46 protein-coding genes and 1 pseudogene (2 of these 47 running past the window's edge) are annotated in these 57,671 nt (G+C 70.9%); 19 read left to right on the top strand and 28 right to left on the bottom strand.

What is annotated here, in order from left to right; all coding sequences use genetic code 11:
• From fabF to aroA, 5 genes are all read right to left on the bottom strand, one after another.
• Positions 1-1,223, bottom strand: the 5' portion of a protein-coding gene (gene fabF / locus NMN56_RS03515) for a beta-ketoacyl-ACP synthase II (RefSeq protein WP_274042247.1). 22 nt of this gene lie to the left of the window's left edge; only the first 1,223 of its 1,245 coding nucleotides appear in the window; it begins with the start codon at positions 1,221-1,223; the stop codon falls past the left edge of the window.
• Positions 1,224-1,289: 66 nt separating this feature from the next.
• Positions 1,290-3,254 (bottom strand): oxidoreductase, encoded by a 1,965-nt coding sequence (locus NMN56_RS03510; protein ID WP_274042245.1) that lies wholly within the window; start codon positions 3,252-3,254, stop codon positions 1,290-1,292.
• Positions 3,255-3,375: 121 nt separating this feature from the next.
• Positions 3,376-4,209: a 1-cyclohexenylcarbonyl-CoA reductase gene (gene chcA, locus NMN56_RS03505; RefSeq protein WP_274042244.1), complete on the bottom strand. Its 834-nt coding sequence runs from the start codon at positions 4,207-4,209 to the stop codon at positions 3,376-3,378.
• Positions 4,206-5,450 carry an acyl-CoA dehydrogenase family protein gene (locus NMN56_RS03500; protein ID WP_274042243.1) on the bottom strand — a complete coding sequence of 415 codons (1,245 nt, stop codon included), beginning with the start codon at positions 5,448-5,450 and terminating at the stop codon, positions 4,206-4,208. Before NMN56_RS03500 ends, chcA begins: the two co-directional genes overlap by 4 nt.
• On the bottom strand, positions 5,447-8,458 hold the full coding sequence (gene aroA, locus NMN56_RS03495; protein WP_274042242.1) for a 3-phosphoshikimate 1-carboxyvinyltransferase: 3,012 nt from the start codon (positions 8,456-8,458) through the stop codon (positions 5,447-5,449). The genes NMN56_RS03500 and aroA overlap by 4 nt, the downstream gene beginning before the upstream one ends.
• A gap of 897 nt (positions 8,459-9,355) precedes the next feature.
• On the opposite strand from aroA, the gene NMN56_RS03490 reads away from it, so the two are divergent.
• Positions 9,356-10,378, top strand: a complete 1,023-nt coding sequence (locus NMN56_RS03490) for a 2-hydroxyacid dehydrogenase (protein WP_274042241.1) — start codon at positions 9,356-9,358, stop codon at positions 10,376-10,378.
• Here NMN56_RS03490 and NMN56_RS03485 read toward each other — a convergent pair.
• Together NMN56_RS03485 and NMN56_RS03480 are read right to left on the bottom strand one after the other, a co-directional pair.
• Positions 10,360-10,800, bottom strand: a complete 441-nt coding sequence (locus NMN56_RS03485; RefSeq protein ID WP_274042240.1) for a YchJ family protein — start codon at positions 10,798-10,800, stop codon at positions 10,360-10,362. The genes NMN56_RS03490 and NMN56_RS03485 overlap by 19 nt on opposite strands.
• A gap of 1,108 nt (positions 10,801-11,908) precedes the next feature.
• Positions 11,909-12,640, bottom strand: a complete 732-nt coding sequence (locus NMN56_RS03480; RefSeq protein WP_274042239.1) for a DUF5819 family protein — start codon at positions 12,638-12,640, stop codon at positions 11,909-11,911.
• Positions 12,641-12,808: 168 nt separating this feature from the next.
• Between NMN56_RS03480 and NMN56_RS03475 the strand changes: the two genes are divergently transcribed.
• Together NMN56_RS03475 and NMN56_RS03470 are read left to right on the top strand one after the other, a co-directional pair.
• Entirely contained in the window at positions 12,809-14,971 is a 2,163-nt protein-coding gene (locus tag NMN56_RS03475; protein WP_274042238.1) for a hypothetical protein, read from the top strand.
• Positions 14,968-16,956, top strand: a complete 1,989-nt coding sequence (locus NMN56_RS03470; RefSeq protein WP_274042237.1) for a TOMM precursor leader peptide-binding protein — start codon at positions 14,968-14,970, stop codon at positions 16,954-16,956. The genes NMN56_RS03475 and NMN56_RS03470 overlap by 4 nt, the downstream gene beginning before the upstream one ends.
• A 275-nt stretch (positions 16,957-17,231) precedes the next feature.
• On the opposite strand, the gene NMN56_RS03465 is transcribed toward NMN56_RS03470, so the two are convergent.
• From NMN56_RS03465 to NMN56_RS03455, 3 genes are all read right to left on the bottom strand, one after another.
• Entirely contained in the window at positions 17,232-17,417 is a 186-nt protein-coding gene (locus NMN56_RS03465; RefSeq protein ID WP_274042236.1) for a hypothetical protein, read from the bottom strand.
• A 328-nt stretch (positions 17,418-17,745) separates the two neighbouring features.
• Positions 17,746-18,582: a class I SAM-dependent methyltransferase gene (locus NMN56_RS03460; protein ID WP_274042235.1), complete on the bottom strand. Its 837-nt coding sequence runs from the start codon at positions 18,580-18,582 to the stop codon at positions 17,746-17,748.
• Positions 18,579-20,192, bottom strand: coding sequence for an FAD-binding oxidoreductase (locus tag NMN56_RS03455; RefSeq protein ID WP_274042233.1), 1,614 nt, complete (start codon positions 20,190-20,192; stop codon positions 18,579-18,581). The genes NMN56_RS03460 and NMN56_RS03455 overlap by 4 nt, the downstream gene beginning before the upstream one ends.
• 78 nt (positions 20,193-20,270) lie before the next feature.
• Between NMN56_RS03455 and NMN56_RS03450 the strand changes: the two genes are divergently transcribed.
• Entirely contained in the window at positions 20,271-21,071 is an 801-nt protein-coding gene (locus NMN56_RS03450) for a hypothetical protein (RefSeq protein ID WP_280842727.1), read from the top strand.
• A gap of 134 nt (positions 21,072-21,205) precedes the next feature.
• A complete protein-coding gene (locus tag NMN56_RS03445; protein WP_274042231.1) occupies positions 21,206-21,769 on the top strand; it encodes a DUF421 domain-containing protein in 564 nt (187 codons plus the stop codon).
• A 48-nt stretch (positions 21,770-21,817) separates the two neighbouring features.
• Here NMN56_RS03445 and NMN56_RS03440 read toward each other — a convergent pair whose 3' ends face one another.
• From NMN56_RS03440 to NMN56_RS03415, 6 genes are all read right to left on the bottom strand, one after another.
• Positions 21,818-23,212 carry an LCP family protein gene (locus tag NMN56_RS03440; RefSeq protein WP_488199809.1) on the bottom strand — a complete coding sequence of 465 codons (1,395 nt, stop codon included), beginning with the start codon at positions 23,210-23,212 and terminating at the stop codon, positions 21,818-21,820.
• A 244-nt stretch (positions 23,213-23,456) separates the two neighbouring features.
• Positions 23,457-24,407, bottom strand: a complete 951-nt coding sequence (locus tag NMN56_RS03435; protein WP_274042230.1) for a M56 family metallopeptidase — start codon at positions 24,405-24,407, stop codon at positions 23,457-23,459.
• Between the two features lie 3 nt (positions 24,408-24,410).
• Positions 24,411-24,845 (bottom strand): BlaI/MecI/CopY family transcriptional regulator, encoded by a 435-nt coding sequence (locus NMN56_RS03430; protein ID WP_274042229.1) that lies wholly within the window; start codon positions 24,843-24,845, stop codon positions 24,411-24,413.
• 92 nt (positions 24,846-24,937) lie between these two features.
• Entirely contained in the window at positions 24,938-25,393 is a 456-nt protein-coding gene (locus NMN56_RS03425; RefSeq protein ID WP_274042228.1) for a tellurite resistance TerB family protein, read from the bottom strand.
• 114 nt (positions 25,394-25,507) lie between these two features.
• A complete protein-coding gene (locus tag NMN56_RS03420; RefSeq protein ID WP_274042227.1) occupies positions 25,508-26,332 on the bottom strand; it encodes a phosphoenolpyruvate hydrolase family protein in 825 nt (274 codons plus the stop codon).
• A 212-nt stretch (positions 26,333-26,544) separates the two neighbouring features.
• Positions 26,545-27,777, bottom strand: coding sequence for a Tm-1-like ATP-binding domain-containing protein (locus NMN56_RS03415; RefSeq protein ID WP_274042226.1), 1,233 nt, complete (start codon positions 27,775-27,777; stop codon positions 26,545-26,547).
• Positions 27,778-27,902: 125 nt separating this feature from the next.
• Here NMN56_RS03415 and NMN56_RS03410 point away from each other — a divergent pair, with 125 nt between their 5' ends.
• Both NMN56_RS03410 and NMN56_RS03405 read left to right on the top strand, forming a co-directional pair.
• A complete protein-coding gene (locus tag NMN56_RS03410; protein ID WP_274042225.1) occupies positions 27,903-29,393 on the top strand; it encodes an aminotransferase-like domain-containing protein in 1,491 nt (496 codons plus the stop codon).
• Between the two features lie 135 nt (positions 29,394-29,528).
• Complete coding sequence (locus NMN56_RS03405) at positions 29,529-31,346, top strand: L-lactate permease (RefSeq protein WP_274042224.1); 1,818 nt, start codon at positions 29,529-29,531, stop codon at positions 31,344-31,346.
• Between the two features lie 200 nt (positions 31,347-31,546).
• On the opposite strand, the gene NMN56_RS03400 is transcribed toward NMN56_RS03405, so the two are convergent.
• The 3 genes from NMN56_RS03400 to NMN56_RS03390 all read right to left on the bottom strand — a co-directional run bounded on the left by NMN56_RS03400 (position 31,547) and on the right by NMN56_RS03390 (position 34,816).
• Entirely contained in the window at positions 31,547-33,127 is a 1,581-nt protein-coding gene (locus NMN56_RS03400; protein WP_274042223.1) for a DEAD/DEAH box helicase, read from the bottom strand.
• 148 nt (positions 33,128-33,275) lie between these two features.
• Positions 33,276-33,479, bottom strand: coding sequence for a cold-shock protein (locus NMN56_RS03395; protein WP_274042222.1), 204 nt, complete (start codon positions 33,477-33,479; stop codon positions 33,276-33,278).
• A 344-nt stretch (positions 33,480-33,823) separates the two neighbouring features.
• The gene (locus NMN56_RS03390; RefSeq protein WP_274042221.1) at positions 33,824-34,816 is read right to left on the bottom strand and encodes a multicopper oxidase domain-containing protein; all 993 of its coding nucleotides are present in this window, start codon (positions 34,814-34,816) and stop codon (positions 33,824-33,826) included.
• A gap of 204 nt (positions 34,817-35,020) precedes the next feature.
• On the opposite strand from NMN56_RS03390, the gene NMN56_RS03385 reads away from it, so the two are divergent.
• Both NMN56_RS03385 and NMN56_RS03380 read left to right on the top strand, forming a co-directional pair.
• Positions 35,021-37,558 (top strand): ThuA domain-containing protein, encoded by a 2,538-nt coding sequence (locus NMN56_RS03385; protein WP_274042220.1) that lies wholly within the window; start codon positions 35,021-35,023, stop codon positions 37,556-37,558.
• Positions 37,555-39,549 (top strand): OmpL47-type beta-barrel domain-containing protein, encoded by a 1,995-nt coding sequence (locus NMN56_RS03380; protein ID WP_430542454.1) that lies wholly within the window; start codon positions 37,555-37,557, stop codon positions 39,547-39,549. The genes NMN56_RS03385 and NMN56_RS03380 overlap by 4 nt, the downstream gene beginning before the upstream one ends.
• A gap of 220 nt (positions 39,550-39,769) precedes the next feature.
• Here NMN56_RS03380 and NMN56_RS03375 read toward each other — a convergent pair whose 3' ends face one another.
• The 3 genes from NMN56_RS03375 to NMN56_RS03365 form a co-directional block, all read right to left on the bottom strand.
• Positions 39,770-40,300 (bottom strand): TerD family protein, encoded by a 531-nt coding sequence (locus NMN56_RS03375; RefSeq protein WP_274042219.1) that lies wholly within the window; start codon positions 40,298-40,300, stop codon positions 39,770-39,772.
• A gap of 78 nt (positions 40,301-40,378) precedes the next feature.
• Positions 40,379-40,840: a hypothetical protein gene (locus tag NMN56_RS03370; protein WP_274042218.1), complete on the bottom strand. Its 462-nt coding sequence runs from the start codon at positions 40,838-40,840 to the stop codon at positions 40,379-40,381.
• Positions 40,841-41,157: 317 nt separating this feature from the next.
• Positions 41,158-41,991, bottom strand: coding sequence for a TetR/AcrR family transcriptional regulator (locus tag NMN56_RS03365; RefSeq protein ID WP_274042217.1), 834 nt, complete (start codon positions 41,989-41,991; stop codon positions 41,158-41,160).
• Between the two features lie 93 nt (positions 41,992-42,084).
• Here NMN56_RS03365 and NMN56_RS03360 point away from each other — a divergent pair, with 93 nt between their 5' ends.
• From NMN56_RS03360 to NMN56_RS03350, 3 genes are all read left to right on the top strand, one after another.
• Entirely contained in the window at positions 42,085-43,722 is a 1,638-nt protein-coding gene (locus tag NMN56_RS03360) for an NAD(P)/FAD-dependent oxidoreductase (protein WP_274042216.1), read from the top strand.
• 374 nt (positions 43,723-44,096) lie between these two features.
• Positions 44,097-44,819 carry a GNAT family N-acetyltransferase gene (locus NMN56_RS03355; RefSeq protein ID WP_274042215.1) on the top strand — a complete coding sequence of 241 codons (723 nt, stop codon included), beginning with the start codon at positions 44,097-44,099 and terminating at the stop codon, positions 44,817-44,819.
• A gap of 594 nt (positions 44,820-45,413) precedes the next feature.
• Positions 45,414-45,713: a DUF6342 family protein gene (locus NMN56_RS03350; RefSeq protein ID WP_274042213.1), complete on the top strand. Its 300-nt coding sequence runs from the start codon at positions 45,414-45,416 to the stop codon at positions 45,711-45,713.
• 284 nt (positions 45,714-45,997) lie between these two features.
• Here the strand turns inward: NMN56_RS03350 and NMN56_RS03345 are convergent.
• Together NMN56_RS03345 and NMN56_RS03340 are read right to left on the bottom strand one after the other, a co-directional pair.
• Positions 45,998-46,118, bottom strand: a pseudogene (locus tag NMN56_RS03345) (IS5/IS1182 family transposase); the annotation flags it as partial.
• A 119-nt stretch (positions 46,119-46,237) separates the two neighbouring features.
• Positions 46,238-46,942 (bottom strand): Clp protease N-terminal domain-containing protein, encoded by a 705-nt coding sequence (locus tag NMN56_RS03340; protein WP_274042212.1) that lies wholly within the window; start codon positions 46,940-46,942, stop codon positions 46,238-46,240.
• Between the two features lie 254 nt (positions 46,943-47,196).
• On the opposite strand from NMN56_RS03340, the gene NMN56_RS03335 reads away from it, so the two are divergent.
• Positions 47,197-47,778 carry a phage holin family protein gene (locus NMN56_RS03335; RefSeq protein ID WP_274042211.1) on the top strand — a complete coding sequence of 194 codons (582 nt, stop codon included), beginning with the start codon at positions 47,197-47,199 and terminating at the stop codon, positions 47,776-47,778.
• 196 nt (positions 47,779-47,974) lie between these two features.
• On the opposite strand, the gene NMN56_RS03330 is transcribed toward NMN56_RS03335, so the two are convergent.
• The 4 genes from NMN56_RS03330 to NMN56_RS03315 form a co-directional block, all read right to left on the bottom strand.
• On the bottom strand, positions 47,975-48,436 hold the full coding sequence (locus tag NMN56_RS03330) for a hypothetical protein (protein ID WP_274042210.1): 462 nt from the start codon (positions 48,434-48,436) through the stop codon (positions 47,975-47,977).
• Between the two features lie 50 nt (positions 48,437-48,486).
• Entirely contained in the window at positions 48,487-49,554 is a 1,068-nt protein-coding gene (locus NMN56_RS03325; protein ID WP_280842726.1) for a hypothetical protein, read from the bottom strand.
• Between the two features lie 465 nt (positions 49,555-50,019).
• Positions 50,020-51,471, bottom strand: a complete 1,452-nt coding sequence (locus NMN56_RS03320; protein WP_274042208.1) for an MFS transporter — start codon at positions 51,469-51,471, stop codon at positions 50,020-50,022.
• Positions 51,472-51,906: 435 nt separating this feature from the next.
• Entirely contained in the window at positions 51,907-52,824 is a 918-nt protein-coding gene (locus NMN56_RS03315; protein ID WP_274042207.1) for a LysR substrate-binding domain-containing protein, read from the bottom strand.
• 198 nt (positions 52,825-53,022) lie between these two features.
• Here NMN56_RS03315 and NMN56_RS03310 point away from each other — a divergent pair, with 198 nt between their 5' ends.
• The 6 genes from NMN56_RS03310 to NMN56_RS03285 form a co-directional block, all read left to right on the top strand.
• Entirely contained in the window at positions 53,023-54,483 is a 1,461-nt protein-coding gene (locus NMN56_RS03310) for a 2-hydroxymuconic semialdehyde dehydrogenase (RefSeq protein WP_274042206.1), read from the top strand.
• Between the two features lie 106 nt (positions 54,484-54,589).
• A complete protein-coding gene (locus NMN56_RS03305; protein WP_274042296.1) occupies positions 54,590-55,411 on the top strand; it encodes a 2-keto-4-pentenoate hydratase in 822 nt (273 codons plus the stop codon).
• On the top strand, positions 55,408-56,268 hold the full coding sequence (locus NMN56_RS03300) for a 2-keto-4-pentenoate hydratase (RefSeq protein WP_274042205.1): 861 nt from the start codon (positions 55,408-55,410) through the stop codon (positions 56,266-56,268). Before NMN56_RS03305 ends, NMN56_RS03300 begins: the two co-directional genes overlap by 4 nt.
• A 167-nt stretch (positions 56,269-56,435) precedes the next feature.
• Entirely contained in the window at positions 56,436-56,879 is a 444-nt protein-coding gene (locus NMN56_RS03295; RefSeq protein WP_274042295.1) for a RidA family protein, read from the top strand.
• Entirely contained in the window at positions 56,876-57,451 is a 576-nt protein-coding gene (locus tag NMN56_RS03290; protein ID WP_274042204.1) for a 3-hydroxyanthranilate 3,4-dioxygenase, read from the top strand. Before NMN56_RS03295 ends, NMN56_RS03290 begins: the two co-directional genes overlap by 4 nt.
• A 94-nt stretch (positions 57,452-57,545) precedes the next feature.
• On the top strand, positions 57,546-57,671 hold the 5' portion of the coding sequence (locus NMN56_RS03285; protein WP_274042203.1) for an amidohydrolase family protein. The gene runs 879 nt beyond the window's last position; the window shows 126 of its 1,005 coding nt (coding positions 1-126); the start codon lies at positions 57,546-57,548; its stop codon lies beyond the right edge, outside the window.

Here is a 57,671-nt window from a genome sequence, read left to right as displayed (position 1 = left end):
ACCACGTTCTGGCCGCCGAACCCGAAGGCGTTCACCATCGCCGTGTGCACATCCGTCTTGCGCGCCGTGTGCGGCACGTAGTCGAGGTCGCACTCGGGGTCGGGGGTGTCCAGGTTGACGGTCGGGGGCACGGCGCCGTCGCGCATGGCGAGCGCCGTGACCATGGCCGACAGCGCACCCGCGGCACCGATCATGTGACCGACCATGGACTTCGGGGAGCTGACGAGGAGCCGGTCGGCGTCCTCGCCGAAGACGCTGCGCACGGCGCGCGTCTCCAGCTTGTCGTTGATACGGGTCGCGGTGCCGTGCGCGCAGATGTAATCGATGTCGCCCGGTGCCAGGTGCGCTGTGGCCAGCGCCCTGCGCATCGCGGTCTCCGCGTGGGTGCCCTCCGGATAGGGGGCGCTCACATGGAAGGCGTCGGAGGTGAGCGCGCCGCCACTGATCTCCATGTACGGGCGCGCTCCGCGCGCAGCCGCGTGCGCGGCCGACTCGACGACCATCACGACGGCGCCCTCGCCGAAGACGAACCCGTCACGGTCGGTGTCGAACGGGCGGCTGGCGCGCTCCGGTTCGTCGTTGCGGGTGGACAGCGCGCCCATGTTGCTGAGCCCCGTGAACATCACCGGTGTGATCGCCGAGTCCGTACCGCCGGCGATCACCACGTCGGCCTCGCCCGCCAGGATCGTACGGCGGGCCTCCAGCAGCGCGTGGATGCCGCTGGCGCAGGCGAGGGCCGAGGCGTTGACGGGGCCGTGTGCGCCCAGGTCGATGGCGACCTCGCACGCGGGCATGTTCGGGATGACGGACGAGACGAAGTACGGGCTGACCTTGCGCGGGTCGCTGTGCATCTGATCGGTCGCGGCCTCGATGCCGGGGAACCCCGCTACGGCGTTGTTGATCTGCACGCCGAGCCTGGCCTCGGGGTCGGAGCCGGTCTCGATGCCCGCGTCGCGCACCGCCTCGCGGGCCGCGACCACCGCGTACTGCGAGAAGCGTTCCGATCTGCGCAGCCGCTTGCGGTCGAAGTGGTCCTCCGGGACGAAGTGCTTGACCTCGGCGGCGATGCGCGTGGGCATCCCCGTGGGGTCGAAGCGGGTGATCTCTGCTACGCCGCTGTGGCCGCCGAGGAGGGCTGCCCAGGTGTCCTCCCTGTCGTTGCCGACGGGGGTGAGGGCGCCGATTCCTGTGACGACGACGGCGTTGCTGTGCTGTTGGGACACGGTTTCGCTTTCGGTTGCGGTGTGCTGTTGCTGCCCGGGGACACGCCTGAGCCGTGCGGGACCGGCTCAGGCGCTCAGCTGGTGGGCGGCGCGCAGGGCCTGGGCCGTGGCGCGTACGGCGTTGAGCCCCTCGGCGTTCTGCGCGCCGCCCACCACCTCGTAGGGGATGCCCGCGCGGTCGAGTGCGGGCATCAGCGTGCGCTCCCGTTCCTGGCCGGTGGCGAAGACGACCGCGTCGGCGGGGATCAGGCGCTCAGCGCCCTCCGCCTCGGCGACGACCACGCCTTCGGCGGTGATCTCGCGGTAGTGCACGCCGGTGATCATCTCGACACCGTGGGACCGGAGTTGGGAGAGGATCACCCACCGGGTGCTGGGGCCCATGCCGACGCCGATGCGGGCGCCCCGGCGTACGAGGGTGATGTGGTGCGGCCTGGAGGCGCCGGTGAGCAGGTGGGCGAGGTCGACGGCGATGCCTCCGCCGCCGAGGAGCACGACCCGCTCGCCCAGTTCCTCAGGGGCCGAGAACGCCTCCTGGTAGGTGAGGGTGCGCAGCCGGGTCCAGCCGGGGATGTCGGGCAGCCGGGGCTGGACGCCGGTGGCGAGGACGGCTCCGTCGAAGCCGCGCAGCAGCGGTACGTCGCCGAGGCCGAGCCGCCGTCCGAGGTGGACGCGTACGCCGAGCCGCGCCAGTTCTGCCGCGTAGTAGCGCACGGTCGCGCCGAAGTCCTCCTTTCCCGGCACTTGCCGCGCCAGCCGGAACTGGCCGCCCAGCTCGCCCGCCGCCTCGAACAGTTCGACCTCATGTCCGAGGGAGGCCAGCGCACGCGCGGCCTCCAGGCCGGCGGGGCCGCCCCCGATCACGGCGTAGGAGCGGCCGTGGCGCGCGCGCCGTTCGGGGAAGTCCAGCTCGTGTCCCGCGCGCGGGTTGACCAGGCAGGAGACGCGCTCCTCGCCGAAGGAGCGGTCGATGCAGGCTTCGTTGCAGGCCAGGCAGACGTTGACGAGTTCGGGCCGCCCCGCGCTCGACTTGGCGACCAGGTCGGGGTCGGCGAGGAAGGGACGGGCCATGGACACGTAGTCGATGCCGCCGCCGCGCAGCAGATTCTCGGCCTGCTCCAGCCTGTTGACGCGGTTGGAGGTGATCACGGGTACGTCCGGGTGGCCCGCGGCGCAGAGCGCCTTCTTGACGGCCTCGGCGTAGGGCGCCCAGCTGCCCGGTGGCACGGTGGCCTGCACGGTGGGCACGCGGGACTCGTGCCAGCCGACGCCGACGTCGAGCGCGGCCACGCCCTCTTCAGCGAGGGCCACGGCGAACGCGTCGGTCTCCTCCTGCGTGCTGCTGCCGGGCACGAGGTCGGCGCCGGAGACGCGGAACAGCACGGGGAAGTCGTCGCCGGCGGCCTCCCGTACGGCACGCAGCACCTCCAGGGGGAAGCGGCGGCGGCGCTCCGGATCGCCGCCCCAGGCGTCGGTGCGCTCGTTGGTCACCGGGGAGAGGAACTGGTTGAGCAGGTACCCCTCGGAGCCCATGATCTCCACGGCGTCGTAGCCCAGTGCGCGCGCCGTGGCGGCGCCCCGTGCGAAGTCGGCCGCCGTGCGGTGGATGTCGGCCTCGGTCATCTCGCGGGGCGTGGCCCGCGAGAAGCGGCTGTACACGGGCGAGGGGCCGACGGGAGTGTGCCCCGTCCCCGCGAGCAGCGCGTAGCGCCCGGCGTGGAAGAGCTGGAGCGCGATGCGCCCGCCCTCCTCGTGTACGGCCCCTGCGGCCCGGCGCAGCGCGGGGTGGTGCGCCGGGTCGTTGACCATGCTGTAGCCGGGACCGCCTGCCCCTTCGGGGCTGACCGCACTGCCTCCGGTGACGATGAGCCCCGCGCCGCCGCGCGCGCGTGCGGCGTAGAAGGCGGCGAGTGCTGCCCCGCCGTCGTCCAGGGTCTCCAGATTGAGGTGCATCGCGCCCATGACGACGCGGTTCGCGACCCGGAGCGAGCCGATCGCGCCGGGGCGCAGTAGGGAATCGAATCCATCGAACACGCAGTAGCTCCTCACTCGGTCCACTGCACGGTCAGCACGGGCTGTGCCGGCGGCAGGGCGGTCCGTGCCCGCCCTGCCGCCGGCCGGCTCGTCCGTACCGGCCGTGCCGTCGGACGAGCCGTCATACGGACCGTGTCGGGCGGGGTGGGAGCTGCAGCTCGGGGCCCGCGTCGGCGAAGAACGGCGGGGCTACGGCGCTGAGTCCGCCGTCCACGACGAGGGTCTGCCCTGTGAGGTACTCCGACTCCGGCGCGAGGAGGAAGGCGAGCACGTCGGCGACCTCCTGGACGGTCCCTGGACGCCCCTTGGGGATACGGTCGAGCACGGTCTGCATGTCCGGCATGCCCGGCACGTCGTAGAAGAAGTCCAGCGAGTCGGACTCGATCAGACCGCCGTTGACGGCGTTGACGTTGACCCCGTAGGGCGCGAACTCCAGCGCCATGTAGCGCACCCACGCCTCGATGGCGGCCTTCATCGCGCCGAGCGTCGCGTACGTCGGGTAGGCGCGGATGGAGCCGTAGGAGGAGAGGGTGACGATACGGCCGCCGTTGTCCATGAGCTTGAGTGCTTCTTGCGCGCCGAGCACGAAGGGGCGCAGGTTCATGGCGTAGGAGCGGTCTAGGTGGTGCGGCTTGAGGTCGACGATGTTCTTGAACGCGCTGGCAGCGGCGTTGGAGACGAACCAGTCGAGGCGTCCGCAGCGCCGCGCGACCTCGTCGAAGAGCGCGGTGATGCCCTCGGGGGTCTCCACGTCGGCCTGTACGGCGAAGCCGCTGCCGCCGACGGCCTCGATGTCGGCGACCGTCTTCTCGGCGAGGTCGGCGTTCTTCTTGTAGTTGACGACGACGGTGGCGCCGTCACGCCGGGCGAGGGTGAGTGCGAGCTGCCTGCCGATGCCGCGCGAGGAACCGGTGATGAGCGCCGTCTTGGCGTTCTGCCGCTTGTCGTCCGTCACTTGGTCTCTTCTCCTTCGGTACGCGCGGTGACTGCCGTACGCGCGGTGACTGCGGTACGCGCGGGAGCTTCGGCACTCGCGGTGCCTTCCGCGCGCAGGCGCAGCAGTTCGCGGAACACGACCGTCTTCTGGATCTCGTTGGTGCCCTCTTCGAAGCGCTGGGCACGCGCGTCGCGGTAGACGCGTTCGATGGGACTGGTCTTCCAGTAACCGAGGCCGCCGTGCACCTGCAGTGCGTTGTCGGTGACGCGGGTCAGCATGGACACGGCGGTCATCTTCGCCATGGACGAGAGCATCGAGGCGTTCTCGTCGCCCTCCTCGAAGGCGCGTGCCGCGTGCATCACGAGCTGCTTGGCCGCCTCGATGTCGGCGGCGTTTTCGGCGAGCATGAACTGCACGGCCTGCCGCTTGCTGAGCTTCTTGCCGAAGGTGAAGCGCCCCTCGGCGTAGTCGAGCGCCAACTCCTGCGCGCGCTGGGCCAGTCCGACGCAGCTCATGCCGACGGAGATACGGGACGGCGTGAGGAAGCCGCCGAGGGCCACCTCAAGTCCCTGGCCCTCCTTGCCGAGCCGGTTGGCGACGGGCACGGGGGTGCGCTCGAAACGGAGGGTGGCGTGGTCGGTCCCTGTCACACCCATGGTCTGGGAAGTGTCATCTACATGTACGCCCTCGGCGTGCCGGGGCACCAGGAGCGAGACGGTGCCCTCGTGACCGCTCGTGCCCTCGACCCGGGCAGCGAGAAGGTAGTAGTCGCAACGCACCCCGAAGGTGATCAGATGCTTGTCGCCCGTCAGGTAGTACGTGTCGCCCTCGCGGGCGACGGAGGTGGTGATGTCGGCGCCGGTACCGTTGCCTGGTTCGGTCAGCGTGAACGCGATCTTGATGTCGCCCTCGATGGCAGGGAGCACGAACTTCTTGCGCTGCTCCTCGGTGGCGAAGGGGTCCATGGCCCGCCAGATGCCGTTGACCACATGCACGATCATGCGGGTGGAGCCGTGGGAGCGGGAGAAGATCTCCATCAGGCCCATCCACTGCGTGAAGGAGAGCCCGTGGCCGCCGTATTCGCGCGGCGCCGCCATCCGCAGGAAGCCGTGCTCGCGCAGCTCGGACCACAGCTCCTCGGGCACCTGCCCGGTGGACTCGATGCGCTCGGCCCACTCCTCCCCCGGCCCCGTCACCCACGCGGTGACCTTCTCCCGCAGCCGCTCGTACTGCACGGGGCCCACTCCCTGCTCGCTCACTTGCTCGTCCCTTCCGCGCGCTGCGGGCGCAGACCGCGCGCCTTCTCCCGCAGCACGAACTTCTGGATCTTTCCGACCTCGTTGCGGGGCAGACCTCCCGCGAGGATCTCCAGGCGTTCCGGCCAGTACTGCTTGGCCACCTGGTGGGAGTCGAGGTACTTCTGCGTTTCCTCGAAACCCAGTTCTTGCCCGTCCTCAAGAACGACGAACGCGCAGGCCCGTTCACCGAGCCGCTCGTCGGGCATGGCGACGACCGCCACATCGGCGACAGCGGGGTGCTCGTGCAGCAGCTGCTCGACCTCGGCGACGGGGATCTTCTCGCCGCCCCTGTTGATGACGTCCTTGACCCGCCCGGTGATGCGCAGGAAACCGGAGGCGTCGATGGTGGCGAGGTCACCCGTGCGGTACCAGCCGTCGGGGGTCATCGCCTCGGCGGTCAGGTCGGGGCGCTCCAGATAGCCGTCGAAGAGGGTGGGCGTGCGGATCTCGTAGTTGCCCTCGGTGCCCGGCGGCAGTTCGGTGCCGCTGTCGTCGGTCACCCGCAGGCGTACGCCCGCCAGCGCGCGCCCGTCGGTGCCCCAGCGCTGCGCGGGTTCGTCGCCGGGCGCCGCGAGCGCGGCCAGGCAGGTCTCGGTGCTGCCGAAGGCGCCGAGGACGGTCGTGCCCAGGACGCGCCCCGCGCGCTCGGCGAGGCCGCGCGGCACGGTGGCTCCGGTGGCGACGAAGATCCGCAGGTCCTGCGGCGCGCGTTCGCCGTCCTCGACGGCGCGAACGAGGTCCATCAGGAAGGGCGTTGCGGCCTGGACGAAGGTGGCGCGGTGTTCGCGCAGGGACTGGAGCGCCAACTCGGTGTGCCACTCGGCCTGCACGATCTGCGGGACCCCGAGGACGAGCGCGAGCCACATCCCATAGAGGAAGCCGGTCTGGTGCGCGAGCGGGGAGGGGATCCAGATGGTGTCGGCGCCGGTGAGGCCGAGGTGGCGGATCTCCATGGAGACGGCACGGGTGAGGGCCTCGGACCGCTGGAGTACGCCCTTGGGCTCACCCGTCGTGCCGGAGGTGAACAGGAGTTGGGTGAGGTCCTGCGGACCGGGCACCCGTGCGGCGAGCCCTTCCCTGTCGACGGGGGTCCCTGCCAGGGCCGACTCCCAGTCGTGCCAGTGGAGTCGGTCGGCGGCGCCGGCAGTGGGCGGCATCTCGGCTGGCCCCGACTCGCGGGGCAGGACGACGACGTGCTCCAGCTTTCCGGTGTCGGTCGTGCCCTCGGCGACGAGCGCGGCGATCTCGGCCGCATGCCGCCTGCCCCGGAACTCGTCGGGCAGCAGCAGCACCCGGGCCCCGGAGCGGCGCAGCGTGAAGGCCGCCTCGCGCTCGCGGAAGATCGGCATGATCGGGCAGCACAGCGCCCGTACGCGCAGGCAGGCGAGCGCGATGGCGGTGAACTCGGCCCGGTTGGGCAGTTGGAAGGCGACGGCCTCGCCGGGCTGGACGCCGAGCCGCAGCAGCAGCGAGGCGATGTGCTCGCTGCGCTCGTGCAGCGCGGACCAGGTGAGAGTGGTACTGCCGGAGGCGCGTACGTCGACGAGCGCTGTGCCCTCCGGGTCGGACTCGGCGCGGCGGGCGACGAGTTCGGGCAGCGTGTGCTTGGCGGCCTCGTCGGGGCGTGACACATCGGGCTGCGCCCCGGGCTTGTGCGCCGAGCGTCTGCCGCCTTCGACTGACATGGGAATACCGAGGGTGTTCATGGACTCCAGGAACGTCGGATACGAGATCCGGTAGGCGTTCGGGTAGGTGAGGGTGGAGCAGCCGGAGGCGCGGGAGGCCGCCACTGCCAGGGACATCAGCACACGGTGGTCGTTGAAGGAGGACAGGCGTGCGCCGACCAGTCGCTTGTCGCCGCCGTTCACCCGCAATGTCTCGCCGTCCAGCTCCAGTTCGGCTCCCATCGAGTTGAGCTGGAGCATCGCGGCGGCACGGTCGGACTCCTTGAGCCGGGTGTGCGCGACGTGCCGGAAGACGGTCTCGCCCTGCGCGAAGGTGCCGAGCGTGGAGAGGATCGGCAGCATGTCGGGCACCTCGCGGCAGTCCACCTCGACGCCCTTGAGGTCCACGCCGTCGTGCCGGATGCGCACGCCGCGCCCGGCCTCGTCCAGTTCCATGGGAATGCCCATGGACTGCGCGATGTCCAGGAAGTGTGCCTCGGGGTGGTCGGCGGGACTGCCGTGCAGCTTGTTCATGCCGCGCAGCAGCACGTCCGAGGGGTGCAGCGCGGCTGCCGCGATGCCGAAGGCCGCCGAGCCGATGTCGGGCGGCATGGTCAGATCGGCGGGGGCCGCCCGCTGTCCGCCCTCGATCTCGAAGCGCCGCCAGTCCCCCGAGACGGTCACAGCCAGCCCGAACTGGCGCATCATGGCGACGGTCAGCTCCAGGTAGGGCTGTTCGTTCAGCTCACCCTCGACCTCGATGACCGTGGGCCCCGTCGCGAACGGTGCGAGCAGGATGAGCCCCGAGATCCACTGCGAGAGCGTGCCGGCGATACGGACATGGCCGCCCGTGGGGCGCTTGTTGCGCACATGGATGGGCGGGCAGTCGTCAGCCGAGTCCAGCTCGACACCCATGCCGCGCAGCGCGTCGAGAAGGGGGCCGACGGGCCGCCGCTTGAAGTACTTCTGGCCCGTCACGGACACGGGCCGCTCGGCCAGCGACGCGAGGCCGATCATGAAGTAGAGCGTCGTGCCGGAGCTGCCGGCCGAGACGGCCGAACGGCGGGGCCTGTAGGGGCCTCCGTGGACGACGAACGCGTCCCCGTCCACCTCGATCCGGGTGCCGAGCCCGCGCAGGAGCCCGACCGTGTACTGGACATGGCGGGCGTCGGACAGCCCGCGCACGACGCTGGTGCCCTCGGCGAGCGAGGCGAGGATGAGCGCGCGGTGCGCGTGATATTTGGAGTTGGGGACGAGGACCTCGCCGCTCAGTGGCTGGCGTGTTCCTTTGACAAGAAGGTGCATCAGTTGTGCTTCCCATACCCGGAGTTACGGCACGTCCGGCGTGCCTTGGGCGGATGAAGGACGTGGTGTGACGTGATGTGACGTGGGTGTTCGAGAGCGCGGCGCTCCGGGATGTGCGGGGCTGGCCCGTGCCGGTGCCGATCCTGACGACCGGCCCGGCACTACGCGCGGAGCCGTGCCGACCACCCCCCGACCCGTCCCGCGCGACTCCTCCTCACGGAGTAGCGCGAGGGGAGCGCGCGCGCGTCGCCGCCCCGGCGCGTGGTGCACAGCGGCGGGCGGAGAGAACGGGGCAGGGCAGGGCAGGGCGCCGGGAGGGGGGAACCGCGGGGGAGCCGGGCGCGCGCTCGCCGGTCTATCCGGTGGAGGGCCTGGCGGGCCTGACGTGAGGCGCGGTGGCGCCCCGCGTGGGGGTGCGGAGAAGGGCCCTCATCCGAGGGGACCCGCAAAGGCTGCTGTCGCGGCGCGTGGTCGTGGCAGGAGTCCCGTAACGGGCGTCCCGGATGACGAGCCCGATGCTGGCGCCGACGGGAAGTTCCCGGTCGCGCACGGTTCGGTCGTGCTCAGTCATGACGTCAGGTATATCAGGTGTAGGCGGCACCTAAGTGAACAGGGGGTCATATGCTGGCCTGACGAACCGTCATGCCACTGCGGCTCGCGCGGCGCCCGCCCCGGGGCAACCGGCCCTGGCGTGCCCGTTGCGCGACACCCGGTACCGGCGCCGGCGTGCCCGGTGCGCAGCGCCCGGTACCGCCGCCCGCATCCGGGGCCCCGCATCCGGCGTCCCGCCGGTCAGACGCGTGGGGAGGGCGGCGTTGCCGCTGGGGGCGTTCGTATGCTCGACGGCGTGGCATACGACGCGCGTGTGTCCGCGATCTCCGAGGCTGTAGGAGCACCGTGACGAATCCCTCCGCCGGGGGCCGCCCGGCCGCCGCGCACATCTATGTACCCCGCACGCTCACCGATGCCGCCATGCGCGAGGTCAGGGCGCTGGGGCGGCCCGTCGTCGAGGGAGGCGAGGAACCGCCCGGTCGTGCGGAACTGCTCCGGGACGCGGCGGGTGCCGAGGCGGTGGTGTGCACGCTGACCGAGCGGATCGACGAGGAGTTCCTCGACGCTGCGGGCCCGCGGCTACGGATCGTGGCCAACACGGCCGTCGGGTACGACAACGTCGACATGGCCGCTGCCACGGCGCGTGGCGTACGCGTCAGCAACACCCCGGGCGTGCTGGACGGGGCAACGGCGGACCTCACCATGGCGCTGATGCTCTCCGCAGCGCGGCGCGTACCGGAGGGCGACCGTTTCCTGCGCGAGCGCACCCCGTGGGTGTGGGGGCCGCGCATGCTGCTCGGGCTCGATCTGAGTGCGGGCGGCACCACGCTGGGCGTCGTCGGCTACGGCCGGATCGGGCGGGCCGTGGCGCGGCGCGCACGTGCCTTCGACATGAACGTCCTCGCGGCACCCACCCGTTCACACCCCGAGGGCAGCGTGGACGAGGACGGCACGGCCTTCGTCGCGCTGGACGCGCTGCTGGAGCGCGCCGATGTGGTGAGCCTGCACTGCCCGCTCACCGACGAGACGCGCGGCCTCATCGACGAGGCGGCGCTCGCCCGCATGCGGCCTCACGCGGTGCTGGTCAACACGGCACGCGGCGGCATCGTCGACGAGAAGGCGCTCGTCGCCGCGCTGCGCTCCGGCACGATCGGCGCCGCCGCGCTCGACGTCTTCGAGGGCGAGCCCGCACTCGACCCGGCGCTCCTGGAAGCCCCCAACCTCCTCCTCACCCCGCACATCGGCAGCGCGGGCCACAGGACCCGGGACCGTATGGGGCTCCTGGCGGTGCAGAACGCGGCTGCCGTTCTCGCGGGCGAGGAGCCGCCCACGCCGGTCAACCAGCTCTCTCAGACCGCCTCGACGTAGACCCAGGCACCGTCGTGGCGGGTGAAGCGGCTGTGTTCGTACTGGGAGTCCGGGGTGCCTCCGGGCGCGGTGAAGTGGGCACGGAAGGTGACCGTGCCCTCGGTGTGGAACGCGCTGCCGCCCGTCGTGGCGAGGATGTCGAGGCCCGTCCAGCGCGGCCCTTCCGCGAGGTCCAGTTCGCGGGGCCTGGTGTCCGGGTGCCACGTACCCAGGAGGTAGGCCGTGTCGCGCACGGCGAAGGCGGCATAGCGCGAGCGCATCAGCCGCTCGGCCGTGGGGGCAGCGGCCTCTCCTGCGTGGAACCGTCCGCAGCACTCTCCGTAGCCGGCGGTGAGTCCGCAGGGGCAGGGTGCCTGCGGGTCGGTGGCACGGCGGGGTGCCGGGTTCCCGCCGGCGCGGCGGGTGGTCTTACGTCGGGACATGGGTCCATGGTGCAGGACCGCCGCCGCCCCCTGACGGCCCACCTGCCCTCCGTACGGAAGCGGCGCGGGGCGCGGGCCGCCGCACCCGCTGCCGCACCCGCCGTCACACCGGCTGCCGCATCGGCCGCCGCGCGGTAGTCGGAGTCGCGCAGCAGCAGACAGTCAGCGGCGATCATGACGAGGCTGGAGTGCAGCAGGCCGGCCAGTGGCACGATGCCCAGGTGCATGGCCGTGGCGCCCAGCGCCGTCGCCTGCCGTACGCCGCGGTGGCCGCTCGCGGCGAGCACGGGGAAGGCCACCTGCAGACCGACCGTCGCATAGGTGACGAGGACGGTGATCCACACCACCGAGGCCAGTCCCGTCATGAGCGCGACGGGCGGTGCCTCCAGTGAGCGCACCACGTAGTAGAACGCCGTTCCGTCGCGCCAGCGGGGCCCGAGCAGCTTCCACAGACCGGCGAAGAAGTAGACGGCGCAGACCTGGAACACCATGAGGAACACGGCGCAGTTGTGCACCGCGTTCCTGAAGACGTTCCAGCTCCCGCGGCAGGCGCGTGCTCTGAGGCGGGCCCGGCGCGCGGAGGCCCAGGGGCTCAGATACGCGTCGCAGGTGGCGAAGAGCAGGAACAGCAGCAGCAAGCGGGCCAGCACGTGCCCGTGGTCCAGTACCTGTCCGCCCCGCAGCTGGACCGACCACAGGAACACCCCGTGCAGCAGGGTGAGCGCCCGGCCGCCGCACACGCAGAACGCGGCGGCGACCAGGATGCCCAGATGGTGCACGGTCTCGAAGTACGCGGGCGACCCGCCCCACGCGTACACCGAGGTGCTCCACAGCGGCACCGTCCCGCGGAAGGTGTCGAGGGGTACATACCCCTCGGGCCCCCACAGCAGATGGCGGCGCCCGTACTCGGTGACGTAGAACTCCAGGGCAGCGAGGCCCAGTACGAGGCGCAGCGCCGCCAGTCCGACGAGGCGATGACGCCGCGCGGCGAACCGGAACGACAGCGCCCGCACTCCCCCCGCCGCCCGTGCGCACTCCACCGCGCGTACGCCTTCCACCGCGCGTGCGCCTTTCGGCGCGCGTACGCCCTTCGCCCCGTTCGCTGCGGTCACCGCGCTGCCACCGGGACGTACGCGTGCCAGCCGGTGTCGTGCATGTCGTGTACGGCTGCCGGTGGTTCGGCCGCGGGTGGCTGCCCCGTATGCCGCTCCTCGAAGGGAGGCACCTCCCGGATGCGCAGGCGGACCCGTACGGCCTCGATGCGCCGCGTGTCCCCGGCCCGGTCCCGGGCCAGTTCGCGCGCGTGCGCGGAGAAGTAGCGGTCCCACATCGGTGCCGAGGGTGTCCTGGCACCCGGGGAGACGAAGTCGTCCCTGCACTTGGTGCGGAGCATCCGGAGCGATGTGTCCTCGTCGGGATCCGTGCCCGGACGGGCGCCGAGCGCGTATTCGACGAAGCAGTTGAGCATATGGCCCTCCTTGCTCTGGTGGAGCAGGCGTGCGCCGCCCGAGGGGTGGGTCTCCTCGGTCAGGTCCCACTCCCGCGTGTCGGGTTCGCCCTGCCGGTGTGCGAAGCGGGCGCGCAGCTCGACCTCCCAGGTGCCCTCGGGCACCTGGGGGCCGAAGAGATTCCAGCTCTGGCTGTACCAGGAGCCGAAGACCGCGTCCGCCCTCTTCACCAGCGCCGAACGCAACGGTGAGGGCGGCGCGTTGAAGAGCAGACACACCGAACACATGACCGTGACGACAGCGACGAGCGGCACCCATACGAGGAGTAACCGCTTGGTGTCGGGCGCTTCCTGGCCCCTTTTCTCGGCATCCCTGCCGGTCGTTCGCCACATGGCCGCATTCATGGTCGGGCCCGGGGGGTGTGACACCGGGACCCCCGCAAGATCACTCATTGCGGCGAATCGCCCCTGGCACGCGCATGGGCGGCCCCCCTCGTGGCCAGTCACGGCGGGACGGCCCGACAGCCCGGGGCCGTACCAGGGCACGAGGGGACACGTCATATGCGGCCACAGATGCGGCCACGCCTGCGGGAGCACGTCCACTTCACGGAACGCGCCGACGGCACGTACGTGCACGCACCGCACGGCGGCACGCTCCTGCGCGGCTCCCGCCTCCACCCGTGGCTGACGCGGCTCGCACCCTTCCTCACCGGCGAGCACACCCTCGCCGAGCTGGTACGTGAACTGCCGTGCGGGCAGCGGGAAACGGTCGAGCGGCTGGTCCGTACGCTCGCACGCGGCGGATACGTGTGCCACGCGGTTCCCGAACGCGCACACGGCCTCACGGCCGACGAACGCCGCGTCCACGCCGAGCAGCTCGCGCATCTCGCGTACGTCACCGACTCGCCCCAACACCGCTTCCAGCGCCTGCGGGAGGCACGCGTCTTCGTATGCGGTTCCGTTTCCGATCCGGATTCCGTTGCCGATGCGGATTCCGTTTCCCCGTCTGTTTCCGGTTCCGCTTCTGCTCCCGGTTCGGCCTCTGCTTCCGGTCCTGGTTCAGGTTCCACCGCGGCCCTGGCCGTGCTGCGTGAGGTCGTACGGCTCGGGGTGCGGGCGGGCTTGCGGACCGTGGAGGTCGCCGTGTCGGGCGGGGGCGACATCGCGGCGGTGCGCGAGGTCGCCGAGGCGGCGCTGCGGGACTCCTCGCAACAGGTGCGGGTCACGGCGACGGGGGCGCAGGAGGCGGGCGAGGGTGACCTCGTGGTGTGGGTGAACGGCGGCGGGGGCGGTGACGCGGCCCAACCTGCCGTACGGGGCGGGCTGTTGTACCCCGTACGCCTCGGGGGCGGGGAGGCGTGGCTGGGGCCCGTGGGCGGTGACAGGCACGCTGACGGGTACGGACCCGTGACTGGGACTGGGCACGCGCGCCTCTCGGCGGGGTACGGGGACGAACCGGCAGTCACAGGCGCCGTTCCCGAGGTGACGGGGGCCGCAGCGACGGTTGTCGCCGGGCACGCCGTGCTCGCCTGCGAGCGGTACCTGACAGGAGTGGAGGACGACGGCATCGCCGTACGGGTGGACCTGCACGCACTGACGACCACGGAGCACGCGGTTCTCGCCCCCTCCCCCGCACCCTGCGCCTCCCGCGCTTCGGTCGCCGCGTGGTGGGACGCACGTGGTTCCGCTTCCGGGGACGGGCCGGGTTCCGGATGCGGTCCGGGCCCCGGCGGCGGGCCTGCCGGCGAGGGCCAACTGTGGGAGCGCGCCGACGCGTTGGCCGACCCCCGTACGGGGTCGCCGCGGGAGGTGTCGTCCGGGAGCTGGTCCCAGTTCCCGCTGTGGACATGCGGTGCCGTTCTGCGGAGTGGGCACGTAGTGGGAGCGCACGGGGCGACCCGTGAGGCCGCCCGCCGCGCCGCGCTCCTGCGCGCACTCGCCGCCGACACACCCGACCCCGACCCCGCCGACCCTGCATGGGGCTGGGACCTCGCCGCTTCGGCGCCCGTGCGCGTGCCCCGCACAGAGAAACCGGCGGGAAGCCGGCCAGAGAGCCCGGCGGGAAGCCCACCCGTCTTCATGCATGAGACAGCGAAGGCGGCGGGGGCCGACGCGGTGGGGGCCGTGGCGGACGGGCTCAGGGCCGTGGCCGAGCAGGTGCTCGCGCGGCGGCTGCGGGTGTGGGAGGCCCCGCTTCCCCAAGTGCATGGCGGCGGGCGGGCGTTGCTGGAGGCGACGGGGCGCGAGGTGCGGGTGTTCGACGCGTCGGCGGTACTGGGCGGCGTAGCCGCGCACGCGGTGACGCTGGACGGGGTCACCGTGGCACTGCGGTGCGGTGACGTGGACGAGGCGCTGGAGGCGGCGCTGGCGGCCTGGCAGGCCGAACGTGACGGTGACGCGCCGTACGCACCCCACCTGGCTGGCGAGGTACCTGAACGGCTGCGTGAGGGACCGGACTTCACCCACGAGGTTTCGGAGAAACCGGGCTCAGGTCCCGCGCGAGAGCATGCGCCGATCGATGCCCGGGTCGAAGCAGGGGTCGAAGCGCGGGGCGAGGCGGAGGCCGAGGCGCAGGCCGGACCCCGGATCGGTCCGCCGCCCGATCCGGCGGCGGTGGCACTGGTCTCGGCACTGGCGGCGGACGGGGCCCGCCCGGTTGTCGTGCCGCTGCGGGGTGAGGGGCCTTGTGTGGTGCGTGTCGTGCTGGTCAGGGAGCACAGTTGACCGAGGCGATCGGAGTGGACCATGACAGCGAAGTGGCGGACGCCCGCGGCGCGTTCGGAGCGGCGGCGACGATCCGCGTACGCGGCGAGGCCGTACGTCTGTGCGGCGACGCGGAACTGGGGCACTGGCTGCTGGGGCGGCTCGCCGATACGCCCGTACCCGCTCCGCGCGCACGCCGTTGGCTCGCGTGCGTGCGGGAGGACGTGTCACAGCCGGGCGGGACGCCCGAGTCCTACGCGGAGGCCGAGTCGGGTGCCACCGCCGCGGACGCCGCCTGGCTCCCACTGGTATGGGAGCCGGGCGCGCTGCTGATCGGGCCCCTTGGCGTGCCGGGCACGCCGGGGTGTCCGCGCTGCGCGTGGCTGCGGCGCCACCGCCATCTCGTACGGGCTCCCGCGCACGACGGGCCGTATCGACCTGCCCCGCCGTCGGGGACGGTGCTGGAGATGGTCGCTGCGCTGCTGGCCGACGAGTTGAGCACGCGCTCCGTGCCCCGTACGCGGGGCACGCTGGTCCGGGTCGGTACGGGGCGGGGCGAGATCACCCGGCATCCGGTGCTGCCCGACCCGGAGTGTCCGCACTGCGGGCCGCTGCTGCCTGGCGCCGAGCCGAATCCGGTGCCGCGCCCCGCCCCGGTCGGCGAACCAGGCCGGCTGCGCATGCTGTCGGGCGCCGAGACCGCCGCCGTCGCCGACTCGTTCGTCGACCCCTGCGCCGGCCTTGTGCACGAGGTGCGCGAGCGTGCGGAGGGCGGGCGTCCGGTGGCGGTCGCCGTGCGCGATCCGGCGTACGAGAACGCCGTTTCGTACCACGGGTACGGGCACGGCGAGGACTTCCGTTCCGCCAGGTCGGCGGCCGTACTGGAGGCGCTGGAGCGACTGGGCGGCGTGCCGGTGCCGGACGCGCGGGCGCTGCGCGGCCCGTCGGCCACCTACCGCGAGGTGGCCGGCAACGCGGTGCATCCACCGTCCTTCGGGCTGCACTCCGACGCGTCGTACGGGCTCCCCGACTTCCCGTACGTCCGCTGGTCGGCCTCGCTGGAGACGGACTGGGCGTGGGGGCGGTCCCTGACCAGGAACAGGGCTGTTCTGGTGCCCGCCGCACTGGTGCACTACGCCGATCCGCACCCACGGCGCCCGCGGTTCGTGCAGGAGTCGTCCAGCGGCTGTGCCGTGGGCGCGAGTCTGACCGAGGCGGTGCTGCACGGGCTGCTGGAGGTCGCGGAACGTGACGCGTTCCTGGCGGCGTGGTACGCGCGACTGCCGCTGACCCGTATCGACCTGGAGGCCGCCGCGGACCGCCGGGTGCCGATGCTCGCTGCATGGGCCAGGGAGCGCGCGGGGTGCGAACTGATGGCGTTCGACGCGACGTTGGAACAGGGCGTTCCCGCGGTGTGGGTGATGTCGGTCGCGGGCCACGAGGCGGTGGGCCCACCCGCCGTGGTGTGCGGCGCTGCCGCGCGGCTGCGGACCGAGGACGCGCTCGTGGCCGCCCTCGACGAGTTGGTGTGTACGTTGCTGGCCCCGCCGGCCCACGACCTGGAGCGGGCAGCCGCGATGCTGCGTGACCCGTTCCGGGTGCGCACGATGAGCGATCACGAACTGCTGTACGCGCATCCTTCGGCGCGTGAGCGGCTGGCGTTCCTGCGTACGGAGGGTGAGCGGGTGGCACCGGGGGCCCTGGACACGGCGCGGCCGTGGCCCGAAAGCTCCGATCTGGCAGCGCATGTGGCCGAGTTGGTGGCCAGGTACGCGGCGGACGGCATGGAGGTCGTCGTCGTGGACCAGACAAGGCCCGAGCACCGCGCCGGCGGGTTGCGCTGCGTGAAGGTGCTGGTGCCCGGAACGCTTCCGATGACCTTCGGGCACGCGGAGCGGCGCCTGGAGTGCCTGCCCCGGGTGCGGACACTGCCCCGCACGCTGGGGTTCCGCGCGGACGCGCTGGCGGAGAACGAGATCAACCCGCATCCGCATCCCTTCCCCTGACCTGTCCCCGACACGGCTCCGGCTCCGGCTCCGGCTACGAACCGCGCTGTCCCCGGCTCGTGTCCGAAGCGCCCGGAAAGAGGTCCGGCCCCGGGACGAGGACTGTCCCGGGGCCCGGTCGGTACGGGATGGGGGTGGGAGTGGGGTGGTGCGGGGACTGGGCAGTGCGGGCGGGGGGCCGGACGGCGGTCGTACGTGGGCTGACGCGTCAGAAGCCGGTCCGCTTCAGGAACCGGCCGCTCTCAGGGGCCGGGCACCTCAGGAGCCGGCCCGTCTCAGGAACCGTTCTCCACAGCCGCGTAGCACGAGCAGCGTGGCACCGAGGCGGTCGAGGCGGTGGTGTGGCAGGCGCAGCGTGGCACGGCTTCGTAGCAGGTGCCGCAGCGTGGGACGCCGGCCTCCTCGGCCGCGGGAGCATCGAGGTCACTGAGTGCGGCGGCGAGCTTCGCGGAAACGCTCATGTCGTGTCCTTTCGAGCGGACTTGCGTCGGCCCGGGCCTGTCCCGGTACCGCTGAATGGCTTGCCTGTGTCACACGTCCGGAATCCAGACGTGTACCGCTATCACCTCTAAGAGCGAAAACCGGTGCCTGGACGGCCAGTTGCCTCAACGGCCATGCGCGGCTGCCTCAACGCCCATGCGCGAGAGCGGCCATGCGCGAGAGCGGCCGTGCGCGAGAGCGGTCACGCACCTCAGCGGCCCGTCGCCTCAACGGTCATGCGGAGCGGTCACGCCTGACCGGTCACGCACCCGCCCGGTCACATGCCTGACCGGTCACGCACCTGCGCGGTCACCCGCCCGAGCGGTCACGCGTCCGAGCGGCCAGCTGGAGCGTCACGAGATAGAGCGTCCCGTCCGTCTCGACACCGCGTCGCAGCCAGCCCGTGCCTTCGGCCAGCGCCGTGAACTCGTCGGCCGAGCAGTAGAGGTAGTCGAACCACGGCGTCGACAGCTGCTGGTAACGGCTCCTGATCCGCAGTGTTCCCGGCAGCCGCCCCGCCGCCCGGTTTCGCCCCGTGCGCGCGCCGAGAAAACCGCCGAACGCCTGGTAGGGATCCAGGCCCTGGTAGAGGAGTGTCGCGCCGGGTGCGGCGAGAGCGGCGAGGTTGCGCAGTGCCCCGGGCGCGAGTTCCGCGTTGCCGATGACGCCCTGCCCCTCCCCCGCCAGCACGAAGGTGTCGAACGGGCCGATGCCGTCCGGTAGTTCGTGGACGCTGCCCAGGTGTGCGTCGACCCCGCGCGTGCGCGCCAGTTCCACGGCGCCCGGCGAGAATTCGATACCGGTGACGGAGCGCACCTTCTCCTGGTCGGCCGGCCACACGGCTCTGCTGCCCGCGCGGCAGGCCGCGTCCAGGACGCGGCCGGTGGCACGTACGCACACCTGGCGCTCCAGTTCGGGCACCTCGGCCGGGTCGGGGAAGTAGAACGAGGCGACGTCTCCGACGCGCACGTCACCGTCGTCCATCTCCATGACCTCGAAGGTGCGGCCGGGAACGGCGCCGCTCTGCCAGCAGTCCGCCACGGCCTTGCCGAAGGCGTCCGCCGTGGTGGGTCTGCCCGCCCTGCGGTCCTCGGCGGCTGCCGGGAGCCGCCAGTCACGGGGGTGTGGCACACGAACGGTCGTCATGAGAGCTGCCCTTCGGCTCGCGAGGAGGAGGAAGAGGGAGAGGGAGAAACGGGGGAGGGGGAAGAGGAGGGAACGGTGGCCGCGCGCCCGGCGGCGGTCACCGGTTGCTGGACGGGGACGGGTGAAGCGGCGGACGAGGAAGGGGACGGGGAGGAAGGCAGGGGCGATGCGGTCGGCGCCGGGGATGCGACGGGCGACCTGGCGGACGGGATGCGCGGGCCGGGAGCGAAGGGGACGCGGAAGACCCCTTCGGGGTCGTAGCGCTCCCGGATGGCCGCCAGCCGCGGGTAGTTGGAGCCGTAGTAGGCCCGCTCCCAGTCGGGCCGGTCGGCCTCGGCGTAGTTCTGGTAGGCGCTGCCCGAGGCCCACGGCCGTACGAGGGTGTGCAGCCCGTCGAGCGCCGCGACGGCAGCGCGCCTGTGCCGCTCGCCCGGCGCGGGGCTGAACTGCGAGAGCATGCCGAACAGATGGCTTCTGTGCACCATGGCCGTCGCATGTTCGGGCACCCGGTTGTACGCACCGCCGAGCGCCTCGAAGTCGCAGTTGCGGCTCTCGCCCGGGCGCAGGTCGCGCTCCAGCGCCGCGATCAGTTCCCGCACCGTACTGCCTGGCAGGTTGCGCCGGAAGAAGTCGTGACGGCGCAGGATCAGCGGCAGCCTTCCCTCCGGGTCGCCGCCCCAGAAGCGCAGCGAGGCCCGCTGTCCGTGGCTGGCCGTTGTGCTGGTTTCCGGGTCGCGGCCGACGGCGGCGACGAGCGCGGCGAGATGGTGTTCGAGGTCCTCGCGTGCTCCGAGCCAGGAGCCGCCGACCGCCGCGGGCTGGAGCCCGTCCCAGGTCTCGCCCGCGGTGATCCCCGCCATGCTCGACAGGCCCGTCGGTGCGCGTGGCCCCCACTCCTGCCACGCGCTCAGCACGCGTGCTCGGCAGTCCGAGTGCCAGCCCAGGAGGAAGTCGGTGACGGGGACTTCGGGGCGCGTACGGAAGCCGAGCGAGGTCACCACACCGGGAACGAGGGGGCCGGCGCCGCGCAGCGCCCAGAACAGGTCGGGGTGCCGCTCGGCGTCGCACTCCACCACGCTGCCGTCGGCGAGTACGACGCGTGCCGAGGTGAGGCTGTCGAGGGTGTATCCGTAGCGGCGCCCTGTGGTGCCCATGCCGCCGCCGAGGGTGAGGCCCGCGACGCCGACGGTGGGGCACAGCCCCGTCGGCACGGCCCTGCGGCCCGTGTGCAGCGCGTCGGCGAAGGCACCTGTGCTGGTCCCCGCGCCGCAGCTCGCGTGTTCGCCGTCCACCGTGACGGCGTCCAGGGGCGAGACATCGACCACGAGTCCCGGGCCCGTGGAGAAGCCCGCGAAGCAGTGTCCGCCCGCGCGGGTGTGGATGCGCAGTCCGTGGGGCGCCGCGAAGCGGAGGGCCTCGCGCACGTCGTTCTCGGTCGCGCAGCGTACGACGGCCGCGGGCAGCTCCGCGTCGTGGCGGGCGTCGGCCGTACGGCGCGCGGTGTCGTATCCAGTCTCCTCGGGGAGCAGCAACTCCCCCGCCAGACCGCTCCGCAGGGCCGCCCAGGAGGCTGCCCCGGGAGCGATTGGCGACTTTCCGTATCCGTTCACGCACTCAAAGTATCCATTTTTGTACACCCCAACACGCCACTGCTACGGTCGCTTGTCGTGATGAGAGATACACACACAGTGACCGTCGCACGTCAATTGACGCTCCCCGCCTATGAGGTGGCGCTGCCCCACGAGGCCCCGGGTCTGGCCGCACAGGTCGCGTACGAACCGCTGTGGCCGCGCTTTCTCTTCGCGGCACCGAGCATGCGGCTCTACTCCCCGCTCGCCGCACTGTGGCCGTACGCCCAACTTCTGCTCGCAGCGCCGGAGTCGGGGCGCCTGCTGGGCTGGCTGGACACGGCGCCCGCCTACTGGGACGGCGACGACGAGGCGCTGCCCGGCGGCTGGGACGCGCTGATGGAGCGTGCGGTGGAGGGCCTGCGTGCCGGACGGGCCCCGGACACCCTCGCGATGATGTCGCTCAGCCTGCTGCCCTCGGCGCGCGGCAAGGGGCTGGGCAGCGCCTGCGTCGAACTGGTCCGTACGCTGGCCGCGCTGCTCTCCCTCCGCGCTGCCCTCGCGCCTGTCCGTCCGACACGCAAGTGCGCGCGTCCCCGTGAGCCCATGGCCGACTACATCCGCTGCAAGCGGCCTGACGGGCTCCCGGAGGACCCCTGGCTCCGCACTCATGTACGCGCGGGCGGACGGGTGGTGGGGGTCGCCGCCGAGTCCACCGTGATGGAGGCACCGCTGACCGACTGGCGGCGCTGGGGCGCCGCGCTCTCCCCCGACGGCGTCTGGACGATCGAGGGCGCGCTCGCGCCGCTCGAACCGCTGCCCGACGGCTGTTCGGCCCGGTACACCGAACCGAACGTATGGGTCGTCCACACCCCGTCGGCGCCGCCCGACCTCTCCCCCGCCCGCACCTGGCGTCCGTGACGGACGGGCACCTTCCGGCCCGCGCTCCTCTCCGCCCGCCTCCGGCTCCGCCCCACCGCCCCCCGGCTGCGCCGACGCGGCGCCAACGGGCGTGTCCGGCTCGCGCCGGGCCGCGCCGGACATACGGTCGGCGCATGTGGGAGGCGATGTTCGAGAGCGGAATCCCGTACGCGGAGAAGGCCGTACGGACGGTGCTGGTGTACCTGTCGATCGTGGTGCTGCTGCGGCTGGCCGGGAAGCGGGAGCTGGCGCAGGTGAACACGTTCGACCTGGTCGTGATGCTGCTGCTGTCGAACGTCGTACAGAACGCGGTCATCGGCCCCGACACCAGCGTGTCGGGCGCGGTCTTCGGCGCCGCCGTGCTGGCCGGGTCCAACGCGCTGCTGGTGCGGGCGGTGGCCCGCTATCCGCGGCTCAACAAGCTGTTCGAGAGCGCCCCGTTGACGCTGGCGCGCGGCGGGCGCTACGACATGAGCGCGGTGCGGCGCGTGGGGCTGCGGCTGCCCGACCTCGCGGTGGCGATCCGTAAACAGGGCGGCGACCATGTCTCGGAGACCTCGTCGGTGACGCTGGAGCCCGGCGGCACCCTGCTGGTCCGGCTCACGGAGGACGACCAGAGTGCGGACAAGGCCGACATCAAGGAGCTGAGGGCCGCGCTGAAACGGCTGGAGCGGCGGCTGGACGACACCGCACGCTGAGCGTGCCACGCCGGACCCGCCGGACCCGCCGTCGAGACCGCCGAGCCGTCAGCCGACGCCCTTGAAGTCCGGGCCGAGTACGAGGGTGACCTGTCCCGCTGCCGCCTTCGCCGCCGCTTCCGGCTTGACGTCGCCCCGTATATGGGCGGCGAGTATCCGGGCCTGGGCGCGCTGCCCCTTGGGGTAGGTGATCTCGGTGCTGTCAGCGGACGCGGCGGCGTTGCCCGTGGTGGCGGGGATACCGAGCTTGCGCAACCGTCCGGCCGCCTTGGCCGCCGCACCCGGTTCCTTGGTGCCGTTGAGCACCTGGACGCGCACCTGGCTCGCGTAGATCTTGTCGGACGCCGCGGCCTTGAGTTGCTTGCTGGTCACCTCGCGGTCCCTGGCCAGGTCGGAGAAGAGCTTCCCCGCCTGCGGATGCTGCCAGACGACATTCGCCTTGTCGGTGGGGATGTCGGCCTCGCGCGGGTAGTTGGGGACGGTCAGGAAGTGCAGCCGGTCCGACGGTATCCCCTGCACGCTGGAGGCGAGTTCGGCGAGCGGCTTGATGCCGGCGATCTCCTCGTCCGTGGTCAGGGACTTGGTGGCCGAGTCGAGGAAGCCGTAGAGGTCCTTGGGGCTGGTGAGCTTCTGGCGTGCCTTGTCGGCGAGCGCCTGCATGAACTCCTGCTGCCTGCCGATGCGTCCGGTGTCCGAACCGTCGCCGACGCCGTAGCGGGCGCGTACGTAGCCGAGCGCCTTCTCGTCCCGGATGGTCTGGCAGCCCGCGTCCAGCTTCAGATGCGCCTTCTTGTCGTCGATGGGCTCCTTGGGGCAGACCTCGATGCCGCCGAGCGCGTTGACCATGCCCTTGAAGCCCTGGAAGTCGACCGACATGAAATGGTCGATGCGCAGTCCGGTGTTCTGCTCCACGGTCTTGATGGTGCAGGCCGCTGCGCCAGTGACGTCCCCGGTGGTACCGCCTATGGCGAAGGACTCGTTGATCTTGAAGGAGTGCGGCTCGGACGTGGTGCCGTCCCCCTTGTCGCAGGCCGGTATGGGGACGTAGGAGTCGCGGGGCAGGGAGAGGACGCCCGCCCATTTGCGGTCGGCCGACAGGTGCATCACCATCAGCGTGTCCGACTGCATGGTCTCCAGACCCTTGCCGTACTTCGCGTTGGCGCCCTCCCGGGAGTCGGAGCCGACGACCAGGATGTTCTTGGAGCCGGGGCTGAGGTTGTCGGGGCGGTCGCCGCCGAGTTTGCCCTTGATGCCCGCGGAGTGGATGTTGCCGTCGAGGCTCATGTACAGCCAGGCGCCCGCGCCGCCTCCGAGCAGCACGAGCGCCGCGAGTATGCCTCCGCTCCAGAGCGCGATCCTCCCCCGCCGTGTGAACCGGGTCTTCTTGGCGCGACCTGCGCGCTTGTGTCCGGCACGACGCCGGGAAGTCGTCTTCTGCCCCACCAGCTGGATACTACAGACGTGTAGAACTCAGCGGCAACGCACGTCCGGCCGTCACCTGCACAGAAGTTGACCGCACGGCAGTCGCGCACCCCGTAAGCAGCGCGCCCAGAAGTCGCATGCGAGGCACTCGCACACCCAGAAGTCACATGCACGGAAGCCCGCGCGCCCGGAAGCAGCGCGCCCGGAGGCCGCGCACACGAGGGCCGCATACACAGGACCCGCATGCCCCGGAGCGCCGTCGGGGCTACAGCGGGGTCGCGGCCTTGAGGACGAGGAAGAGAGCCAGCGACGCGTTGAGGGACGAGACGGCGGAGACCGTGGTGCCCGCGGCTGCGATGAAGGCCGCGAGTCCCGCCGGGCTGGCCGCCGGTGGCCAGCTGCGCGAGGGCGGTACGGGCTCCAGCAGCGCGGCGACCCTGCGCGGCACGGGCCCCGCTGCGGCGAACGCGGCGATGCCGGGCGCCGAGACGCCCTTCGGCGCCAGCAGCGCGGCCCGCGCGACGGCGCGCGCGGTCACCTTGCGGTCCCCGACCGCGTCGGCCGCGTCCTCGTCCGCCCAGCGTTCGGCGTGGTAGGCGACGGCCTCGCGCAGTGGACGCAGCAGCGGGTTGGCGCAGCCGGCGAGCCGGGTGACCAGCAGATAGCGGTGGTGCCGTGAGGTCAGGTGTGCGCGCTCATGCGCGAGCAGCGCCTCGCGCTCGTCCCGGTCGAGCGCGCTCAGCATGCCCGTCGAGGCGACGATCCTGCCGGGCGAACGGGAGGTGCCTGGCAGCGCGTACGCGTACGGCTCGGGGTCGGGCAGCACGGCGAGGTCGGAGCCTGGGTCGTGCGGCAGCCCGGCGAGCGCGGCGTGCGCGCGCGTCCGTACGCGCCGGTGGCGGTGCACCGTGACGCCGCCCGCCGCGACGACCGCTGCGAGCACGGCGATGGCGGTGGTGCCCGTGACCTCCGGGTACGGCACGACAGCGCGTACCTCGGGGTCGGACCAGCCGTCGGGCAGCGGGTTGCCGGGAAGCTGCGCCGTGCCGACGACCATCAGCAGCAGCAGACAGACGGTGCTGCACAGCGCGAGCACGCAGCCGAGCACGGTCAGCAGCCGGGTCGCGCTGCGCGGATGGAGATGCTGCCCTGCGACGCGCACGATGGGCAGCGCGGTCAGCGGCAGAACGAGCGGCAGGAAGACAAAGACGCCCATCTCTCAGCCCTCCCGGTCCTCCGGAGGGGGCGACGGATCCTCGGCGGCGCGCAGCAGCTCCCGCATGAGGCGCTCGTCGTCGGGGTTCAGCGAGGACACGAAGCTGGCGAGCACCGCGTCCCTGTCCGCCTCGCTGTCCAGGACCCTGCGCATCCGCAGCGCCGCGAGCCCCGCCTCGTCGGCCACCGGGTTCCACACGTAGGAGCGGCCCTCGCGGCTGCGGGTGACGGCCTGCTTGGTGTGGAGCCTGGTCAGGATGGTGACGACCGTGGTGTACGCCAGGTCACCGCCGAGCCGCTGCTGGACCCAGGCGGCCGTCACAGGACCCGGCGCCGTCCCCAGTACGGACAGCACCTGTGCCTCCAGCTCGCCCTGGCCACGCCTGCGGGCGCCCGCGCGGCGCTCGCCCTCGTGGCGGCCCTCGCCGCTGTCTGCCATGCCGGCCGTCACCATCCCTTCCGTAGCTCCACCCCGGGCCACTGCCCGGATCGCCGGGGTGGAGCCGCATCCTACTCAGAAGGGCGCTGTGCTCAGAGGTCGAACTCCTCCGGCGCGATCTGGAGCGCGAAGCACGCCTCGCGGACGATCGCGCGCTCGTCCTTGTCGAAGTCGCCGTCGGCGCCGCCGATGACGATGCCGATCTGGATGACGGCGCGGGCCTCGGTCTGCTTCTTGGCGACCTTGCCGATGGTCTGCATGATGCTGACCTTGCCGAAGTCGAAGTCGGTGGTGAGCTTCTGGCAGTAGTCGTTGAACCGCTGCTGAAGGTCGTCGGCGGGGAAGTTCTGCAACACCTCGTTGGTACCGATCAGCGCGGCGACGCGCTGGCGCTCGGCTGCGTCGACGGAGCCGTCGGCCGCGGCAACCAGGGCACACATGGCCATGCTCGCGTCACGGAACGCACCGCTCTTGAGGTCGTTCTTCTTCGCGTTGAGCTGCGACTGCATCGTCGTAGCCGATTCCTTGAGCCGATCCCACAGGGCCATGAACGTTCCTTCTGCCGGGGCCAGTTGAAGGGTGCCGCGCGTTTCCGCGGCACCCTTCACAGCGTCTACTACACCTGCGTAGAACTTATCAGCTCCGGCCCCGCGACCACGAACTCAGCTCACTGTCAGTGACTTGAAGGCCCTGGTCTGCTCGGTGATGGCGCGCTCGGTGGGCAGCCGCTCGACGGAGGAGGCACCGAAGAAGCCGACGACGCCCTCCGTGTGCTCCAGTACGTAGCGCGCGTCCTCCGGTTCTGCGATCGGGCCGCCGTGGCACAGAACCAGGATGTCCGGGTTCACGCGCCTGGCCGCGTCGTGCATGCCCTGCACAGCGCCCACGGCCTGGTCGAGCGTGAGCGCGGTGCCGGCGCCGATCGAACCCTTCGTGGTGAGACCCACATGCGGCACGAGGACATCGGCCCCCGCACGCGCCATGTCGGCTGCCTGCTCCGGGTCGAAGACATAAGGAGCGGTGAGCATGTCCCGCTCACGGGCGAGGCGCACGGCGTCGACCTCCAGGCCGTATCCCATGCCCGTCTCTTCGAGGTTGGTACGGAAGACGCCGTCGTACAGGCCGACGGTGGGGAAGTTCTGCACGCCCGCGAAGCCCATCGTCTTGAGCTGGTCGAGGAAGCGCCCCATGTCGCGGAAGGGATCCGTGCCGCAGATACCGGCGAGCACCGGGGTGTCCTTGACGACGGGCAGCACCTCGCGGGCCATGTCCACGACGATCGCGTTCGCGTCCCCGTACGGCAGCAGCCCGGCGAGGGAGCCGCGGCCCGCCATGCGGTAGCGGCCCGAGTTGTAGATGATCAGCAGGTCGACGCCGCCCGCCTCCGCGCACTTGGCCGACAGTCCCGTACCTGCGCCGGCACCGATGACGGGCTTCCCGGCCGCCGCCTGCGCACGGAGACGGGTGAGGGCTTCTTCGCGGTCCATGGGGTGTTCCTTTTCTCTGGGGAGTGGGTGCTCTATGGGGGGCTGCTCTGGGATGAGTGCCCTATGGGTGGCTGCTCTGAGGTGCCTGCTCTATGGATGGCTGCTCTACGGGACAGTGCTCCATGGGCGGGCGCTCCATGGAGCACCGGCCCATGGGTGACTGCTCTACGGGACAGACGCTTTACGGGGCGGGCGGGGAGGAAGCCGAACGCTCAGTGTCCGGTGATCAGTTGGTGGAGCCGGTCGGCCGCCGCGACGGCGAACGACGCGTCGTTGAGGTGGGCCTCGATCGCGTGCAGCGGTACGGAGGTGCCGTCGAGCGCCTCGCGCAGCGCGGCGAGACCGGCCGCGTCCGCCGACGCGTCCTCGAAGGGACCGCCGGGCGCGTCGGCCGCCGACACCCCGTGCAGCGGCCAGAAGACCTCGGCTGGACCGCTCGCACCCCCGAGCTTGGTGCCGATGGAGGTGCCCAGCGCAGCCATCTCCTCGGCCGTGGTGCGCATCAGCGTCACCGTGGGGTTGTGCACCAGAAGGTTCCGGTCCGCGAAACGGTCGGGAACGGACTCGCGCGGGCCGAAGTTGACCATGTCCAGCGCTCCCGGCGCGACCACCTGCGGAACGCCCGCCGCACCCGCGGCCGTCAGCCGTGCGGGACCCGCGCTCAGTACGCCGCCCACGAGGTCGTCGGCCAGCTCGGTGGTCGTCAGGTCCAGCACACCGTCGAGCGCGCCCTCGGCCGCGAGCTTCTCGACGGCCTTGCCGCCCGCGCCCGTCGCGTGGAAGACCAGCACCTCGTAGCCCAGCTCCTCCAGCCGGGCCCGTGCCGCGTCCACGGCAGGCGTGGTCACCCCGAACATCGTGGCGGCGACCACCTTGCGGCCCCTGTCCTCCGGCGCCGCCAGGGTCTTCTCGTGCTGCTCGGCCATCGCCGCGACGGCCGCCGTCGCGTTGCCGAGCACCAGCTCGGAGACGGAGTTGATGCCCGCCACGTCCACGACGCTGTACATCAAGGTCAGGTCGCCGCTGCCGACGTACGGGCTCACATCGCCGCCCGCCATCGTGCTGACCAGCAACTTCGGTACGCCGACCGGCAACGAGCGCATCGCGCGGGCCGCGATGGCCGAGCCCCCGCTGCCCGCCGCGGCGAGCATCGCGTGCATGCCCCCTGACTCGTACAGATCCCGTACGACCCGCTCCAGGCCCTGGCCCATCGCCGTCACAGCGGCGCCCCTGTCCTCGCCGGAACGCAGCGCGGCCAGCTCGCGCCCCGCCGCGCGTGCGACGGTCTCCGCCGTCACATCGGGTACCGGAGCCGAATCGGGCGGCGGCAGCACCCCCGTGTCGATCAGGACCACGTCGCAGCCGCGCTCGCGCAACCTGTCGCGCATCCAGCGGTATTCGTCGCCCTTGGTGTCCAGCGTCCCTGCCAGGACCACGGTCGCCATGCCCTCACACCCCTTCGTATGAAACGTGCTGCCCATGCTCGGACGGCACCGAGCTGCTGGCAAAGACCAATCGGGGGCAAATGGCCTGCGCCACCACCGACAGTGATGATGGGGGGATGCACGGCATGCACCACGTATCCCCCAGCCATCTCTCCCGCCTCCTGGCGGGCTGGTCGGCCGCCACGGCCGGTGCCGCGCAGCGCCCCCTGCCGGAACTGCTCGCCGAAGCGCTGCGAGACCTCGCCGAACGCGGCGATCTGGCGTCGGGAACGGTGCTGCCCTCGCAGCGGGCGCTCGCCTCGGTGCTCGGCATCAGCCGCTCCACGGTCACGGCTGCCTACGGAACGCTGGAGGCGGAGGGCCGCCTGGAGAGCAGGCAGGGCAGCGGCTCACGGCTGCGCGGCACCCCACTGACGCGGGAGCGCGCCGGCGAGGGGCGGCTGGCCAGCTTCGACGAGCGGGGACACAGGGGCACGGCGCCCGGGAGCGGCACCGTGGACCTGTCCAGCGGCGCGCTCGGCAGCATCGCGGCGGTGGGCGAGGCCGTCGACGCGCTCGGCTCCGGCGATCTGTCGGCTCTGCTGGACTCGGACGGCTATCTGCCGTACGGGCTCCCCGCGCTGCGCGCCGCGCTCGCACGCGTCTACGAGGAAGCGGGTACGCCGACGGAGCCAGGCCAGATCCTCGTCACGAGCGGCTCGCAGCAGGCGGTGTGGCTGCTCGCGCAGGCGCTGGTCGACCACGGGGACACCGTGGCCGTGGAGAACCCGACGTACCGTGGCGCGCTGGAGGCGCTGCGCGGACGCGGCGCCCGCCTCGTGCCGCTGCCCGACGACGGTACGGGCACACCGCCTGACGCGGCCCGCGCGGTGGACGCGGCGGGCAGGCCCCGGCTGGCAGGTCTGCTGCGGCGGGTGCGGCCCCGCCTCGTCTACCTCCAGCCGACCGCGCACAACCCGACGGGGCGCACCTTCGGCCCCGCCGCGCGCGCCGACTGGGCCGCGCTGCTGTCCTCGCTCGCGGACGAACAGGGCCTGTTCACGGTCGAGGACACCTCGTGCGCCGAACTGGTCCTGGACCCAGGGCACTCGGGCGCCCCCGCGCCACTGGCCGCGCGGCTGCCCGGCGCCGCGACGGCGACGGTCGGCACGCTCTCGAAGCTGTTCTGGGGCGGGCTGCGGGTCGGCTGGGTACGCGCGGCCCCACCGCTGGTGAGACGGCTCGCGGAGATCAAGAAGTCCGTCGATCTCTCCTGTCCCGTACTCGACCAGGTGGTCGCCGTGCGGCTGCTCGCCGGGCTGCCGGAGGCGCGCGCCGAACGGCGGGAGATGCTGCGTGGCCAACTGGCCGATACGGAAGCCTTGTTGAAGCAGCACGCTCCCGGCTGGGAGTGGGAGCGGCCCGACGGCGGGCCCGCACTGTGGCTGCGGCTGCCGGGGGTCGACGCGGAGGCGACGGTCCATGTGGCGCGGTGCCAGGGCGTACGGGCGCTGGCGGGACCGGCGTTCTCTCCCGTCGACGCCTTCCGCGACCGCCTGCGACTGCCGTACGCGCACAGCGCCCGCACGCTGGAGCGCGCTCTGCCCGTACTCGCGGGCGCCGCACGGCGCGCGTAACGCCGGCGCGCCACCGGCCCGTTGGCCCGCCGTCCATCCACCGGACCGACAAATACGTACGCGACTCCTGGACAGGGCTCCGATGTCCCCCCACCCTTGCGGAACGATCAGTTCGAGCAAGGGCGAGGGTGAGACATGTACCGTCCCGATCTTTCTCCCGTGGCCGACAGCCTCGCGCTGTCCTCACTCGTGGGGGCGCTGCCCCTGCTCACCCTGTTCGTGCTGCTGGGAGGGCTGCGCTGGAGGGCGCACTGGGCGGGCCTGGCGGCGCTGGCCGTCTCGGTCGGCGTCGCGGTGTTCGCCTACGACATGCCGCTCGGCCTCGCGGTGCTGTCCGGCACCGAGGGTGCCGCCTTCGGGCTCTTTCCGATCATGTGGATCGTGCTGGCGGCGCTGTGGGTGTATCAACTCACCGTCACCAGCGGCAGGTTCGAGGACCTGCGGCGCGCGTTCAACCTGGTCAGCGACGACCCCCGCGTCCAGGCGCTCATCATCGCCTTCTGCTTCGGCGCCCTGCTGGAGGCGCTGGCGGGATTCGGCGCCCCCGTAGCCATTACGGGTGTCATGCTCATGGCCCTGGGCTTCTCGCCCGTGCGCGCCGCCGTCACCGTGCTCGTGGCGAACACCGCGCCCGTGGCGTTCGGCGCCATCGCCACCCCCATCATCACGGCGGGCAGCCTCACGAAGATCCCGTACGAGGACATCGGCGCCTACGTCGGCCGCCAGACCCCACTGCTCGCGCTCTTCGTACCCCTGCTGCTGGTCGCGCTCGTGGACGGGACACGCGGCATACGGCAGACCTGGCCCGTCGCGCTGGTGTGCGGCTCCGCCTTCGCCGTGGCGCAGTTCATCAGCGCGAACTACGTGTCGGTCGAACTCACCGACATCATCGCCTCGTTGGTCGCCCTCGCCGCCGTCGTCGCCTTCCTGCGCGTATGGCAGCCGGGCGACGGCGGGCGCGTACGGGAAGACCTGCGCCGGGCGGCACGCGAGGAAAGGGGAACGGAGGAGTCCGCCGCGACCCCGGGCCCCGCCACCGACGCGCACACATCGGACACCGGCACAAAGGCGAGTGCGGCGGCCACCGGCTCCGACGGGGATGCGGCGGGTACGCCAGATACGGCGGGTACGGCGAATGCGGCGGGTACGCCAGGTGCGGCACACGCGGCACACGCGGCAGACAGCGAAGGCACAGGCCCTGGCCTGCCAGGACGCCGGGTACTGATGGCGTTCCTGCCGTACCTCATCGTCATCGCGGTCTTCTCGGTCGCCAAACTCTGGGAGCCCGCCAAGGAGTTCCTCGCCGACAGCGATCTGGAGGTGAGCTGGCCCGGTCTGGACGGGGAGATCATGACGGCGGCCGGCGAACAGTCGTCCACGACCGTCTACGTCTTCCCCTGGCTCTCCTCGCCGGGCTCGCTGCTCGTGCTGTGCGGCCTGCTCGTCGCCGCCGTCTACCGCGTCAGCGTGCCTGACGCGGCCCGCGAGTTCGTGCGGACGGTCATGACACTGCGCTGGGCGCTGCTGACCGTCGCCTCGGTGCTGGCGCTGGCGTACGTGATGAACCTGTCGGGGCAGACGATCACCATCGGCACCTGGATCGCCGGAACAGGGGCGGCGTTCGCGTTCCTCTCACCCATCCTCGGCTGGCTCGGCACCGCCGTGACCGGCTCGGACACCTCGGCCAACGCGCTGTTCGCCACCCTTCAGCAGACGGCGGCCGGCAGAGCGGGTCTCGACCCGACCCTGCTGGTCGCCGCCAACACCTCGGGCGGCGTGGTGGGCAAGATGATCAGCCCTCAGAACCTGACGATCGCCGCGACCGCCGTCGGTCTGGTCGGCAAGGAGGCCGTGCTCTTCCGGAAGGCGATCGGCTGGAGCCTGCTGCTCCTGGCCATGATGTGTCTGCTGGTGCTGCTCCAGTCACACGTACTGAGCTGGATGCTGCCGTGAGCCACCTGCCCGGCACAGCTCGCACGAGAGGCACCGCTCAGACGGGAGGCGCCGGGTGGACCGGGCTGGCCCGAGGCGCCGGAGCGCCCCACGGCCACCGCGCACTCCACGGCCCGAGCGGCTTCCGCGCCCACCACAGACCCCGGGGCCTGTCCGGCCTCCGGGGCCTGTCCGATCTCCGGGGTCTCTGCGGCCTCGTGTCAGGAAGCCCTGCCGCGCGGAGGTGAACTGCGGCGGGGGCGCCGCGCGTTGGTGCTCGCCGCCGCGGCGCCGCGCGCCGTGTTACCGGCACCACCGCCACCGCCGTTGCCGCCGCCACCGCGACCGCCGCCGCCCCTGCGACCGCGCGAACGCTTGGGCGCCGTGCCACGGGCCGCGCCGCCACCACCGCCGGCGGGCGGTGCCGCCGGGGTGAGGACGACGGGGATGCCCGAGGGCTCCCTCGCGCCGGTCAGGCGTGCCAGCTCCTGGTCGTCGGGGCGCACGGTGCTCGTGAGCGCGTCCACGCGTGCCTGCGACATCAGGCGGGACATCTCACGCCGCTGCTCGGGAAGGACCAGCGTGACGACGCTGCCCGAGGCGCCCGCACGTGCCGTACGGCCGCCGCGGTGGAGGTAATCCTTGTGATCGTTGGGGGGATCGACGTTCACGACCAGGTCGAGGTCGTCGATGTGGATGCCGCGCGCGGCGATGTCGGTGGCCACCAGCACGGTGATGTCCCCCGTCTTGAAGCCCTCCAGGGCGCGGGTGCGCTGGGGCTGCGACCTGCCGCCGTGCAGCGCTGCCGCGCGAACGCCCTTGCTGAGCAGGTCCTTGGTGAGCCGGTCCACGGCACGCTTGGTGGCGCGGAACATCAGCACGCGCCCCTCGCGCGCACCGATGCGGACCGTGGCGGCGGCCTTGTCCTCGTTCGAGACGTGCAGGACGTGGTGGCGCATCTCCGTGACGGCGCCGGCCGGCGGGTCGACGGAGTGCTGCACGGGGTCCGTCAGGAAGCGGCGCACCAGGCGGTCGACGTCGCGGTCGAGCGTGGCGGAGAACAGCATCCGCTGCCCGTCCCCGGGCACCTGCTTGAGCAGCGCCGTGACCTGCGGAAGGAAGCCCATGTCGGCCATCTGGTCCGCCTCGTCGAGCACGGATGTCCGTACGTCTCCGAGGGCGCAGTCGCCGCGTTCTATGAGGTCCTTGAGCCGTCCGGGAGTCGCCACGAGCACCTCGGCGCCGTCGCGGAGCGCACGCGCCTGGCGGGGCACGGAGACGCCGCCGACGACGGTGGCGATCCGCAGCTGCAGCGGCCTGGCGTACGGGCTCAGCGCGTCGGTGACCTGCTGGGCCAGCTCCCTGGTCGGGACGAGGACCAGCGCGAGCGGGCGGCGCGATTCCGCGCGCTGTCCCGCCGTACGCGCGAGCAGCGCGAGGCCGAAGGCCAGGGTCTTGCCCGAGCCCGTACGGCCCCTGCCCAGCACATCGCGCCCCGCGAGGGAGCTGGGCAGTGTGGCGGCCTGGATGGGGAAGGGTGAGGTCAGCCCCTCGTTCTTGAGCGCTTCGAGCAGCGGCGCCGGAAGGTCGAGTTCAGCGAAGGACTCGACGGCGGGCGGCCCGGGTGTGGAGGAGGCATACGCCGACGTGTGGTCCTCCTGGCCCCCGGAGGACGCAGCGGCTGTGGCGGACCCAGCCTGCTTTCCCTGCTGGCCTGCCGCGCGCGCGGAGCTGCCTGTGCCGCGTGTGTTCGTCGGGCGCGAGCGGCGGTTGCGCGGGGTGTCCTGGGTGCGTTGGGTCACGCGGGGTGCCTTCCTCGGTGCGATGCGTAGCGGGGGCCGTTGCCACGGGCCCTCGCCGCTCCTGCCGGAGCGTTCGGTTGCGGGTTGCGCGGACGCCACTGGGGCCCGCACCTGAGCGGTGCGAGCCCCAGCGGGTGATGCGGCGTGATCAGGCAGGAGTGATGTTCTCGGCCTGCGGGCCCTTCTGGCCCTGCGTCACGTCGAAGTTGACCTTCTGGCCTTCGTGGAGCTCACGGAAGCCCTGGGCCGCAATGTTCGAGTAGTGGGCGAAGACGTCAGCGCCGCCGCCGTCCTGCTCGATGAAACCGAAGCCCTTTTCCGCGTTGAACCACTTCACGGTGCCAGTAGCCATGTCTTTTCTCCTTCAGGGTGGCTGGGAGCCACACACCTCGTGCAGCCCCTCGTCGCCGCAATGACCCCATCCAGAGAAACCCCCGGAAAAACAGAATGCGCCTGAGCGACGTAGCTCAGGCGCACACAAGTCATGGGTACCAAAACTGCAACGCCTTCACGGTAACACGCAGGAGCCCTGAGGGGATAGCCCTTCCCGGCTGCCCCCTTCGGGAGGCGTGTGACCTGCGGCGGATGCCCAGTTGGGGCCGCTCACCGCGGCCCCCGGCCGGCCCCTGAACACTCCGCTCAGCCGCCCCTGACCTGCCCGCCGACCGCCCTTGGGTTCCGGTCGTGCGGGCCGGCTCAGTGGTGGGGGTCGTGGCCCGGGACCGTGCCGTCGGGCTTGGCGATGAGGAGGAGGCCCGCCATCCCCATGTCGGAGTGGCTCTGGACATGGCAGTGGTACATCCACGCGCCCGCGCCCACGCCCTCCCCCGCGATCATCTGGAACCCGAAAGAGTCGGCAGGCCCGGTGATCTTGTTGTCGATGACGGGGCTGGGGTCGTCTGGGCCCGTCAGCAGGCCGGTCCTGTTGTCGGCCCAGCGATGACCGTGCACATGGAACGTGTGGTAGTACTCACCGTGCGTGATCATGATGATCTCGACCCGGTCGCCGACCGTCGCCTTGAAGTCGGGCCCCTTCTTGCGGTTGTTGGTGAGCATGTCGTTGAAGACGATGGTGAACTGCTTGCCCTCGTCCGGCAGGATGTCGCCCTCCCTGCGCACGATCATGGGCCCGTAGAGACCGTTGCGGATGCCTCCGGTGCCGTGGTCCGTGCCGACCACGTGGTCGTGGTAGTGCCAGTAGCCGGCGCTGCCGGGGCGCCAGGTGCCGTCCTTGCGGCGCCCGGGTGCGTGGGTGCGCCATGTGTAGGTGCGGGTGCCGCCTGGCTCGACATGGCTGCGGTTCATCTTGGTGCCGTCGTTGGCCGTGTCGTAGTCCACGCCGTGCGGGTGGAGGCTGGCGGCGACATCCATGGTGTTCTCGAACTCGATGTGCAGGGTGTCGCCCTCGACCAGTTCGATCAGGGGTCCTGGGATGGTGGCCTTGCCCTTCTCCAGGCCGTATCCCATCTGCCCGTCAGGAAGCTTCTCGGCGTAGATCTTCATGCGGCGCACCTCGCCGCCCTTGCCCGCGCGGCGGACGCCTGCCGCGAGCGCGGGCGCCGTGGGTGCCGCCTCGGAGGACTGGGTGGCGGAGATGAGTGCCGCGCCGCCGACCGCGGCGACGGCGCTCCCCGCGAAGAGGCGTCTGCTGAAGGCTCGTCGGCTGTGTTCGCTGGCGGTTCCCGTCATCGTTCTCCCCGGGGCGAGGCCAATGAGGCGCTGAGTGAGGCGAGTTGAACCAGACGACAGGGACCGTAGCGCCGGGATCTTTGTTTATCCACACTCAGGACAAAGTTTGTTGAGTTGCGGTCATAGCTCTTGGCGAAGCGCCAAAAGAGGTCTAGCTTCAGCGACGTTTCTGGAATTCCGGGACACAAGAGGGGTGGATCGCTTATGCGGCCTGAACCGCATCAAAGACCCTCACGGCTACGAGGGTTGAACACGTTACGGAAGAGACGACGAGGCCGGCGGCTCGCCGCACTGGTGGCGGGCGCGCTCGCGGCTGGACTGCTGAGCGCTCCGGCGCTGGCGGGCCCCGCGCCCGACGGCGCGGCTTCCCCCGCACCTCGCCTGAACCTGCCGAGCCCGCCCGGCGGCGAGGACGTACGGGTGCTCGTCTTCCACGGCGCGACGGGTGAGGAGTCACCCACCGTCAACGCCGGGATCGAGGCCATCGAGAAGATCGGCCGGCAGGGCCCGGCCTCCGAGCACTTCACCATCAAGGCGACCGACGACCCGTCCATCTTCGCCAAGCCCCGCCTGGGGAAGTTCAACGCGGTCGTCTTCCTCACCGGCGACGGCGACGTGCTCGACCCCGAGCAGGAAGCCGGCCTGGAGAGCTACATGAAGGCCGGCGGCGGCTTCCTCGGCGTCCATGACGCGGCGCGCGCCGAACCGTACTCCGACTGGTTCACCGGGCTGATCGGCGCACGCCCCGCGGCCAAGAACCCCGACAAGGCCCAGCGGGCCGTGGTCGAGGTCGGCGACAGGAACCACCCGGCGACCAAGGACCTCCCCGTCGAGTGGAAGCGCCCCGACAAGTGGCTCAACTGGGCCGAGAACCCCAGCGGTTCGGTCCACACGGTCGCCCGCGTACGGAGCAACAGCTACGACGCCGGAGAGGGCGCCGGCGGCTGGGACCGCCCCGTCTCCTGGTGCCGTGACTACGACGGCGGGCGCTCCTTCTACACCGGCATGGGCGGCACCGCAGCCAGCTACCAGGAGACGGACTTCCGCTCCCACCTGCGCGGAGCCCTGATGTGGACGACACGTCTGGCGCGCGCCGACTGCCAGGCGTCGATCACGGACAACTACAAGGCCGAACGCCTCACCCAGCCCAACCAGCCGGGCAAGTCGGACCAGATCGGCGAACCGCACGGTGTGGTCACGGCCAAGGACGGGCGTGCCTTCTACATCGGCCGGGGCGGCGCCGATGCGAGCCAGCCCGTGGTCACCGACTGGAACGACCCGGACACCGGCAAGGGCAAGGGCCAGATCCACGTCTGGGACCCGAAGACGAAGAAGGCCACGCTCGCGGGCGAGCTGACCGTCTTCGGCAACAAGGGCGGCGGCGACGAGCTGGTCAAGAACGAGGAGGGCCTGCTCGGCATCGAGCTGGACCCGGACTTCGCCTCGAACGGCTGGGTCTACCTCCACTACACGCCGCACAGCGAGATCAACCGCGACACGCACATGGCCGAGCGCCGCGTCTCCCGCTTCACCCTGGACCAGAGCACCAACAAGCTGGTCATGGACTCGGAGAAGGTGCTGCTCAAGTGGCCCGTCCAGATCCACAGCTGCTGCCACGCCGGCGGCGGCATGGCCTGGGACTCCAAGAAGAACCTCTACATCGCGACCGGGGACAACAACTCCTCGCGCTTCAGCGACGGTTACTCGGGCAATAACCCCGAGCCCAAGTTCAAGGGCGTCTCCTTCGCCGACGCGCGCCGCACGGCGGGCAACACCAACAACCTCAACGGCAAGATCCTCCGCATCCACCCCGAGTCGGACGGCACCTACACGCTGCCCAAGGGCAACCTGTTCACGGGCGAGGAGCCGGACGAGGGCGGCGGCAAGACGCGGGGCGAGATCTACGTGATGGGCGTACGCAACCCCGCGCGTATCGCCGTCGACCCCAAGACCGACACGCTCTACGCCGGCTGGGTCGGCCCGGACGCCGGTGCGCCCAGCACCACATGGGGGCCGGCGAAGTACGACACGTTCGCCAAGATCACCAAGGCGGGCAACCAGGGCTGGCCGTACTGCATGGGCAACAACCAGCCCTACAGGGACCGCAATCTGCCCGACCCGAGCAAGCCGCTGGGCTGGTACGACTGCGACAACCTCAAGAACGAGTCGCCCAACAACGACGGCCTCGTCAGCATCCCGCCCGCGCGGCCCAACAACATCTGGTACTCGCCGCAGGGCGGAGGCCCGGACTTCCCGCGCGACGCCAACGGCGTGCCCAGCTACAAGCTGGGCGAGCAGAAGCTGACGCTCCCCTGGCTCAAGGGCGGCGGACAGGCCGCGATGAACGGCCCGGTCTACCGCTACGACGCGGACAGCGCCTCCAAGGACAAGTGGCCCTCCTACTGGGACGGCAAGTGGTTCGTCGGCGACCTCTACGACGGCGAACAGCCGCGGCACGCCGTGGTCATGCCCGAGGGAGCGGCCGGCGAGAAGGACGGCGCGCTGCCCGCGCACGCGGAGAGCCTGGACCAGATCATCCCGGTCGGTGACGGCGGCATCCGCAACCTCATGGACTGGAGATTCGGTCCCGACGGCGCCATGTACGTCCTCGACTACGGGCGCGGCTTCTTCACCTCCGACGACAAGTCCGCGCTGTGGCGCGTGACCTACAAGGGCGGCGCACCCACGCCGCTGCCAGGGGACATGGCCGACCCGGCCCTGCGGAAGGGGGCCTCCCGATGACCCGGCTGACGAGCGCGCGCACACAGGCGCGACCGAGTGCGAGAGAGCGGGAACGGCGCGAACGGCGGCGGCTCGTGATCTCCGTACTGGCCGCGCTGCTGATGGTGCTGGGCCTGACCTCGGCCACGGCCTACGGCCGCCAGTCCGGCGGACCCCCGCAGCCGCGCGAGGACACTCCGGCGGCTGCCGAACAGGTGCTGACCTGGACGGCGGGCAACGACATCGACAAGTACCTGTCGGCGCCCAAGACGGCCGTAGCCGGCAAGGCGACGATCGTCTTCGAGAACAGTGTGGCGACCGGCAACTCGATGGGGATGCCGCACACTCTCACGTTCGACACCGGTGACTCCGCCTACAACCAGGACGTCGACCTCAACATCCTCGCCAACCCCTCCGACTCCAACGGCGGCAAGCACACGGCCGAGGTGACGCTCACCCCGGGCACGTACCGCTACTACTGCACCATTCCCGGACACGGCGCGATGCAGGGCACGCTCGTCGTCACCGGAGACGGCGGGGGCGAGGACACCACGGCACCGGAGACCTCGGCGAAGGTGGAAGGCGAGAAGGACGCGGACGGCAACTACCTCGGCGCCGCCACCGTCACCGTCACGGCCTCAGACGCCGACTCCGGCGTCGACACCATCGAGTACGCGCTCGGGGACGGCGCCTACAAGCCGTACACCGCGCCCGTCACGGTCAAGGACCCCGGCTCCCACACCGTCCGCTACCGCGCCAAGGACAAGGCGGGGAACACGGCGGAGGAGAAGTCGGTGACCTTCACGGTCGTCGAACCACCGGACGTGGACACGACGCCGCCGACCACGGACGGCAAGGCCGAGGGCAAGAAGAACTCGGACGGGCACTTCGTCGGCAAGGCCACCGTGACCCTCACGGCGACCGACGACAAGTCGGGCGTCGAGAAGATCGAGTACTCACTCGACGGCGGCCCCTACCTCGCCTACACCAAGCCCGTCGTCCTCGACAGGGCCGGGCATCACGCCGTCTCGTACCGCGCGACGGACAAGGCGGGCAACACCTCAGAGCCGGCGAAGCTGTCCTTCCGCGTGGTCGCGGGCGGCGGCGTGCCTTCGCCGGACTGCCCCGAGTTCGACGAGCGCCTCACGGTGATCGTCGGCACGATCGACACCGGCGTGCCCAACCGGATGACACAGCGCCGCTGCACCATCAACGAACTCATCGAGGACGAGAAGGAGTGGACCTCACAGGCGCTGTTCCTCAAGCACGTACGCGGCGTCACGGCGTCGCTGCTCAAGGACGGCGTCGTCGTCGAGCGCGAGCAGAAGCTCATCAACCGCGCGGCGAAGCGCTCCGGCATCGGCACCCCCGGTCAGGACACCGGCTACCGTGACCTGTTCGACGGAACCGAGGAGACCTTCGCCAAGTGGGACCACGTCGGCGGCGGGGCCTTCGGCCTCAACGACGACGGCACGATGACCAGCAGCTCGACCGTCGGCGGCATGGGCATGCTGTGGTATCCGCAGCGCAAGTACGCCGACTTCTCGCTGAAGCTCCAGTTCCGCGACGACGCGCCGGGTACGGGGAACGCCAACAGCGGCGTCTTCGTCCGCTTCCCCGACGTACACGACCACCCCGAGGAGTCCCGCCCCGAGTGGGTCTCCATCAAGTACGGCCACGAGTTGCAGATCCTCGACCGCCCCGACGGAGACATGTACAAGACGGGCTCCGTCTACGGCTTCGACCGCGTCGGCCTCGCCGGAGCGGGCGTCACGCCGAAGGGCACCTGGAACGACTACGAGGTCCGCGTCATCGGTCAGCACTACGAGATCTACCGCAACGGCGTTCTCATCAACGAGTTCGAGAACTCCCGTGGCCAGGTCTTCAACCCGCCCCGGGGCGACGACCCCGGCACGGACGGCCGCCGCTACGCGAGCGGTTACGTGGGTCTCCAGACCCACAGCACCACGGACGTGACCTCGTTCCGCAACGTGCGGATCAAGGAACTGTAGGAACTGCAGGGAACGCAGCCGTGGCCGACACAGCCGCAGCCAGCGGCTGTACGTGACGCCGCACGTGACGGCTGTACGCGAACCGCCGTCACGTACGGGGACGGCTGCGGTCAGCGGCCTCCCACGGCCGGAGGGGCCGGCATCTGTGCCGGCCCCTCCGGTTCTTCCGTTGCGCACTGCCTGCTGCCGGCCGCCCCCAAGTCGCCCGGAAAGTACGGGCTCAGCCGTCCTTGCGGCCCATCGCCGCGGCGAACTGCTCGGGCGCACCGTCATATCCGCGGAGGACGACCCGGTGCACCCACTCCCCCGACTCGCCCCGCACGAACTCGGCGACGGTGGCGGCCGTGGAGTCGCGGACGCCCGAGAAGTCATGGCCGGACAGCTCCTCGTACCCCTCCTTTATCCACACACCGGTGTTCGACACGTGCCCGAACGTCGTACGTCCCTCGCCCTGCTGGATGGCGACGCCCACCACGACCCGCGCGTATTCGGAGGCCAGGCGCTCAAGTTCCAGGGTCATGACCTCGTCGGCCCCGAAGCCCTGGCCTGTCTGGCTGTCACGGTTGAGGGTGATGGTGCCGTCTGGCGAGCGGCTGTCGAAGTGGACGAGATACGCGGGCTCCCCGTACGGGGCTTCCGCCGTGTACGTAGCGGCGATTATGTCGAGATCGTAGGGCGAAGCGCCCATGGGGCTGGGGTCCCATTTGAGTGTGACCTCTACCTTGCCAAGCCCTTTGTTCAGACTGCTCACCTGATGACCCCTCCTCGGAACCGCCAACTGCCTGGATCTTCGCGGCGGTTCCATCTTGCCACGCCCCGCCCTCTCCGATCAGGGGCGAATCCGGCGCAGGGAGGCGTACTGAAGCACCGCGAAGGCGCCGACGACCGCTGCCTGGAGGCATGTCCACACATATCCCGCGGTGCTCAGCCCATCGAGCCAGAAGACCATGGCCAGCACGCTGAGCACCACCCAGACGAGGTTCAGGTCGATCACGAGCCGCACAGCGGACGCGGCCGGAACCGGCCGGGAGGCGAGACCGCCGACCGCGGCTGCGTAGAGGACGAGGAACGCCCCGATCCACAGCAGTGAGTCCTGACCGACCCCGAGCAGCCGCCCGAGCGGGCCCGAAGCCGCGAGGTAGGCAAGGCCGTTCACACCCGTGACGACCGCGTCGAGGACGAGGAGGCGCCGCAGCCACAGCCGTGCGGAGGAGTTGCGCGCCGTCGCTCCGCCGTCTGCCGCTGTGGCCGTTTCCTTGAAGTTGGAAGCGTTGGTTCCGGTCGCTGACATGCCACTGACCTCCTGGGACGTGGGTCCGCCTGTCCGGCGGGAACTGATGGGCCCACGGTGCCCGAGCGGCGTACGGCGGTCGATTACCGGCGAGGTAATGCGCGGCCGGGGGGATGTTTCTTTTGCGCGTGATCAGGGGTGGGAGTGCGGGTGCGATGCCGTGCGGGTGCGGGTACCGGTGCAATGCGGGTGCGGGTGCGGGTGCGGTGCCGCCCGGGGTGCGCGGCCGGGGGTGCTGTTGCGATGAGTGCGGGGGCGGGTGCCGGTTCCGGTGCAGCGCGGGTGGCGCCCGGCCGAGGGGGCCGCCGGGCGCCGGCTCAACCGGCGGTCACAGGCCAGCGCTCTCCTCGCCTGGACCTCTCCAGGCCGGTCCACAAGGCGTCCATGGCGGCGGCGACGAGCCGTTCCCTGGGCACGTCGGGGCAGCCGCGCCACCACTGCGCGAGCCCCTGGAGCACGCTGCGGCACACCTCCCACGCCATCTCGGCCTCGATCCTGGCCTGTTGGCCGGTCGGCTCCCGGTGCTCCGCGTTCTGTCCCCCGTTCCCCTGGACGGGGGCATCCGAGCCGCCTGGCACGTCGGGCACGTCCGGCGCGTAGGGAATGCCGACGAGGCGCGCGAAGAAGGGGAGCAGTTCGTCGCGGCTGTCCGTGACGACGGTTTCGTGCTCTTCGCGGACGCCGGGGTCTCCGGTGGTGTCGCTGAACAGCATTCGCCAGGCGTAAGGGTGGGTCTCGATGTAGCGGAACCACGCGTCGAACGCGCGCGCCACGTCCTCGGCATTGATGTCGCCCTCAGGGGCGGGGGCTGGGCCCGAGCTGAAGGCCGAGTGAGGGCCCGAACCGGGACCCGAACCGGGACCGGTCCTGGAGGCCGGGTTCGGGGCGGAGTCGGGGTCCGGGGTGTCGAGCTCGGAGCGCCACAGGTCGCGCAGGTCGGCGTAGTGCCGTTCCAGCAGGCGGCGGTGCAGCTCCCGCTTGGACGAGAAGTGGTCGTACACGACGGGCACGGAGACGCCGGAGCGGCTGGCGATCTCCTCCATCGAGGCGCGCTGATAGCCGTGCGAGGCGAAGACCTCGGTGGCGGCCGTCTCGATCACGGTGCGGCGCTCAGCGGCGCTCATCCGCTTGCGGGGTTTGGCGGTTGACAACCTAGCGGTCCTTAGGTTTTAGTGGAGGGCATAACCTAGCGAGGCTTAGGTTATGCGTCTCCGAGCGCTCCTACAAGTGACCACGGGGTAGCGATGAGCAGCACCGACGCCAGCACTGATGGCGGCACGGACGGCAACACGGACGCAGGCACGGACGGCAGCGCGGGCGCCGACAGGGACGGGCGGTCCAGCCCGTCCGGCACGGACAGGCACTTCGATGTGATCGTGGTGGGGGCCAGGTGCGCGGGGGCTCCGCTGGCCACGCTGCTGGCACGGCGCGGACTAGCGGTCTGCCTCGTGGAGAAGGCCACGTTCCCCAGTGACACTCCCTCGACCCATATTTTCGAGGCCGACGCGCTGGCCTTCTTCGACGACCTCGGAGTCCTGGACGAACTGCGGGGCACGGGGGCCCCGTTGGTGGGGCTGGCCGACGCACGGATCGGCGACGTGCGGTGGCCCACGGCATGGCCGGTGCGCACGGAGGATCCGGGTGGCGTGATGTCGGTACGCCGCTTCCGGCTCGACCCCGTGCTCGCACGCGCCGCCGTGAACGCGGGCGCGACGCTGCTGACGGGCACGGCGGTGACGGGGGTGGTACGCGCCGAGGACGGCAGAGTCACGGGGGTGCGCGTCTCGACCGAGGAGAGAGAGGACGAGGGAGACGGGGGAGACGAGGGAGACGAGGGAGAGGCCGAAGCGGGAACCGCAGGAGGGGGCGGAACGGGGGCCGGGGGAAGCCAGGAGGTACTGCGGGCCCGGCTGGTGGTCGGTGCCGACGGCCGCAACTCGACGATCGCGCGGCTGTGCGGCGCCCGCGAATACCACGTGACGCCGAACCAATTCGCGCTTTTCTGGGGGTACTTCAAGGGCGCTGAGATCGGAGAGCCAACGTTCGCCTTCCACCGCTGGGCCGACCGTGTGGTGCTCGGCTGCCCCACGGACGACGGGCTCTACCAAGTGCAGGTCGGAGTGGATCCGGCACGGGTAAAAGAGTTCCGCGCCGGCCTGCCCGGCAGCCTGCTGGAGTACGCCAAAGCCAGCGAGCCGGTCGCCAGAGTTCTGGAAAATGCGCAACTGGTCGGCAAACCGGGCGGGATGACGCACTGGGAGGGCTACTTCCGCGAACCCACGGGACCGGGGTGGGCCCTGGTGGGCGACGCCGGGCACTTCAAGGACCCCACGGCCGGGCGCGGCATCGGGGACGCACTCCTCCAGGCGAACTCGCTGGCCAAAGCCATCACCGCGCATCTTCCGGCCCACGACGAAGAGGCAGGGCTGGGAACAGGGGCGGGGGCGGCGCAACGAACGCGGCTGGAAGGCGAGTTGGACCACGCACTACGGGAGTGGGGTGAGTGGCGGGACGCGGAGTTCACGGAGGCGTACTGGTTCGCCGTGGACATCGGCAGCCTCGCACCGCTGCCTGCCGTACTGCCGGAGGTGCTGCGGGAAATGCGCGCCCGGGGCACCGCCAACCAGCTCTTCGAAATGGTCAACCACAGGGCCAACCCCTCCGACATCCTGACGGGCCCCCGGATACTCCGCGCGGTCGGCCGCCTGCTGCGGCACGGCAAGTTCGGCGTACTACGGGAGGTGGCAGCACTCGGAGCCAGGGAACGCACGCGACGAGCCCTCACCCGACGCCCCGCATACCGCACGTCGCGACACACCCAGATACGCCCCCCACACAGCGCCCCACGGGAGACACCCCTCGCGGAGGGAAGGAGAGGCTGACAGAACGGTCGCCCCACCCCGCGCACCCGAGGGCGCCTGGCGCTGTACAGGTCCGCACGCCATGTGCCGGGATGCCCGGCCGCCAGGTGTGGTGGAAACCCGGGCGACCAGGTGCTGAGAGGTTCCCGGCCGGCCTTACGTGCCTGGATGTCCCGGCGCCAGGTGCTGTTGGCGTCCCAACGCGGGTGGCGCAGTGGCCCGGTGCAGGTGCCCGTGTCTCCACAGACGGTTCGGGGGTGGTCCGGCGTGCCGGGACACGGTGTTGGCCCACCTCGCCGATGCGACGGTGCTGACAACGGCGTACTCCAGCATGTGAGAGGCCGCCGGGGTGCTGTGCCGGGTGTGTGAAGGTCTCTGCGTGGCAGGTTCTGGACATGGCTGACGACTCGCTGGTGGCCCGGGTGCGTGGCTTGTGGGAGCAGTTGGCGGCTGGGCCGGTGTCCTTCCCGGCGAACGGTGGTGTGGCGATTGCCGCTTCGCCTGATTCGCGGCTGTGTCCGCCCTCATTTGCGGGAGTGGTGAGGGTGGGCGATGCGGCGATTGTCACGGCACCGGACGATGACCAAGCCGACTTGCTCCGCGAGGTGTTGGAGCACGCGCGGGTCGACTCGCTCGTGTGCATCAGCGGCCTCGGGGCGATGCTGCCGGTGAACGAGGTGCTCGGCCCGGCGGCGCTGGGCTATGTCTCAAGGGACGAGTTCCGCCCCGCCCGCAATGGTGCCGCGATCATGTGCCGTGCCCCGGGGCAGGGGGACGTGCGGGTGTTGGTGGAGTCGGTGGGGCCGGACGATGCGGACGAGAGCGGTATCGAGGAGATCAGTTCCCCGGTGTTCGTGGTCTGCGAAGGCTCGGAGGTCCTGGCTGCGGCCGGTTACCACATGTGGCCTGCGTCGACCGCGCACCTGTGTGTTCTGACCGCACCTCAGCAACGCGGGCGCGGTCTGGCGCGGCAGGTGGCCTCCGCAGCGGTGTCCCACGCGCTCGACGCTGATCTGCTGGTCCAGTGGAGGGCACGGTCCGCGGCCTCCCGACGCGTGGCAGCCGCACTCGGCTTCCGGGAACTGGGCGACCAGCTGAGCGTCCGACTGGGCGAGTGAGAGAAGCTACTGCGGGCCGGCGACCACCCGTGACAGCCGGGAGTTGGCCTTGTGTCGGCTGCCTGGGGACGCAGACCGGATGCCTTCCGCTGCGCAGCACCACCGGAGGTGGCCCCTCGAACCGCTGGCCAGCCGTCCACCGCGCGCGCCATCAACGTCCCCACACCACAGACCCAGCGAACAGCCCGCCGCCCCTCTCACCTCAACCGCCGTCGCCGTACTGGTGCAGGTCCGACGGGTCAGTGAGCGGCTCCGGAATTCGCGCCTCGTCGAAGGTATTCGTCAGGGCCGCCAGTTCACCTGTCACTCCTGCACGTTGAATTGACACGTGCCTCTTTCCTCGCACACGCCCCTGGAGTGCGCTGAAGGAGCATTCCTGATGGTCCAGAAAAAAAGCACTTGCACAGCTCTATGCTGACGGGTAGTCAAAAGCTGTATATTCTCAACTCATTCGGGTGATGTCATATGTCAGCCGAATAGGGAAGATCTCCCAATTGGGGAGCGGGCGCGTCTTGTTCGGGCTGCACGCACGGAACGACGCGGTTGCGGCCCATGAGCAGGGATACGGCCCGCCGGGACTTGAGAGGAAGCCTCATGCCTGACATTGATCTCGGACTGGCGTCGGACTGGAAAGAGGGAGAAACCCACGGCCGCATCCAGTTGCGGCAGAACCAGATCTACCCGACTTCCCCCAAGAAGGACGTGCTCATCAGCTCGCCGGTGAGCATTGAGCTGGCCGTGAACACGAACTGTTCCACCTCTCAGGAGGCGGACAAGATCTACTTCACGACCCACCACGGCCGGACGAAGAAGATCATCGCGGTGCTCGACTCCGACGGCAACCTGCACATCGCCGGTCGCCTGATCACCGAGCAAAAGGACCTCGGCTACTAAGGACAGTCCGGCATGTCAGGTGCGGGGTCAGAGACGTACGGCGGCAGCGGCCAGGGTGCCGGGCGGCGTACTCCCCCTGGCAATGGGCGCGGCCTCTCGCCGGCGGCCCCTTCGCACGGTTGATCAGCCGCTCGGATTCGCTCTCGTCGGTACAGTGCGGTTCATAAGCCGGTAGCCGGTGGGCCTGCCTCCGTTGATGCCACAGTGATGGCGGTGGGCCTGCTGGGAACGGCGTGCGGTGACGGTGTGATGGGGGGCTGCCGGCGCCGAAGGCAACGGCAATCGGCCCGCTTGTCGTGCCCCGTGGCCAGCGCACGGAAGTGCTGGAGAGCGTCGTCGGTGCGCTCGACTTCGTTGCGGCGGCGCTTGTACTTCAGCCCCGTCGAAGCCGCCGGGTCTGCCGCCCGTGCGCTACGAGGCTTTTGGTGACACCGGGCGGGGCCGGCGGCACGAGCGCACCCTTCCGGGTCGGGTGGGCACGCCGTGCCGCCCTGGTCCTCGGTGGCGGGCGACCGGTCGCTCCGCTACCGCTCGTCGCGCTCGGCGGACCGTTGGGTGATCTCGGTCCTGATCGTCTCGCGCAGCTCGTCCGAGGTGAAGCCGAGGTTGCGCAGGACCTGCGCGGCTCGGCTCTCCTCGACGCGGATCAGGCCCAGCAGCGCGTGTTCTGTGCCGACCCAGTCGTGATCGAGGTCGACCGACGCGCGGCGCGCCTGCTCGATGGCCTCCTTGCTCTCCGGCCGGAATGCGATGTGGCCCCGCAGCGCCTTCTCCCCGGCGGGCGGCATCACTTCTTCGATTGCGTCGCGGACGCGTTGCTCAGACTCGGCTTTCGCGATCAGCACCTCGTATGCCAGGCCCTGCGGTTCACCGAGCAGGCCGAGCAGGAGGTGTTCGGTGCCGATGGAGTCGTGCTTGTGCGTTCGGGCGGCTTCCTGTGCCAGCACGATGCTGTGCCGGTTCAGGTTGGTGTACCGCTGGAAGGGGCCGGGTGCATGGCGTTGCTGGGCGGCCTGCTTGGACACCCCGATGGCGTCGCCGATCTCGGTCCACGAGGCGCCTGTCTGCTTGGCCTTGCTGACGTAGTGGTCGATGAGCTGGTCACCGAGGTCGGAAAGGGTCTGGGCGCGCAGTCGCGCCTCGCTGATGCGGGCCAGTTGGTCGGTGTTGGGGAGTTCCTCGTCGAGGCGGGCGATCAGGTCGGCGAGGCTGATGTCTAGTGGACTCATGCGTCAAGCGTAAGTTGACGATCGAGAGTCGTCAACAGCTAATTGACGCTTGGCTTGCGTCCGGGCCTGCTCCCCCGTTCCGTGCGAGGGTCCGGTGCGCCCGGGCTCGATCGCGACCTGATCGCGGCCTGATCGCGAACCGCTGGTTCGCCTCGGAACCGCCTTTCGGGGCCGAGGAGTTGGGAACCGGGGCAGGGGCGCCGGCTTTGCTGTGCGGGATGCGTCAGTGTGCCGCGAGAGGGTACTCGGCGCCCATGAGTGACAAGGCGATCTATCCGAGGGCGGGCGATCCCCGTGGCACGGCCTCGGCGGGAGACCTGTCCGAGCCGATGGCACGCGTCGTCCGGGACGAACTCAAGGTGGTCCGGGAGGAGTTGCGCGCGGAGGTGCGCGAGGAACTGCGCGCCGAAGTGCGTGAGCAGACCCGCAGCCGCGCGGTGAAGATGAACGCGGGTGCCGCTACCGCCTCCCTCTACGGGGGTGGCGCACTCGCCCTCACCGTCGGGTTGCTGCTGGCGCTGGTGATGCCGGGCTGGGCCGCGTTCCTCATCGTCGCGGCCGGGCTCTTCGGCCTGGCGCTGGCCTTCCGGAGTGCGGCGCACAGCCGGAGGTATCCGGAGCCGGCAGCGGCTCCCGCGACCCCGGCCGCCCCGGCCGCCGGCGCGATGCCGCCTCCGGCTCCGACCGGCCCTGCCGGTCTCGGTACGGAGCCCCGGGCAGGTACCGCACCGGGGGCCACCAGCACTCCCGGGGCCGACGAAGCGCCCGTGCCCCCGGCACCGAGCAGTCCGCCCATCGCGACACCGGATCCCCACGCCCCACACCATCGGGCCTGACGGACCCCGGCCGACCGACGTTCCCCGACCAACCGACCGCTCGCAGCAAACCACCCAACCCGACGCCCGGCACGCGCCCCCCAGCCCGTGCCGGGCGTCGCCCTCCCCTTCGTACGAGCGCGGCCCCCGCCCCTCCCCTTCGTACAGTCGCGGCCCGCTCCCCACGGGGAGGAGCGGGCCGCTTGCGTTCGCGTGGTCAGGTCCACGCGCTGCACTTCACCACTTTGTTGCTGCTGTTGACGGTGCAGGCCCGCACCTTGAGGTCCTTGACGTTCACTCCGGCCTTGGAATGCGCGCTGCTGGACTTGGAGTCCCCGTTGCCCCCCTCGGCCTTGCCGAAGATGCGGGTGGTCCATTCCCAGGTGGAACCGTTCTCCCAGTTGTAGCCCACCTCCATGCGCACGCCGTAGCCGTCGGCGGCGCGGTCCCACACGGTGCCGGAGAGGCTCACTTTGTAGCCCTCCCACTCCACACCGACCGAGGCGACGGCCCCGAGGGCGGCGTCCGTATCGGCGACGCGGCCGTTGGCGTACGGGACGTACCCGTTGTCCCAGTGGTCGGGGCGTTCCGCGGCCGACGCCGGGGAGGCGACCAGGCCGAGGCAGAGCGCCGCACCGAAGGCGGCGCCGGTGAACGTCTTGGCTAAGCGGGTCTTCACAGATCTTCCCTTTCGGCAAGGGTCCGAGGGGTCCGGACCGGTCAGGAAACCTAGATGTCGGTGAGCCGAGCCTTGTAGATCCGCTTTTCCCCCTGTCCGGAGAGCCGGGGAGCCGTGACGGTCTGGGCCTTCCACATGAAGTTGACCTTGTCGGTGCCGTACTTGTTGTCCGGATCGAGCGCAGGGGAGGCGGTCCAGACACCGCGGCCCGAACGGTCCCGGGAGAAGGACTTCACCAGCCCCAGACGGTGGAACCACTCCACCCGCGGGGTTCCCCCGGACTTGTTGATCTTGAACATGAATTCGCTGCCTGTCGCCCACAGGAACTGGGTGTCCACCGGGTCGGGCTGAAGGTCATGGCCGTTTTCGAACTTCCACTCCTGGCCTTCGTCCGTCAGGCGGGTGAACGCTTTGAGCTTGGTGGTCTCCCGATGCCCGGAAATCCGGTACCCCACAAGCTTGTTGCCTCCGTAGATCCAGACAACATCGCTCCGGTTCTGGTCCCTGACGACGCCGTGCGCCTGCCGGAACGGCTTTTGGCTGTCGGGGACCTTCTGGAACGAACTCGGGCCCTCCTTGGTGGGGGCCGTGTACAGCTCGAAGACACCCCCGGTCTTCTCCTCCGCGGGGTCAGTGGGCAGACCCCGTGTGCCCACCACGACGACGACGTCCGCCGCCTGGAGGTACTCCAGGGAGTGCGGGAAGATCGTGAGTCCCCGGGTCCAGCCGAGCGCTGCCGAGTCGCTCTTGCGGTGGATCGTCACGCGTCCGTCGCTCGGTGTTCCTCCGCAGACCATGAAGACGGACTCACCGCTGTTGAGCTGCCGGAACTTGCACTCCAACGGGGCCCAAGCGTCGGCGCCACTGCCGGTCGAGAACGTCGACCTCGGGGCTCCGAAAAAGCTCTGTTTCTGTGCGTCTGTGGTGATGTCTCCGGTGTGGTGGTTTTCGATCACGTTGTTGTTCGCGTCCAGCAGCGCCAGCATGAAGCCAGAGGCCTGGGCTGCCCGCCGCTCGCCTCCGGCACCGTACGCCGGCGCGGCCAGCGCGCCGAACGGGACGGCCGCGGCGCCGGCCGCGAGCGAACCTCGCAGTAACTGCCGTCTGTCCAAGCTCATGGGTTCCTCTCTGAACGGTGCGTTGGCCATGTCGCCGCGTTCCGCCCTCACAGCCGGTCCGTGAGCGGCGGCGTACGAGGAGGCGGACGTGGCAGGGGGCGCCCCCCAATCGCCCTCGTTCGGGGCCGGATTCCGGCCACGTACCGTTCCGGTGAGCGTTCCGGGATGTCTCAGTGGGCGGGTATACGCGCGTCTCTTCGTACGGGCGCCGGTCGGGCCGCTTCGGGTTGGCCCTGGCCGCTTCGGCGCCTGTCAGGGACAGAGGCTATGCGGCGGGGGCCGAGCCGTCGTCCCACCCTTGGTTGACTCCCGTAACGCCGAAGTCTGACGTTCCGTCTGGCCCCACCGCGGTACGGACTCCGCTTGTAGAACCCCAGGGGTATGGATGCTTGGTGCTCCGTGACGGGAAAGGAGCCGACGCGCCCGGGGGCCCGGGCGCGAGAGCGCATCCCGTGAAAGTGCCGCTCAGGACCCGCTCTTCAGCCCTTCCAGCGCGGGCGTGCCGTCGTCCGGCGTGTCCTCGCACACGCCGCCCGAAGCGGCGCCGGAGGAAGCGTCGGTGGCGGAGGAGGCGTCGGTGGCCGCGTTCGGGTCGGTCGTGGCGGTGTTCAGGAGGTGGGCGCTTTCGTCGCATCCGCGGTCCTGTTCGGGTGCGACGCGGAAGAGGTAGCCGGCCGCGAGGAGGCTGACGAGGCAGACGCCGGCGAGGTAGAGGGTGATGCCGGTGGAGGATCCCGTGGAGCTGAGGAGCGCCGAGGAGATCATCGGTGCGAAGCCGCCGCCCGCGATGGCGCCGAGCTGGGCGATGAGCGAGGAGCCGGAGTAGCGCACGGCGGGCGGGAACAGGTCGGCCATGATGCTGCCCTGGAGGCAGTGGGTGATCGGCACGATGAGGCCCATACCGGCGAACGCGACCCAGACGGCGCCCGCGCTGCCCGTGTTCAGGAGCGGGAAGTAGGCCAGGCACCACAGCAGCAGGGCGGCGGAGCCCGCGAGGAACATGCGCTTGCGGCCGTGGTTGTCGGCGAAGCGGGTCCATAGCGGGATGGTGGCGAACCACAGCAGGGCCGCCCCGGTCACGGCGAGCATCATGAACGTACTGCCGAAGTCGAGCCGTTCGGTGCCGTAGGAGAGGCTGAAGACCATGAAGACGTAGGCGACGGCGGAGTTGGCCGCGACGGCGAGCACGGTCGCGAAGAGCGCGGTGGGGCGCTCGCGCAGCGCTTCCTTGAGGGGGAAGCGGACGACCTGCCGCTGTTCCTTGACGTCGGTGAACGAGGGTGACTCGGTCACGCGCAGCCGGATGACCAGGCCGACGGCGATCAGCAGGAAGCTGAGCAGGAACGGGATGCGCCAGCCCCAGCTGTGGAAGGCGTCCCCCGGCATGAGCTTCATGGTGGCCAGGAAGACGATGTTGGCGAGAACGAGTCCTGCCGGGTTGCCCATCATGGGGAAGCCGCCGTAGCGGTTGCGCTTGCCGCCCGGCGCGTGCTCGACGGACATGAGGACGGCGCCCGCGCCCTCACCGCCCAGGCCGATCCCCTGCAGGACGCGCATCAGTACGAGCAGGATCGGTGCCCAGATGCCGATGGTGGCGTAGTTCGGGATGAGGCCGATGAGGGTCGAGCCGCCACCCATCAGCAGCAGGGAGACGACGAGGGCCTTCTTGCGGCCTATCCGGTCGCCGAAGTGGCCGAAGACGAGGCCGCCGATGGGCCGGGCGAGAAAGCCGACCGCGAGGGTGCTGAAGGCGGCGAGGGTGCCCATCGCGGGGTTGAGGTCGGGAAAGAACTGCTTGTTGAAGATGAGGGCCGCCGCGGTCCCGTAAAGAAAGAAGTCGTACCACTCCAGAGTGGTGCCGGCGAGCGTAGCCGTGGCGATCGTGCGCGCACTGGGTGGATTCCGTCTTTCGGGCATGGCGGGACCTACCAGACATTGGGGTCGAGGGATGTGAGCAGTGTGGTGCTCACGCGACGTAGGCCACAAATACGAATACGGTCCCCCGCCATACCCAAGTGGCTATACCGTCCCGAAAGCCGGCCGGGAAATTGGTATTCGAGCGGGCACGGTCGCAAAGCGGCATACAGGCCCCGGCCCGCGAGGAACGTCGCGCCCGACACGGGCGCCGGGAACTGCGCGACCAGCCGCCAACGCGGGTCGCAGCCCGATCCGCCCAGGCATGGGCACCATGGCCACGGGTCGCTACGGGGCCACAGCGATACACGGACACAGCGATACACGGACACGGGGCCACGCGGACACGGGGCCACGCGGCCACGCGGACACGGGGCCACGCGGACACGGGACCCCGGGGCCGCGAGGGAGCGGGGCCACAGAGACCAGGGGTATGCGTCAGCCGGTGTAGTGCCGGGCCTGCTCCTCCAGGTGCCGCAGCAGCAGGCGCGCTGAGGGCGTCAGGGGGCGCTGGTCGGGCAGGGTCACGCCGATCTCCTGGTGCACGCCCTCCAACTCGACGGGCAGCGGCTCGACTCCGGCATCGGTGGCCGCGGCGTGCTCGGGCAGCGCGGCGATCATGTCCGTGTCGCGTACGAGCGCGCACACGGTGAGGATCGAGGTGCACTCCACGAGGTTCGTGGGGGTCTCCAGGCCCTGCGCCCGGAACGCGCCGGTCAGTTCGCGGCGCAGCGCCGTCTGCTCCAGGGGCAGCACCCACGGGTGGTCGAGCAGGTCGGCGAGCGTGGGTGCTGCCAGGTCGCGTACGGGGTGTTCCGGCCGGGCGACCAGCCGTACGCGTTCGGCGCACAGCCCGATCTGCCGCAGTCCCGGCTGGTCCTGGATGGGGTTGAGCCGGCCGACGATGAGGTCGATCTCGCCGTCCATGACGCGAGGCACATGGAAATCGAAGGTGGCCTCGCGAACGACGACGGTGATGCCGGGCCTGTCACGCTTGAGCGCGGCGATGGCCCGGGGCAGCAGCATGCCGGACCCGGCGAGCAGGGTCCCTACGGTGACCGTGCCGACATCGGCGTCGGCGAGCCCTGTGATGCGCTCCCCCGCCCTGCGCAGCTCGGCGAGTACGGAGCGCGCGTGCTCGATGAACGCCTCACCGAAGACGGTGGGGGTCACGCCGCGCGAGCTGCGGGTGAACAGTTCGACGCCGAGGATGCCTTCGACCTCGCGGAGGCTTCGGGTCACGGCGGGCTGGGCGAGGTGCAGATGTTCGGAGGCGCGCAGCACGCTGCCGTGGTCCGCGATGGCGGCGACCAGTACCAGGTGCCGCAGCTTCAGCCGCCCGTTGAGCAGGTCCATCGTGGCCTCACTTCCCTGTGCGCCGGGCTGTCGCCCGAGGCGTCGCGCGGGGTGTCACGCCGGGGCGGTCCCGGTGCTGTCCGCTCGCCCTCCACCTATACCTGAGCCGTTATAGCACGGCGTGTGAAGAGTATTGGACAGTAATAACTGACCGGGTGGATGCTCCTCAAGAGGCGAGCGAAAGGGGCAGCACCCGAGATGAAACCGGCGCACTACGTAGGCGGCGCGTTCCTGGCGCCCACGGGAGGGACCGAGAGCGCGGAGACCTTCCCGCTGACCAGCCCGGTCGACGGCAAGGAACGCGGGCAGGTCCCCGAGGCGACCCGCGAGACGGTGGACGCCGCCGTGGCCGCGGCACGTTCCGCGCTGCGCGGCCCCTGGGGCTCGGCGAGTCCCGAGGAGCGCGCCGCGACGCTGCGGGCCGTGGCGGAGGGGATCGAGGCGCGCTTCGAGGAGTTCGTCGACGCGGAGGTCGCGGACACCGGCAAGCCGCGCGAGCTGGCCTCGACCGTGGACATCCCCCGCGCCGCGGGGAACTTCCGCGCGTACGCCGACCTGCTGTACGGCCGCGCAGGTGACTCGTACACCACGGCCGTACCCGGCTGGAGCGGCGGCAAGGGCCAGGCGCTCAACTACACGGTGCGGCGCCCGCTCGGCGTGGTCGCCGTGATCTCGCCGTGGAACCTGCCGCTGCTGCTGCTCACCTGGAAGGTGGCCCCGGCGCTCGCGGCGGGGAACGCGGTCGTCGCCAAGCCGTCCGAGGAGACCCCGTCGACGGCGACGCTGCTGGCCGAGGTCATGCACGACGCGGGGGTGCCGGAGGGCGCCTTCAATCTGGTGCACGGGCACGGCGCTGGCGGTGCGGGCGAGTTCCTGTCCTCGCACCCCGGGGTGGACGCCATCGCGTTCACCGGGGCCACCTCGACGGGCTCGGCCATCATGCGCGGTGCGGCGGACCACATCACGCCGGTCTCCTTCGAACTGGGCGGCAAGAACCCGGCGCTGGTCTTCGCCGACGCCGATCTGGAGGCGGCCATGGAGGGCACCGTCCGCTCCGCCTTCACGCACTCCGGCCAGATCTGCCTGTGCACCGAGCGGGTCTATGTCGAACGTTCCGTCTTCGACCGGTTCGTCGAGGGCCTGGGCGCACGCGCACGCAAGCTGTCCGGATACGGCCCGATGATCTCGGCAGAGCACCGGGACAAGGTCCTCTCGTACTACCGCTTGGCCAAGGACGAGGGCGCAACCGTCGTCGCGGGCGGCGGTGTGCCCGCCTTCGGTGACGAGCGGGACGGCGGCTTCTACGTCGAGCCGACCGTGCTCACCGGACTCCCGCACGACGCGCGCCCCGTCCGTGAGGAGATCTTCGGGCCTGTCTGCCATGTCGCGCCGTTCGACACGGAGGAAGAGGCCGTCGCGCTGGCCAACGACAGCAGGTACGGGCTGGCGGCCACCGTGTGGACCAGCGATCTGTCGCGGGCCCACCGCGTCGCACCGCGCGTGGAGACCGGCATCGTGTGGGTCAACTGCTGGAACCTGCGCGACCTGCGCACACCGTTCGGCGGCGTCAAGGCGTCCGGCATCGGCAGGGAGGGCGGGGAGCACTCCCTGGACTTCTTCTCCGAACCGGTCAACATCTGCGTGAACATTGGAGAGTGACTGCGTGTCAGCGAACCAGGCCGCACCCGGCGGCACAGCGTCCGACGGCACCCCCGCTGCCGGGGACGGGGGCTCCGGAAACGGGGTGCCCGGGGAGACCGCCTCAATGGATGCCTCAGCGGAGGCCCCAGCGGAAGCGGTCTCCGGCGCGGCCGAGCGGCTGTCGGCCGCGTACGCCTCGGGCACGCCGTGCGAACCCGTCCGCGATCTGCTCGGTACGGACGTGGCCGCCGCCTACGCGGTGCAGGACCGGCTCACCACCGCGCGCCTCGCTGACGGTGCCCGGATCACCGGACGCAAGATCGGCATCACGAACCCCGCCGTGCAGGCGCAGTTCGGTATCGACACCCCGGACTTCGGAACGCTCTTCGCCGACATGGCCGTGCCCGACGGCGCCGAGATCCCGTTCGGCTCCGTGTGCCAGCCGCGCGCCGAGGCGGAGGTCGCACTCGTACTGGACGCCGACCTCACGCACGAGCGGCACACCGTCGCCGACCTGATACGGGCGACGGCGTTCATATTGCCCGCGATCGAGATCGTCGGCAGCCGGGTCCGTGACTGGGACATCACGCTCACCGACACCGTCGCCGACAACGCCTCGGCCGGCAGCTACGTGCTGGGCAACAGGCCCGTACCGCTGGGTGACGTGGATCTGCGGCTGGCCGGAATGGTGATGGAGCGGCGCGGCGAGCAGGTCTCCTCCGGCGCAGGCGCCGCCTGCCTGGGCCATCCGCTGCACGCCGCGCTGTGGCTCGCCGACACCCTCGTGCGGCTCGGCCACCCGCTGCGCGCGGGCGACACCGTGCTGACCGGTGCGCTGGGCCCCGTCGTACCGGTCAAGCCGGGAGACGTACTGGAGGCACGCGTCGACGGACTCGGCGACGTGCGGGTGGCGTTCGCGCCGGAACCCTCGGAGGGAGACAAGTGACCGCCACAGCAAAGCCGTTGCCGCAGGAGCAAAGGCAGAAACAGGGACAGGAGCACGGGCAGGAGCAGGAGCAGGGGCACGGCGACCTCGATGTGCGGATCGCGGCGCTCGCGGCGACGCTGGACGAGGCCGCGCTCACGGGCCGTACGGTCCCCAAGCTGACGGACTCCACCGAGCTGGACGTGCCCGGCGCCTACCGGGTGCAGCGTGCCCTCATCGACCGCAGGGTCGCGCGGGGCGAGCGGCTCAGCGGCTTCAAGATGGGCTTCACCAGCCGCGCCAAGATGGCCCAGATGGGCGTCGAGGACGTCATCCGGGGCCTGCTGACCGATGCGATGGCGGTGGAGGACGGCGGCGTCCTGGACGTGTCAGGGCTCGCTCATCCCCGTATCGAGCCGGAGATCGCCTTCCTCATCGGCGAGCCGCTGACCGGCCGGGTCTCCCCCACCGGAGCGGCGCGCGCCGTCGCCGGTGTCGCGGTGGCCTACGAGGTACTGGACTCGCGCTACGACGGGTTCTCCTTCACCCTCCCCGACGTGATCGCGGACAACGCCTCGGCCGCCGCCTTCGGGTTCGGCGACTGGCTGCCCTTCGACGGGCTCGACGTCTCCACACGGGGCATGGTCCTGGAGATCAACGGCCGTACGGCAGCGGTCGGTTCGTCCGCCGCGATCCTCGGGGACCCGGTGCGCTCGCTGATCGCCGCCGCACGCCTCGCCGAGGAGGCGGGGCTGCCGCTCCAGCCCGGCCAGGTGGTGCTCGCGGGCGCGGCCACGGCTGCGGTACCGCTGCCGAGCGGCGCACACGCACGGGTGACGGCCGCCGGACTCGGCCGGGTCGAGGTGACGACCCGATGAGCGGCGGCGCCCAGGAGAACCGGATCGACCGGAACGACGGGGACAGCCGGAACGACCGGAACGACCGGACGAGCGGCAACTCCGCCGGCCCAGGCGTGGGCGCCCATGCCGAGGGCGCCCATGCCCAGGGCGCCCACGCCGAGGGTGCTCACGCCGAGGGCGGGGCGCTGCTGGTCGCCGGGAAGGCGAAGCCGCGGGGGAAGTTCCCGCACGTCAAGCGGGCCGGTGACTTCGTCTATGTTTCGGGCACCAGTTCACGCCGCCCGGACGGCACCTTCGTCGGCGCAGAGGCCGACGCGATGGGCACCACCAGCCTCGACATCAGGGCGCAGACCCGCGCCGTCATCGAGAACATCGCCGACCTGCTGCACGCGGTGGGTGGCGGGCTCCAGGACGTCGTCAACATCTCGGCGTTCCTGGTCAACATGAACGACTTCGGCGGCTACAACGAGGTGTACGCCGAGTTCTTCGACGAGACGGGCCCCGCCCGTACGACCGTCGCCGTGCACCAGTTGCCGCATCCCCATCTGCTGATCGAGATCTCCTGCGTGGCCCACGTACCGCGTGACACGCAGGGCTCGCAGGACTCACAGAAGGAACATGCGCGATGAACCTCCCCCGGATGACCAACGGACAGCCCTTCAACTTCGGCCGGTGGATCGAAGAGCACCGCGAGCTGCTCAAGCCGCCTGTGGGCAACATCCAGCTGTGGGAGGAGGCCGGGCTGATGGTCACCATCGTCGGTGGCCCCAACCAGCGCACCGACTTCCACGACGACCCGATCGAGGAGTTCTTCTACCAGGTCAGCGGCAACATGGTGCTGCGCGTCATGGAGGAGGAGGGCAAGCCTCCCGTCGATGTGCAGATCAACGAGGGCGATGTCTTCCTGCTGCCCCCGCACGTACGGCACTCGCCGCAGCGGCCAGAGCCGGGCAGCATCGGCATGGTCGTGGAGTACGCGCGTGCGATCGGCCAGCGTGACGGCGTCGAGTGGTACTGCACCGACTGCCACCACCTCGTGCACCGCTCCGAGCTCCAGCTGGAGTCGATCGTGCGCGATCTGCCGCCCGTCTTCGAGCAGTTCTACGGCGGCGACCGCAAGTGCCCGCACTGCGGAGCAACCCACCCCGGCCGGGAGTGGCCCGAGGCGATGCGCCCGGTGACCAAGCCCCGGTCCGTCTGAACCAGGGCCCCGGGCCGTACCGCACCCGGCCCGGGGCCCGACCCCGACTTCCCGTACGTCTTCGTCACGTACGCATCACCGCACGGAGCACCAGTTGTCTGTCATCGACGTCCATACGCACGTCTTCCCGAAGATCTCCCAGGCCGAGAGCCGCATCCTGTCCGAGGCCGGCGAGCCATGGCTCCGCGACCACGGGGACGGTACGGGCATGATGATGAGC

Origin of the sequence: Streptomyces iconiensis (genome assembly GCF_028657195.3) — a bacterium.
Classification (GTDB): Bacteria; Actinomycetota; Actinomycetes; order Streptomycetales; family Streptomycetaceae; genus Streptomyces; species Streptomyces iconiensis.
Note: the sequence above shows the minus strand (reverse complement) of the source record. Positions and strands in the feature narration are given on the sequence as shown.

Bases quoted from the DNA above. Each gene is read 5' to 3' on its own strand.
- aroA (WP_274042242.1), bottom strand. From the start codon at position 8,458: ATGCACCTTCTTGTCAAAGGAACACGCCAGCCACTGAGCGGCGAGGTC.
- NMN56_RS03485 (WP_274042240.1), bottom strand. From the start codon at position 10,800: ATGTCCCGACGTAAGACCACCCGCCGCGCCGGCGGGAACCCGGCACCC.
- NMN56_RS03480 (WP_274042239.1), bottom strand. From the start codon at position 12,640: ATGTGGCGAACGACCGGCAGGGATGCCGAGAAAAGGGGCCAGGAAGCG.
- NMN56_RS03475 (WP_274042238.1), top strand. From the start codon at position 12,809: ATGCGGCCACAGATGCGGCCACGCCTGCGGGAGCACGTCCACTTCACG.
- NMN56_RS03465 (WP_274042236.1), bottom strand. From the start codon at position 17,417: ATGAGCGTTTCCGCGAAGCTCGCCGCCGCACTCAGTGACCTCGATGCT.
- NMN56_RS03460 (WP_274042235.1), bottom strand. From the start codon at position 18,582: ATGACGACCGTTCGTGTGCCACACCCCCGTGACTGGCGGCTCCCGGCA.
- NMN56_RS03445 (WP_274042231.1), top strand. From the start codon at position 21,206: ATGTGGGAGGCGATGTTCGAGAGCGGAATCCCGTACGCGGAGAAGGCC.
- NMN56_RS03435 (WP_274042230.1), bottom strand. From the start codon at position 24,407: ATGGGCGTCTTTGTCTTCCTGCCGCTCGTTCTGCCGCTGACCGCGCTG.
- NMN56_RS03430 (WP_274042229.1), bottom strand. From the start codon at position 24,845: ATGGCAGACAGCGGCGAGGGCCGCCACGAGGGCGAGCGCCGCGCGGGC.
- NMN56_RS03425 (WP_274042228.1), bottom strand. From the start codon at position 25,393: ATGGCCCTGTGGGATCGGCTCAAGGAATCGGCTACGACGATGCAGTCG.
- NMN56_RS03420 (WP_274042227.1), bottom strand. From the start codon at position 26,332: ATGGACCGCGAAGAAGCCCTCACCCGTCTCCGTGCGCAGGCGGCGGCC.
- NMN56_RS03415 (WP_274042226.1), bottom strand. From the start codon at position 27,777: ATGGCGACCGTGGTCCTGGCAGGGACGCTGGACACCAAGGGCGACGAA.
- NMN56_RS03410 (WP_274042225.1), top strand. From the start codon at position 27,903: ATGCACCACGTATCCCCCAGCCATCTCTCCCGCCTCCTGGCGGGCTGG.
- NMN56_RS03405 (WP_274042224.1), top strand. From the start codon at position 29,529: ATGTACCGTCCCGATCTTTCTCCCGTGGCCGACAGCCTCGCGCTGTCC.
- NMN56_RS03395 (WP_274042222.1), bottom strand. From the start codon at position 33,479: ATGGCTACTGGCACCGTGAAGTGGTTCAACGCGGAAAAGGGCTTCGGT.
- NMN56_RS03390 (WP_274042221.1), bottom strand. From the start codon at position 34,816: ATGACGGGAACCGCCAGCGAACACAGCCGACGAGCCTTCAGCAGACGC.
- NMN56_RS03385 (WP_274042220.1), top strand. From the start codon at position 35,021: ATGCGGCCTGAACCGCATCAAAGACCCTCACGGCTACGAGGGTTGAAC.
- NMN56_RS03380 (WP_430542454.1), top strand. From the start codon at position 37,555: ATGACCCGGCTGACGAGCGCGCGCACACAGGCGCGACCGAGTGCGAGA.
- NMN56_RS03370 (WP_274042218.1), bottom strand. From the start codon at position 40,840: ATGTCAGCGACCGGAACCAACGCTTCCAACTTCAAGGAAACGGCCACA.
- NMN56_RS03360 (WP_274042216.1), top strand. From the start codon at position 42,085: ATGAGCAGCACCGACGCCAGCACTGATGGCGGCACGGACGGCAACACG.
- NMN56_RS03355 (WP_274042215.1), top strand. From the start codon at position 44,097: ATGGCTGACGACTCGCTGGTGGCCCGGGTGCGTGGCTTGTGGGAGCAG.
- NMN56_RS03350 (WP_274042213.1), top strand. From the start codon at position 45,414: ATGCCTGACATTGATCTCGGACTGGCGTCGGACTGGAAAGAGGGAGAA.
- NMN56_RS03340 (WP_274042212.1), bottom strand. From the start codon at position 46,942: ATGAGTCCACTAGACATCAGCCTCGCCGACCTGATCGCCCGCCTCGAC.
- NMN56_RS03335 (WP_274042211.1), top strand. From the start codon at position 47,197: ATGAGTGACAAGGCGATCTATCCGAGGGCGGGCGATCCCCGTGGCACG.
- NMN56_RS03325 (WP_280842726.1), bottom strand. From the start codon at position 49,554: ATGAGCTTGGACAGACGGCAGTTACTGCGAGGTTCGCTCGCGGCCGGC.
- NMN56_RS03320 (WP_274042208.1), bottom strand. From the start codon at position 51,471: ATGCCCGAAAGACGGAATCCACCCAGTGCGCGCACGATCGCCACGGCT.
- NMN56_RS03315 (WP_274042207.1), bottom strand. From the start codon at position 52,824: ATGGACCTGCTCAACGGGCGGCTGAAGCTGCGGCACCTGGTACTGGTC.
- NMN56_RS03310 (WP_274042206.1), top strand. From the start codon at position 53,023: ATGAAACCGGCGCACTACGTAGGCGGCGCGTTCCTGGCGCCCACGGGA.
- NMN56_RS03305 (WP_274042296.1), top strand. From the start codon at position 54,590: ATGGATGCCTCAGCGGAGGCCCCAGCGGAAGCGGTCTCCGGCGCGGCC.
- NMN56_RS03290 (WP_274042204.1), top strand. From the start codon at position 56,876: ATGAACCTCCCCCGGATGACCAACGGACAGCCCTTCAACTTCGGCCGG.